The sequence below is a fragment of the Intestinimonas sp. UBA1698 genome (genome assembly GCF_002320075.1).
Taxonomy (GTDB): domain Bacteria; phylum Bacillota; class Clostridia; order Oscillospirales; family Oscillospiraceae; genus Intestinimonas; species Intestinimonas massiliensis.
This window is the reverse complement of record NZ_DCJO01000012.1, coordinates 1-55,521: the sequence shown is the minus strand read 5'-3', so window position 1 is coordinate 55,521 and position 55,521 is coordinate 1. Positions and strand designations below refer to the sequence as shown.

Annotated in this window: 57 protein-coding genes and 1 pseudogene (1 of these 58 only partly in view); 34 read left to right on the top strand and 24 right to left on the bottom strand. The window is 62.9% G+C overall.

Annotated features, from left to right (window positions below):
• From B3H64_RS02545 to B3H64_RS02475, 15 genes are all read left to right on the top strand, one after another.
• Nucleotides 1-477: the 3' portion of an ATP-binding protein gene (locus B3H64_RS02545; RefSeq protein ID WP_050619365.1), read on the top strand. It extends 63 nt beyond the left edge of the window; only the last 477 of its 540 coding nucleotides appear in the window; its start codon lies beyond the left edge, outside the window; it ends in the stop codon at nt 475-477.
• Between the two features lie 60 nt (nt 478-537).
• Nucleotides 538-906, top strand: coding sequence for a (2Fe-2S) ferredoxin domain-containing protein (locus tag B3H64_RS02540; RefSeq protein ID WP_094762524.1), 369 nt, complete (start codon nt 538-540; stop codon nt 904-906).
• Between the two features lie 15 nt (nt 907-921).
• On the top strand, nt 922-2,721 hold the full coding sequence (locus B3H64_RS02535) for an NADH-quinone oxidoreductase subunit NuoF (RefSeq protein WP_286732688.1): 1,800 nt from the start codon (nt 922-924) through the stop codon (nt 2,719-2,721).
• Nucleotides 2,722-2,736: 15 nt separating this feature from the next.
• Nucleotides 2,737-4,491, top strand: a complete 1,755-nt coding sequence (locus B3H64_RS02530) for an NADH-dependent [FeFe] hydrogenase, group A6 (protein ID WP_050619363.1) — start codon at nt 2,737-2,739, stop codon at nt 4,489-4,491.
• A 68-nt stretch (nt 4,492-4,559) separates the two neighbouring features.
• The gene (locus B3H64_RS02525) at nt 4,560-5,678 is read left to right on the top strand and encodes a right-handed parallel beta-helix repeat-containing protein (RefSeq protein ID WP_286732685.1); all 1,119 of its coding nucleotides are present in this window, start codon (nt 4,560-4,562) and stop codon (nt 5,676-5,678) included.
• Between the two features lie 203 nt (nt 5,679-5,881).
• Nucleotides 5,882-6,709: a purine-nucleoside phosphorylase gene (locus tag B3H64_RS02520; RefSeq protein WP_238074721.1), complete on the top strand. Its 828-nt coding sequence runs from the start codon at nt 5,882-5,884 to the stop codon at nt 6,707-6,709.
• 10 nt (nt 6,710-6,719) lie between these two features.
• Nucleotides 6,720-8,015, top strand: coding sequence for an amidohydrolase (locus B3H64_RS02515; RefSeq protein ID WP_286732682.1), 1,296 nt, complete (start codon nt 6,720-6,722; stop codon nt 8,013-8,015).
• Nucleotides 8,016-8,048: 33 nt separating this feature from the next.
• Nucleotides 8,049-9,662, top strand: coding sequence for a putative polysaccharide biosynthesis protein (locus B3H64_RS02510; protein WP_286732679.1), 1,614 nt, complete (start codon nt 8,049-8,051; stop codon nt 9,660-9,662).
• A gap of 40 nt (nt 9,663-9,702) precedes the next feature.
• Nucleotides 9,703-10,497: a nucleoside triphosphate pyrophosphohydrolase gene (gene mazG, locus B3H64_RS02505; RefSeq protein WP_050619358.1), complete on the top strand. Its 795-nt coding sequence runs from the start codon at nt 9,703-9,705 to the stop codon at nt 10,495-10,497.
• A 114-nt stretch (nt 10,498-10,611) separates the two neighbouring features.
• On the top strand, nt 10,612-10,887 hold the full coding sequence (locus B3H64_RS02500) for an HU family DNA-binding protein (RefSeq protein ID WP_050619357.1): 276 nt from the start codon (nt 10,612-10,614) through the stop codon (nt 10,885-10,887).
• Nucleotides 10,888-10,964: 77 nt separating this feature from the next.
• Nucleotides 10,965-11,204, top strand: a complete 240-nt coding sequence (locus B3H64_RS02495) for an RNA-binding S4 domain-containing protein (protein WP_050619356.1) — start codon at nt 10,965-10,967, stop codon at nt 11,202-11,204.
• A gap of 4 nt (nt 11,205-11,208) precedes the next feature.
• Nucleotides 11,209-12,387 (top strand): cation diffusion facilitator family transporter, encoded by a 1,179-nt coding sequence (locus B3H64_RS02490; protein ID WP_286732673.1) that lies wholly within the window; start codon nt 11,209-11,211, stop codon nt 12,385-12,387.
• Nucleotides 12,388-12,489: 102 nt separating this feature from the next.
• A complete protein-coding gene (locus B3H64_RS02485; RefSeq protein ID WP_238074734.1) occupies nt 12,490-13,179 on the top strand; it encodes a response regulator transcription factor in 690 nt (229 codons plus the stop codon).
• 38 nt (nt 13,180-13,217) lie between these two features.
• Nucleotides 13,218-14,681 carry a HAMP domain-containing sensor histidine kinase gene (locus B3H64_RS02480; protein WP_278893815.1) on the top strand — a complete coding sequence of 488 codons (1,464 nt, stop codon included), beginning with the start codon at nt 13,218-13,220 and terminating at the stop codon, nt 14,679-14,681.
• Nucleotides 14,682-14,702: 21 nt separating this feature from the next.
• Nucleotides 14,703-15,959 (top strand): S1C family serine protease, encoded by a 1,257-nt coding sequence (locus B3H64_RS02475; RefSeq protein ID WP_286732669.1) that lies wholly within the window; start codon nt 14,703-14,705, stop codon nt 15,957-15,959.
• A gap of 54 nt (nt 15,960-16,013) precedes the next feature.
• Here B3H64_RS02475 and B3H64_RS02470 read toward each other — a convergent pair whose 3' ends face one another.
• The 3 genes from B3H64_RS02470 to B3H64_RS02460 form a co-directional block, all read right to left on the bottom strand.
• Entirely contained in the window at nt 16,014-17,078 is a 1,065-nt protein-coding gene (locus B3H64_RS02470) for a PTS transporter subunit IIC (RefSeq protein ID WP_286732666.1), read from the bottom strand.
• Between the two features lie 99 nt (nt 17,079-17,177).
• Entirely contained in the window at nt 17,178-17,690 is a 513-nt protein-coding gene (locus B3H64_RS02465) for a transcription repressor NadR (protein WP_094762523.1), read from the bottom strand.
• 15 nt (nt 17,691-17,705) lie between these two features.
• Nucleotides 17,706-18,698 carry a biotin--[acetyl-CoA-carboxylase] ligase gene (locus tag B3H64_RS02460; RefSeq protein WP_050619349.1) on the bottom strand — a complete coding sequence of 331 codons (993 nt, stop codon included), beginning with the start codon at nt 18,696-18,698 and terminating at the stop codon, nt 17,706-17,708.
• A gap of 173 nt (nt 18,699-18,871) precedes the next feature.
• On the opposite strand from B3H64_RS02460, the gene B3H64_RS02455 reads away from it, so the two are divergent.
• From B3H64_RS02455 to yabQ, 3 genes and pseudogenes are all read left to right on the top strand, one after another.
• Nucleotides 18,872-19,408 (top strand): biotin transporter BioY, encoded by a 537-nt coding sequence (locus B3H64_RS02455; RefSeq protein WP_050619348.1) that lies wholly within the window; start codon nt 18,872-18,874, stop codon nt 19,406-19,408.
• Nucleotides 19,409-19,471: 63 nt separating this feature from the next.
• The gene (gene yabP, locus B3H64_RS02450; RefSeq protein WP_050619347.1) at nt 19,472-19,759 is read left to right on the top strand and encodes a sporulation protein YabP; all 288 of its coding nucleotides are present in this window, start codon (nt 19,472-19,474) and stop codon (nt 19,757-19,759) included.
• A pseudogene (gene yabQ / locus B3H64_RS12040) lies at nt 19,707-19,967 on the top strand (spore cortex biosynthesis protein YabQ); the annotation flags it as partial. The gene yabP and the pseudogene yabQ, both read left to right, overlap by 53 nt.
• On the opposite strand, the gene B3H64_RS02445 reads toward yabQ, so the two are convergent.
• Entirely contained in the window at nt 19,866-20,081 is a 216-nt protein-coding gene (locus B3H64_RS02445; RefSeq protein WP_050619346.1) for a hypothetical protein, read from the bottom strand. The pseudogene yabQ and the gene B3H64_RS02445 sit on opposite strands and share 102 nt — an antisense overlap.
• Before the next feature lie 166 nt (nt 20,082-20,247).
• Between B3H64_RS02445 and ftsL the strand changes: the two genes are divergently transcribed.
• The 4 genes from ftsL (at nt 20,248) to hpf (ending at nt 23,109) form a co-directional block, all read left to right on the top strand.
• Nucleotides 20,248-20,526 carry a cell division protein FtsL gene (ftsL, locus tag B3H64_RS02440; protein ID WP_050619345.1) on the top strand — a complete coding sequence of 93 codons (279 nt, stop codon included), beginning with the start codon at nt 20,248-20,250 and terminating at the stop codon, nt 20,524-20,526.
• A 45-nt stretch (nt 20,527-20,571) separates the two neighbouring features.
• Nucleotides 20,572-21,024, top strand: a complete 453-nt coding sequence (locus B3H64_RS02435; RefSeq protein ID WP_286732656.1) for a S1 RNA-binding domain-containing protein — start codon at nt 20,572-20,574, stop codon at nt 21,022-21,024.
• Between the two features lie 216 nt (nt 21,025-21,240).
• The gene (locus B3H64_RS02430; protein WP_286732653.1) at nt 21,241-22,404 is read left to right on the top strand and encodes an amidohydrolase; all 1,164 of its coding nucleotides are present in this window, start codon (nt 21,241-21,243) and stop codon (nt 22,402-22,404) included.
• A gap of 162 nt (nt 22,405-22,566) precedes the next feature.
• On the top strand, nt 22,567-23,109 hold the full coding sequence (hpf, locus tag B3H64_RS02425) for a ribosome hibernation-promoting factor, HPF/YfiA family (protein ID WP_050619344.1): 543 nt from the start codon (nt 22,567-22,569) through the stop codon (nt 23,107-23,109).
• 50 nt (nt 23,110-23,159) lie between these two features.
• On the opposite strand, the gene B3H64_RS02420 is transcribed toward hpf, so the two are convergent.
• From B3H64_RS02420 to B3H64_RS02410, 3 genes are read right to left on the bottom strand one after another with little or no spacing between them, the layout of a single operon-like run.
• Nucleotides 23,160-23,531, bottom strand: a complete 372-nt coding sequence (locus tag B3H64_RS02420) for a hypothetical protein (protein ID WP_050619343.1) — start codon at nt 23,529-23,531, stop codon at nt 23,160-23,162.
• A gap of 39 nt (nt 23,532-23,570) precedes the next feature.
• Nucleotides 23,571-24,290, bottom strand: a complete 720-nt coding sequence (locus tag B3H64_RS02415; protein ID WP_050619342.1) for a DUF4367 domain-containing protein — start codon at nt 24,288-24,290, stop codon at nt 23,571-23,573.
• Nucleotides 24,271-24,813 (bottom strand): RNA polymerase sigma factor, encoded by a 543-nt coding sequence (locus B3H64_RS02410; protein WP_050619341.1) that lies wholly within the window; start codon nt 24,811-24,813, stop codon nt 24,271-24,273. The genes B3H64_RS02415 and B3H64_RS02410 overlap by 20 nt, the downstream gene beginning before the upstream one ends.
• Nucleotides 24,814-25,031: 218 nt before the next feature.
• Between B3H64_RS02410 and B3H64_RS02405 the strand changes: the two genes are divergently transcribed.
• The 3 genes from B3H64_RS02405 (at nt 25,032) to B3H64_RS02395 (ending at nt 28,395) form a co-directional block, all read left to right on the top strand.
• Nucleotides 25,032-25,838 carry a M55 family metallopeptidase gene (locus B3H64_RS02405; protein WP_050619340.1) on the top strand — a complete coding sequence of 269 codons (807 nt, stop codon included), beginning with the start codon at nt 25,032-25,034 and terminating at the stop codon, nt 25,836-25,838.
• An 11-nt stretch (nt 25,839-25,849) separates the two neighbouring features.
• Nucleotides 25,850-26,743, top strand: coding sequence for an NYN domain-containing protein (locus B3H64_RS02400; protein ID WP_050619339.1), 894 nt, complete (start codon nt 25,850-25,852; stop codon nt 26,741-26,743).
• A gap of 239 nt (nt 26,744-26,982) precedes the next feature.
• Nucleotides 26,983-28,395, top strand: coding sequence for an APC family permease (locus tag B3H64_RS02395; RefSeq protein ID WP_050619338.1), 1,413 nt, complete (start codon nt 26,983-26,985; stop codon nt 28,393-28,395).
• A gap of 41 nt (nt 28,396-28,436) precedes the next feature.
• Here B3H64_RS02395 and B3H64_RS02390 read toward each other — a convergent pair whose 3' ends face one another.
• Nucleotides 28,437-29,807, bottom strand: a complete 1,371-nt coding sequence (locus B3H64_RS02390) for a rubredoxin (protein ID WP_286732640.1) — start codon at nt 29,805-29,807, stop codon at nt 28,437-28,439.
• A gap of 187 nt (nt 29,808-29,994) precedes the next feature.
• On the opposite strand from B3H64_RS02390, the gene B3H64_RS02385 reads away from it, so the two are divergent.
• A complete protein-coding gene (locus B3H64_RS02385; RefSeq protein ID WP_094762521.1) occupies nt 29,995-31,131 on the top strand; it encodes a cysteine desulfurase family protein in 1,137 nt (378 codons plus the stop codon).
• 14 nt (nt 31,132-31,145) lie between these two features.
• Nucleotides 31,146-32,552 (top strand): MATE family efflux transporter, encoded by a 1,407-nt coding sequence (locus B3H64_RS02380; protein ID WP_286732635.1) that lies wholly within the window; start codon nt 31,146-31,148, stop codon nt 32,550-32,552.
• Nucleotides 32,553-32,600: 48 nt separating this feature from the next.
• Here the strand turns inward: B3H64_RS02380 and B3H64_RS02375 are convergent, their stop codons facing one another.
• Genes B3H64_RS02375 through citD form a run of 5 tightly spaced genes read right to left on the bottom strand, consistent with a single transcriptional unit; the run spans nt 32,601 to nt 36,713 of the window.
• Nucleotides 32,601-32,837 carry a hypothetical protein gene (locus B3H64_RS02375; protein WP_050619336.1) on the bottom strand — a complete coding sequence of 79 codons (237 nt, stop codon included), beginning with the start codon at nt 32,835-32,837 and terminating at the stop codon, nt 32,601-32,603.
• A 54-nt stretch (nt 32,838-32,891) separates the two neighbouring features.
• On the bottom strand, nt 32,892-33,893 hold the full coding sequence (citC, locus tag B3H64_RS02370; protein WP_050619335.1) for a [citrate (pro-3S)-lyase] ligase: 1,002 nt from the start codon (nt 33,891-33,893) through the stop codon (nt 32,892-32,894).
• A 36-nt stretch (nt 33,894-33,929) separates the two neighbouring features.
• Nucleotides 33,930-35,504, bottom strand: a complete 1,575-nt coding sequence (gene citF, locus B3H64_RS02365) for a citrate lyase subunit alpha (RefSeq protein ID WP_050619334.1) — start codon at nt 35,502-35,504, stop codon at nt 33,930-33,932.
• Between the two features lies 1 nt (nt 35,505).
• Nucleotides 35,506-36,417, bottom strand: coding sequence for an aldolase/citrate lyase family protein (locus B3H64_RS02360; RefSeq protein ID WP_050619333.1), 912 nt, complete (start codon nt 36,415-36,417; stop codon nt 35,506-35,508).
• Nucleotides 36,414-36,713: a citrate lyase acyl carrier protein gene (citD, locus tag B3H64_RS02355; RefSeq protein ID WP_050619332.1), complete on the bottom strand. Its 300-nt coding sequence runs from the start codon at nt 36,711-36,713 to the stop codon at nt 36,414-36,416. The genes B3H64_RS02360 and citD overlap by 4 nt, the downstream gene beginning before the upstream one ends.
• A gap of 121 nt (nt 36,714-36,834) precedes the next feature.
• Here citD and B3H64_RS02350 point away from each other — a divergent pair, with 121 nt between their 5' ends.
• Both B3H64_RS02350 and citX read left to right on the top strand, forming a co-directional pair.
• Nucleotides 36,835-37,737, top strand: a complete 903-nt coding sequence (locus B3H64_RS02350) for a LysR family transcriptional regulator (protein ID WP_050619331.1) — start codon at nt 36,835-36,837, stop codon at nt 37,735-37,737.
• Complete coding sequence (citX, locus tag B3H64_RS02345) at nt 37,734-39,098, top strand: citrate lyase holo-[acyl-carrier protein] synthase (protein ID WP_286732628.1); 1,365 nt, start codon at nt 37,734-37,736, stop codon at nt 39,096-39,098. Before B3H64_RS02350 ends, citX begins: the two co-directional genes overlap by 4 nt.
• 72 nt (nt 39,099-39,170) lie before the next feature.
• Here citX and B3H64_RS02340 read toward each other — a convergent pair whose 3' ends face one another.
• Genes B3H64_RS02340 through B3H64_RS02330 form a run of 3 tightly spaced genes read right to left on the bottom strand, consistent with a single transcriptional unit; the run spans nt 39,171 to nt 43,575 of the window.
• The gene (locus B3H64_RS02340; protein ID WP_278894821.1) at nt 39,171-40,301 is read right to left on the bottom strand and encodes a C45 family autoproteolytic acyltransferase/hydolase; all 1,131 of its coding nucleotides are present in this window, start codon (nt 40,299-40,301) and stop codon (nt 39,171-39,173) included.
• 29 nt (nt 40,302-40,330) lie between these two features.
• On the bottom strand, nt 40,331-41,911 hold the full coding sequence (locus B3H64_RS02335; protein WP_278894820.1) for an AbgT family transporter: 1,581 nt from the start codon (nt 41,909-41,911) through the stop codon (nt 40,331-40,333).
• 38 nt (nt 41,912-41,949) lie between these two features.
• Entirely contained in the window at nt 41,950-43,575 is a 1,626-nt protein-coding gene (locus B3H64_RS02330) for an amidohydrolase (RefSeq protein WP_286732624.1), read from the bottom strand.
• Nucleotides 43,576-43,841: 266 nt separating this feature from the next.
• On the opposite strand from B3H64_RS02330, the gene B3H64_RS02325 reads away from it, so the two are divergent.
• Nucleotides 43,842-44,828, top strand: coding sequence for a LysR family transcriptional regulator (locus B3H64_RS02325; protein ID WP_195892359.1), 987 nt, complete (start codon nt 43,842-43,844; stop codon nt 44,826-44,828).
• 56 nt (nt 44,829-44,884) lie between these two features.
• Here B3H64_RS02325 and B3H64_RS02320 read toward each other — a convergent pair whose 3' ends face one another.
• The 6 genes from B3H64_RS02320 to B3H64_RS02295 all read right to left on the bottom strand — a co-directional run bounded on the left by B3H64_RS02320 (nt 44,885) and on the right by B3H64_RS02295 (nt 50,358).
• A complete protein-coding gene (locus B3H64_RS02320; protein WP_286732622.1) occupies nt 44,885-45,934 on the bottom strand; it encodes an AbrB family transcriptional regulator in 1,050 nt (349 codons plus the stop codon).
• A 235-nt stretch (nt 45,935-46,169) separates the two neighbouring features.
• Nucleotides 46,170-47,042, bottom strand: a complete 873-nt coding sequence (locus tag B3H64_RS02315; protein ID WP_050619324.1) for a LysR family transcriptional regulator — start codon at nt 47,040-47,042, stop codon at nt 46,170-46,172.
• A gap of 636 nt (nt 47,043-47,678) precedes the next feature.
• Nucleotides 47,679-48,833: a hypothetical protein gene (locus B3H64_RS02310; RefSeq protein ID WP_286732619.1), complete on the bottom strand. Its 1,155-nt coding sequence runs from the start codon at nt 48,831-48,833 to the stop codon at nt 47,679-47,681.
• Nucleotides 48,830-49,006, bottom strand: a complete 177-nt coding sequence (locus B3H64_RS02305; RefSeq protein ID WP_238074970.1) for an RNA polymerase sigma factor — start codon at nt 49,004-49,006, stop codon at nt 48,830-48,832. The genes B3H64_RS02310 and B3H64_RS02305 overlap by 4 nt, the downstream gene beginning before the upstream one ends.
• The gene (locus tag B3H64_RS02300) at nt 48,994-49,389 is read right to left on the bottom strand and encodes an RNA polymerase sigma factor (protein WP_238074969.1); all 396 of its coding nucleotides are present in this window, start codon (nt 49,387-49,389) and stop codon (nt 48,994-48,996) included. Before B3H64_RS02300 ends, B3H64_RS02305 begins: the two co-directional genes overlap by 13 nt.
• A gap of 444 nt (nt 49,390-49,833) precedes the next feature.
• The gene (locus B3H64_RS02295) at nt 49,834-50,358 is read right to left on the bottom strand and encodes a DUF6512 family protein (protein WP_050619322.1); all 525 of its coding nucleotides are present in this window, start codon (nt 50,356-50,358) and stop codon (nt 49,834-49,836) included.
• A 315-nt stretch (nt 50,359-50,673) separates the two neighbouring features.
• Between B3H64_RS02295 and spoIVB the strand changes: the two genes are divergently transcribed.
• On the top strand, nt 50,674-51,801 hold the full coding sequence (gene spoIVB / locus B3H64_RS02290) for a SpoIVB peptidase (RefSeq protein WP_050619321.1): 1,128 nt from the start codon (nt 50,674-50,676) through the stop codon (nt 51,799-51,801).
• Nucleotides 51,802-52,089: 288 nt separating this feature from the next.
• A complete protein-coding gene (gene spo0A, locus B3H64_RS02285; protein WP_050619320.1) occupies nt 52,090-52,854 on the top strand; it encodes a sporulation transcription factor Spo0A in 765 nt (254 codons plus the stop codon).
• Nucleotides 52,855-53,018: 164 nt separating this feature from the next.
• Here the strand turns inward: spo0A and B3H64_RS02280 are convergent, their stop codons facing one another.
• A complete protein-coding gene (locus B3H64_RS02280) occupies nt 53,019-53,171 on the bottom strand; it encodes a hypothetical protein (protein ID WP_154666708.1) in 153 nt (50 codons plus the stop codon).
• Between the two features lie 123 nt (nt 53,172-53,294).
• Between B3H64_RS02280 and B3H64_RS02275 the strand changes: the two genes are divergently transcribed.
• Nucleotides 53,295-54,170, top strand: coding sequence for a LysR family transcriptional regulator (locus tag B3H64_RS02275; protein ID WP_286732606.1), 876 nt, complete (start codon nt 53,295-53,297; stop codon nt 54,168-54,170).
• 37 nt (nt 54,171-54,207) lie between these two features.
• On the opposite strand, the gene B3H64_RS02270 is transcribed toward B3H64_RS02275, so the two are convergent.
• Nucleotides 54,208-54,696, bottom strand: coding sequence for an SAM-dependent methyltransferase (locus B3H64_RS02270; protein ID WP_286732604.1), 489 nt, complete (start codon nt 54,694-54,696; stop codon nt 54,208-54,210).
• A gap of 404 nt (nt 54,697-55,100) precedes the next feature.
• Between B3H64_RS02270 and B3H64_RS02265 the strand changes: the two genes are divergently transcribed.
• Nucleotides 55,101-55,349, top strand: coding sequence for a TIGR03905 family TSCPD domain-containing protein (locus B3H64_RS02265; protein WP_050619318.1), 249 nt, complete (start codon nt 55,101-55,103; stop codon nt 55,347-55,349).
• Nucleotides 55,350-55,521 lie beyond the last annotated feature (172 nt).

Here is a 55,521-nt window from a genome sequence, read left to right as displayed (position 1 = left end):
GCCCTAGACCTGACGCTGGCGGAGGAAAACGGCTGGCTGACCATCACCGTGGCCGACGACGGCCGGGGGATGTCGCCGGAGTTTTTGGCCACCGTCACCGACCCCTTCACCACCACCCGCACCACCCGCAAGGTGGGGCTGGGTCTGCCCCTGCTGCGGCTGGCGGCGGAGCAGACCGGCGGGCAGATGAAGGTGGACAGCCGGCTGGGGGAGGGCACCACCGTCACGGCGGCGTTCGACACTGCCAGCATCGACTGCCCCCCGCTGGGGGACATGCCGGGGACCGTCTCTCTGCTGGTCCAGGGTGCGCCGGAGGGCCTGGAGATCACCTATACCAGAAGCACGCCGAAGGGCGGCTTCCGGTTCGACACCCGGCAGGTGCGGGAGATCCTGGGGCCGGACGTGCCCCTGAGCTCCCCGGATGTGGCCATGTGGGTGCGGGACTTCGTGGCGGAAAACGAAGCGGAGATCACATAAGGAGAGAATCAAACCCGGGCGGCGGCGCCGTCCCGGTATGCTTAAAGGAGTGAATTTGATTTGAAGAGCCTGGAAGAACTGAAGGCCATCCGTGAGAAGATGCAAAAGCAGATGGACGTGCGGGAGAACAACGAGGACAACATCCGGGTGGTGGTGGGCATGGCCACCTGTGGGATCGCCGCGGGGGCCCGGCCGGTGCTGGCCGCCTTTTTGGAAGAGGTGGCCAAGCGGGAACTGAAGAACGTGACGGTGACCCAGACGGGGTGCATCGGCGTGTGCCGCCTGGAGCCCATCGCGGAGGTGTACGTGCCCGGGGAGGAGAAGGTGACCTACGTGAAGCTGAAGCCGGAGATGGTGCCCCGCATTGTCACCGAGCATCTGGTCAATCACAACGTCGTGACCGAGTACACCATTGGCGCGGCGGAATAAGGGGAGGTAGTGGACATGAACTTTGTACGTTCCCATATCCTGGTATGTACCGGCACAGGCTGTTCCTCCTCCAACAGTCCGGCCATCATCGAGGCCTTTGAGCAGGAGCTGAAGGCCCAGGGCATGGATCAGGAGGTGCGGGTGGTCAAGACCGGCTGCTTTGGCCTGTGCGCCATGGGGCCTGTGGTGCTGGTCTACCCCGAGGGGGCCTTTTACACCCACGTGACGGTGCCCGACGTGGCAGAGATCGTCAGCGAGCACATCGTCAAGGGCCGCATCGTGCAGCGGCTGCTGCACAAGGAGGGCGACGCCGCCGAGAAGGTGACCAGCCTCAGCGACACCCAGTTCTACAAAAAGCAGCTCCGCATCGCTCTGCGCAACTGCGGCGTCATCAACCCCGAGAACATTGACGAGTACATCGGCACTGGCGGCTACACCGCTCTGGGACGGGCCCTCACCGAGCAGACCCCCCAGCAGGTCATCGACCAGATCAAGCTGTCCGGCCTGCGGGGCCGCGGCGGCGCGGGCTTCCCCACCGGCATGAAGTGGCAGTTCACCCACGACGCCACCGCCCCCGACGGCGTGAAGTTCGTCTGCTGCAACGCCGACGAGGGCGACCCCGGTGCCTTCATGGACCGGTCCGTGCTGGAGGGCGACCCCCACAGCGTCATCGAGGCCATGACCATCGCCGGCTATGCCATCGGCGCCCATCAGGGCTACATCTACGTCCGGGCGGAGTACCCCATCGCGGTCAAACGGCTGGAGATCGCCATTGGGCAGGCCAAGGAGTACGGCCTTCTGGGCAAGAACATCTTTGAAACGGGCTTTGATTTCGACCTGGAGCTGCGCCTGGGCGCGGGCGCCTTCGTCTGCGGTGAGGAGACGGCCCTGATGACCTCCATCGAGGGCAAGCGCGGCGAGCCCCGGCCCCGGCCCCCCTTCCCGGCCAACAAGGGCCTGTTCCAGCGGCCCACTCTGCTCAACAACGTGGAGACCTACGCCAACATCACTTGGATTCTGAACGATGGCGCCGACAAGTTCGCCGCCATCGGCACCAAGGGGAGCACGGGCACCAAGGTCTTCGCCCTGGGCGGTAAGATCACCAACACCGGCCTGGTGGAGATCCCCATGGGCACCCCCCTGCGCACCGTCATCGAGGAGATCGGCGGCGGCTGCCCCAACGGCAAGAAGTTCAAGGCCGCCCAGACCGGCGGCCCCTCCGGCGGCTGCATCCCCGCCAACCTCATCGACACCCCCATGGACTACGACTCCCTGGGCGCCATCGGCTCTATGATGGGCTCCGGCGGCCTCATCGTCATGGATGAGGACAACTGCATGGTGGACATCGCCAAGTTCTTCCTGGAATTCATCATTGACGAGTCCTGCGGCAAGTGCTCCCCCTGCCGGATCGGCACCAAGCGGCTGTACGACCTGCTGACCAAGATTACCGAGGGCAAGGGCACGCTGGAGGATCTGACCACCATCGAGGAGCTGTGCAACCACATCAAGGCCAGCGCCCTGTGCGGTCTGGGCCAGACGGCCCCCAACCCGGTGCTGTCCACCCTGCACCACTTCCGGGACGAGTATATTGCCCACGTGGTGGAGAAGCGCTGCCCCGCCGGGGTGTGCAAGAGCCTGGTCCACTACGTCATCGACCCGGTCAAGTGTAAGGGCTGCACCCTGTGCGCCAAGAACTGCCCCACCGACGCCATCTCGGGCGTGGTCCGGGCTCCCCATGTCATCGACCAGGAAAAGTGCATCAAGTGCGGCACCTGTATGGACAACTGCCGCTTCGACGCCATTTCCAAGCATTAAGGAGGGGAGAAGAACATGGACAAGAAAATGGTCAATCTGAAGATCAACGACATTTCGGTCACGGTGCCCGAGGGCACCAGCGTGCTGGAGGCGGCCCGGAACGCCGGTATCAAGATCCCCTCCCTCTGCTTCCTGAAGGACGTCAACGAGATCGGCGCCTGCCGCATCTGCGTGGTGGAGGTGAAGGGGGCCAAAAGCCTGGTGGCCTCCTGCGTGTACCCGGTCAGCGAGGGCATGGAGGTCTACACCAACACCGAGAAGGTGCGCCATTCCCGCCAGCTCACCCTGGAGCTGATTTTGTCCAACCACCGGATGGACTGCCTGACCTGCGCCCGGAACGCCCACTGCGAGCTGCGTGAGCTGGCCGCCGAGCTGGGCATCGACGCCGTGCGCTACGCCAACGACCAGCTCCCGCCTCAGATCGAGGACTCCGCTGCCCACCTGATCCGGGACAACTCCAAGTGCGTCCTGTGCCGCCGCTGCACCGCCGTGTGCCGGAAGTACCAGGAGGTGGGGGTCATCGGCCCCAACGACCGCGGCTTCGCCACCCACATCGGCTGCGCCTTCGACCGGGACCTGGCCGAGGTGGACTGCGTCTCCTGCGGCCAGTGCATCGTGGCCTGCCCCACGGGCGCCCTCCAGGAGAAGGACGACACCCCCAAGGTGTGGGAGGCCCTCAACGACCCCACCAAGCACGTGGTGGTGGGCCCCGCCCCCTCCGTCCGCGTCACGCTGGGCGAGTGCTTCGGCATGCCCATCGGCACCAACGTGGAGGGCAAGATGGTCACCGCCCTGCGCCGCCTGGGCTTCGACAAGGTCTTTGACGTGGACAACGCCGCCGACTTCACCATCATGGAGGAGGGCACCGAGTTCCTCCACCGCATCCAGGAGGGCGGCAAGCTGCCCCTCATCACCTCCTGCTCCCCCGGCTGGATTCGCTACTGTGAGCAGCACTACCCCGAGATGCTGGACAACGTGTCCTCCTGCAAGTCCCCTCAGCAGATGTTCGGCTCCCTGGTGAAGAGCTATTACGCCGAGAAGACCGGCATCGACCCCAAGGACATCTTTGTGGTGTCCATCATGCCCTGCACCGCCAAGAAGTACGAGGTCCAGCGGGAAGAGCAGCGCATGGCCAATGGCTGCATGCCGGTGGACGTGTCCCTGACCACCCGCGAGCTGGCCCGGATGATCCAGCGGGCGGGCATCCTCTTCGACCACCTGCCGGAGGGACAGTTTGACCAGATGCTGGGCGTGTCCACCGGCGCGGCGGTCATCTTCGGCGCCACCGGCGGCGTGATGGAAGCCGCCCTGCGCACCGTGGTGGAGATCGTCACCGGGGGCGAGATGAAGCCGCTGGAGTTCCACGAGGTCCGCGGCATGGCCGGCATCAAGGAGGCCATCTACGACCTGCCCGGCAAGACGGTAAAAGTGTGCGTGGCCTCCGGCCTGCACAACGCCAAGCAGGTGCTGGACGGCCTCAAGTCCGGCGAGCTGGACTACGATTTTGTGGAGTTCATGGCCTGCCCCGGCGGGTGCATCAACGGCGGCGGCCAGCCTCTCCAGCCCGCCGACGTGCGCTCCTTCACCGACATCAAGGGCCTGCGGGCCGCCGCCCTCTATCAGCAGGATGAGACCATGATCTTCCGCAAGAGCCATGAGAACCCCTTCGTCCAGACCATCTACAAGGACTACCTGGGCGAGCCCGGCTCCCACAAGGCCCACGAGCTCCTCCACTGCACCTACGTTCCACAGAAGCGCTACCGCGTCTAAAAATAGCGGCGTGCGGCGCGGCCGTTTGCGCGCCGCACGCTTTTTGAACAGAAAGAAGGCAGCATCGGATGAAAAAACAAATTCCACCGTTCCTGGCCGGCGTGCTGACCGCCATGCTGGTCCTCTCCCTGGGGGCCTCGGCCCTGGCCGCGTCCGGTCGGCTCACCTTGGAGGTGGACCCGGTCCGCATCCAGGTGGACGGCCAGCTCTTCCAGCCCAAGGACGTCAACGGAAACGACGTGCCGGTCTTCTCCTACAACGGCACCACCTACGCGCCCCTGCGCGCCCTGGCCGAGGCCTACGGCCTCACTGTGGGCTACGACGCCGAAACCAACCTGGCCACGGTGACCACGGCACGCGGCCCCGCCGCCGACTCCATCCCCGCCGCCGACACGCCCCGGAAGAATACCGTGCAGGCCGCCACGGCGGCCGAGCTGGTCGCCGCCATCGCCCCGGACACCGAGATCATCCTGGCCCCCGGCGACTACGACCTGACGGAGCTGGCGGGCAAGACCGACAACCCGTATGTGGTCTGGTATCAGGAGTTCGACGGGCCGCAGCTCAACGTGGTGAACGTGTCCGGACTGACCATCCGCGGGCAGGACCGGGACCAGGTCGAGCTGCTGGCCACCCCACGCTATGCCGATGTCTTCCATTTCCAGGGCTGCAGCGACCTGGTGCTGGACGGGCTGACCATCGGCCACACGCCCACCGGCTCCTGCCTGGGGTCGGTGCTCAATTTCACCGACTGCGGCGGCGTCCGGGTCACCGGCTGCGGACTCTTCGGCTGCGGCACCTACGGCGTGGAGTCGGAGGGGGTCACCGGCCTGCTGGTGGAGAAGAGCGCCATCTACCACTGCTCCTACGGCGCGGCCACTATCCTGAACAGTCAGACGGTCACCTTCGACGGCTGCGAGGTCTACGACAACATGGCCTGGTCCCTCTTCGGCCTGACCAGCTCCAGCGGCGTCACCCTCTCCGACACCGTGGTCCGGAACAATGGCAGCAATGCGGACGGAGGCTCCTATCTGCTGTCCCTCTCGAACTGCGACGCCGTGGCCGTGCGCGGCTGCCGGTTCGAGGACAATGCGCTGGCGAACTTTTCGGACACCAGCGCCGGAAATCTGGCCCTGGCGGTGGAGAACTGCACCTTCGAGGGCAATTCCTTTGCCGCCCCGAACGGCTGAACGGTCGGGAAGAAACGGCCTGCGGGCGATGCGTCCGCGGGCCGTTTCTTTGCGCCGAAGGGGAGCGGGACGCGGCCGTCCCGGCCAAAATCCACGGCCTGGCGAGGAGAAAGGGCCGCTTTCCTTGCTTTTTGCCTTCCTGTGGTGTAAAATGCCTTTGATTGACCCAAAACAATAAAAGCCATACAAAGGAGGGCTCTGCAATGACCTACACCTTTGACCAGTACAAGGAGAGCGCCGACTCCATCCGCAGGCGGATCGGCGCGTTTTGCCCCAAGGTGGCCATGATCCTGGGCTCCGGCCTGGGCTTCCTGGGCGACGTGGTGGAGGACCCCGTCTGCGTGTCCTACCGCGACATCCCCCACTTTAAGGCCTCCACCGCCCCCGGCCACAAGGGCCAGCTGGTGTTCGGCACCCTGGAGGGCCGGCCGGTGGCCGTGATGCAGGGCCGGATGCACCATTACGAGGGCTACTCCTACGAAGAGGTGTCCTACGCCGTGCGGGTGCTGCGGCTGCTGGGCTGCGACACCCTGATCGTCACCAACGCCGCCGGCTGCGTCAACACCGCCTGGCAGGCCGGTGACCTGATGCTCATCACCGACCAGATCAAGATCTTCATGGAGTCCCCTCTGCGGGGCGAGAACCTGCCCGAGTTCGGGGTACGCTTCCCCGACTCCTCCCACCTGTATACCCCCGCCTTGCAGGATCTGGCCCGGCAGAGCGCCGGGGAGCTGGGCATCGACCTGAAGGAGGGCGTCTACATGTACTTCCCGGGGCCCCAGTACGAGACGCCTGCCGAGGTGCGCTTCGCCCGCATCGCCGGAGCCGACGCCGTGGGCATGTCCACCGCCCCCGAGGTCATCGTGGCCGGGCACTGCGGGATGCAGGTGCTGGGCTTCACCCTGTGCTCCAACATGGCCGCCGGCATCCTGGACCAGCCCCTCAGCGAGCAGGAGGTGCTGGACGCCGCCGAGGCCTGCAAGGAGAAGTTCTCACGGCTGGTGCTGGCCTGCCTGAAAAAGCTGTCGTAAGGAGAACGCCATGTCCATTCTCATTCAGAACGTCACCGCCGTCCTCCTGGACGAGAGCCGGACGGTGCTGCCCAACGCCTTTGTGGCGGTGGAGGGGAGCCAGATCTCCTATGTGGGGACGAAGCGGCCCGCCGGGCCCTTCGACCAGGTCATCGACGGCGCCGGCAAGGTGCTGATGCCCGGCTTCGTCAACGCCCACACCCACGTGCCCATGACCCTGATGCGGGGCTACGGCGGCGGGTGCGACCTGCACACCTGGCTGCACCAGTATATCTTCCCCACCGAGGCCAAATGGGACGACCGGGCCATCCGGGCCGCCACCGCCCTGGGCCTGGCGGAAATGATCGCCTCCGGCGTCACCTGCATCGCCGACATGTATATGAACAACGAGGCCATCATCCAGGAGGTGCTCTCCGCCGGGATTTCGGCCAACATCTGCTGCGGCGCCACCCAGTTCACCGACGGCTTTGACCCGGAGACCCACCACGACTGCGTCGTTCAGCGGCAGCTCACGGAGCGCTGGCACGGCGCAGGCGAAGGGCAGATCGCCATCGACGGCTCCATCCACGGGGAGTACACCTCTCACGCCCCCCTGTGGGAGTGGATGGCCCGGTATGCCGCCGACCACGGACTGGGGATGCACGTCCACCTGTCGGAGACCAAGAGCGAGCACGACGGCTGCGTCGCCCGCCATGGGCGCACCCCCGCCGCCCTCTTTGAGCAGTACGGCGTCTTCGCCGTGCGGGCCATCGCCGCCCACTGTGTCTGGACCACGCCGGATGACTGGGCCATCCTGGCCAGAAACGGGGTCAGCGCCGTCACCAACCCCATGTCCAACCTGAAGCTGGGCTCCGGCATCGCCCCGCTGAAGGGACTGCGGCAGGCCGGGGTCAACGTGGCCCTGGGCACCGACGGGGTGTCCTCCAACAATTCCACCGACCTGTTCGCCGACATGAAGCTGGCGGCCATCCTCACCTGCGGCGCCGAGCACGACCCCATGGCGGTCACCGCCTGGGACGCCCTGGAGACCGCCACGGTCAACGGTGCCCGGGCCCTGGGCCGCAAGGCCGGACGGGTGGCTCCCGGCTATACCGCCGACCTCATCCTGGTGGACTTTGACCGGCCCAACCTCATCCCCTGCCACGACACGGTGGAGAACCTGGTCTACGCCGCCCACGGCGCTGATGTGTGCATGAATATGGCGCGGGGCCGGGTCATATACCAAAATGGGGCCTTCCTGACCATTGACCTGGACCGGGTCAAACGGGAGATCCGCGACTATGCCCTGCCCCTGCTGTTCGGGTAAGGCTCCAATCCATGCGAAAGGCTGTGCAGCCCATTGGCTAGACAAGAAAAAAAGAGCACCTTCTTCGGCGGAGCCGCCATCCTGGCGGCGGGTATCGCCATCGTCAAGATCATCGGGGCCATCTACAAGATTCCCCTGGGCAATATCTTGGGGGACGAGGGCTTCGGCCATTTCAACAACGCCTATGTCATCTACAACCTGCTGCTGATGGTGTCCACCGCGGGCCTGCCCGTGGCCCTGTCCAAGACCATCTCCGAGGCCAACGCTCTGGGCCGGCGGAATCAGGTCCACCGGGTGTTTAACGTGGCCCTGGTCACCTTCTTCCTCCTGGGCGCGGTGAGCTTTGCCGTCATGTTCATCCTGGCCCAGCCGCTGGCCAACCTCCAGGGTGACGGCATGGCGGTCCACGCCGTCCAGGCCATCGCGCCCGCCTGCTTCTTCGTCTGCGTACTGTCCACCTTCCGGGGCTACGCCCAGGGCCACTCCAACATGGTCCCTACCGCCGTGTCCCAGGTTATCGAGGCCCTGGGCAAGCTGGTCATCGGCCTGGCCCTGGCCTGGCTGCTGGTCAGCCGCGGCGCGGCCAGCTCCGACTCCGCCGCCGGGGCCATTTTCGGTGTCACCAGCGGCGCGGGCATCTGCCTCATCTACCTGATCCTGGACCACATCGGCCGCCGCCGGCGGGAGATCGGGCGGCTGGACGACCAGCCGGAGGCCCACGGCACCATCCTCAGACGGCTGCTGGTCATCGCCGTGCCCATCACGATCTGCGCCTCCGTCACTCCCATCACCTCCTGGCTGGACACCGCCCAGGTGCAGAACATCCTTCGGGACATCCTGCAGGCCCAGCCCGCCGAGTGGTATGACCAGGCGGGGGTCACCGACCCGGTGGTGGCGGCCTACGGCGCCTATCAAAAGGCCATCACCATCTACAATCTGCCCTCCTCCTTCATGGTGGCCATCACGGCCAGCGTGGTCCCCGCCATCGCCGCCTGCCGGGCCCGCCGGGACTTCGTGGGGGCGGGACGGATTGCCGAGTCCTCCATGCGCATCGGTATGCTGCTGGCCCTGCCCGCCGGCATAGGGCTGCTCTCTCTGGCCAGCCCCATCATGTACCTGCTCTACCCCGGCACCGACCACACCATTGCCGACCCGTCCATGATGCTGCTGGGCGTGGCCTCCATTTTCGTGTGTATCATGCTGGTGTGCAACTCGGTGCTCCAGGCCAGCGGCTTTGTCAACCTGCCCATCGTCATCATGGTGGCCGGCTGCGCCGCCAAGCTCATCGTAAACAATTTCATGGTGCGCAGCGTGGGCGCCGTGGGCGCCGCCGTGGGCACCCTGGTATGCTATGTCATCGTGGCCGTGGCCGAGCTTGCCCTCATTAAGCGGGTTATCCCAGCCGCGCCCAGCTACAGCCGGGTGTTCATCAAGCCCACGGTGGCTGCGGCCGTCATGGGCGCGGCGGTCTGGGCGGTCTACGGCCTGCTCCACCGTTTTCTGGGCAACACCCTGTCTGCCCTTGGCGCCATCGGCGTGGGGGTGGCGGTCTACTTTGGTTTGGTGGTGGCGCTGCATGCTATTTCCAAAGATGACCTGTCCCTGATGCCAAAAGGCGAGAAAATTGCGAAAATTTTGCGGCTCTAAGGGTTTTTGTGAAAAAATAACTTGCAGAAGGTAGAGAAGTATGGTAGATTTCCAGTATAAGAATTCGTACGGTGTAAGGGACCTGGTGGAGATCGTCCGCATCCTGCGCCAGCCCGGGGGCTGCCCTTGGGACCGGGAACAGGATCACCACTCTATTCGCCGTAACCTCCTGGAGGAGGCCTACGAGGCCGCTGAGGCCATCGACGAGGACGACCCTGAGCATCTGCGGGAAGAGCTGGGGGATGTGCTGCTCCAGGTGGTTTTTCACGCCCGGATGGAGCAGGAGGCCGGCCGCTTCGACCTGGACGCGGTAGCCGACGGGATCTGTAAAAAGCTCATCTACCGCCACCCCCACGTGTTCGGAGATGTGGCGGTTTCCGGCAGCGGCGAGGTCCTCCAGAACTGGGAGGAGCTCAAGCGGAAGGAGAAGCATCAGGAGACCGCCGCTGACAGCGTGGACTCCGTGGCCAGAAGCCTGCCCGGGCTGTGGCGGGCGGAGAAGATCCAGAAAAAGGCCCGCAAGGCGGGCTTTGACTGGCCGGACGTCTCCGGTGCGCTGGACAAGCTCTCCGAGGAGGTGGAGGAGCTCAGGACCGCCGTAGCGGAGGGCTCCAACATCCAGGAGGAGCTGGGCGATTTGCTGTTTGCCGCCGTCAACGTCTCCCGCTTCGTGCAGGTGGACCCGGAGGACGCCCTGAGCGGGGCCTGCGACAAGTTCGCACGGCGGTTCCGGCAGGTGGAGCAGTCCGCCGCAGAGCGCGGACAAGCCTTGGAGCACATGACTTTGGCCGAAATGGACAAGCTATGGGATGCTGCCAAGGAGCATGAGGCTTAAAAGCAGACCCGCGCCGGGCGGAGGGGAGCAAGCCAGACCGGTCGTGTTTCGCTTTAAGTAATATAGGCGGGGACCTGGTTGCCGTCTGACTATCTTTTTAGGAGGAACTATCACATGAATAAGGCTGAACTGATTAATGCCGCTGCTGAGAAGTCTGGTCTGTCCAAGAAGGACACCGAGAGCGCCATCAATGCCGCCATCGAGGCCATTGTCGAGTGCCTGGCCAACGAGGACAAGGTGCAGCTGGTGGGCTTCGGCGCTTTCGAGGTGAAGAAGCGCGCCGAGCGCATCGGCCGTAACCCCAAGACCAAGGAGAGCATCAAGATCCCCGCCTCCAAGGTGCCCGTGTTCAAGCCCGGTAAGGCCCTGAAGGACGCCGTGGCCAAGTAATCAGGTCAGCAAGCGATAGTGTGGCGGCTCCGGGGGACCCCGGGGCCGCTTTTTAATCCAATGCAAGGAGAATGGTTATGAGACTGGATAAATGGCTTAAGGTGTCCCGGCTCATCAAGCGCCGCACCGTGGCCAACGAGGCCTGCGACAGCCAGCGGGTGACCGCCAACGGCAGAAGCGTCAAGGCCTCCTATGATGTGAAGGTGGGCGATGTCCTGGAGTTCCGCTTCGGCGAGCGGGTGACCCGGGTGGAGGTGCTGGCCGTCAGCGAGCACGCGGGCAAGGACGACGCGCCCGCCCTGTATAAGGAGCTGTGAGGGTATGACAGACTGGCTGGTCCAACGATGCATCCGGCGGCCGGAGGACGGCTCGGACCCCGCCGTGCGGCAGGCCTACGGCCTGCTGTCCGGCGGCGTGGGCATCGTGCTCAATCTGCTGCTGTCGGCGGGAAAGTTTGTCGCCGGCGTGCTGACGGGCTCCATCGCCGTCACAGCCGACGCCTTCAACAACCTGTCCGACGCGGGCTCCTCCGTGGTCACCCTGGTGGGCTTCCGCATGGCGGCCAAGCGGGCCGACGACGACCACCCCTTCGGCCACGGCCGTATCGAATACTTATCCGGCCTGGCCGTGGCGGTGGCCATCCTGGTGGTGGGCCTGGAGCTGGCCAAATCCTCCCTGGAGAAGGTCCTCCACCCGGTGGAGGTGGCCTTTTCCTGGCTGTCGGTGGGCATCCTGTGCGCCTCCATTCTGGTGAAGCTGTGGATGTTCTTCTTCAACCGGAACCTGAGCCGCCGCATCGACTCGGCCGCCATGATGGCCACCGCCACCGACTCCCTCTCCGACGCCGCCGCCACCTCCGCCGTCCTGCTGGGCACGCTGGTGGGGCACTTTGCCGACCTGTACATTGACGGCTGGGTGGGCGTCCTGGTGGCGGTATTCATCCTGCGGGCGGGATGGGGGGCGGCCAAGGACACCCTGGACCCCCTGCTGGGCCAGAGCCCCGACCCGGAGCTGGTCCGGGGCATTCAGGAGACCGTGCTGGGCCGGCCGGAGATTGTGGGGATGCACGACCTGGTGGTCCACGACTACGGCCCCGGCCGGTGCATGGCCTCCCTCCACGCCGAGGTGCCCATGGACGCCGACATCCTCGTCATCCACGACGTCATCGACAATCTGGAGCGAGAGCTGCGCCGGAAGCTGGGGGTGGAGGTGGTCATCCATATGGACCCCATCGCCGTGGGCGACCCCCGCACCGACGCCCTAAAGGCTCAGGTGACCGAGCTGGTCCGGCGAATCGATCCGGATATGACCATCCACGACTTCCGCATGACCGCCGGGCCCGAGCACACCAATCTTATCTTCGACGTGGCCGTGCCCTACCACTGCCGGCTGGAGGACGAGCAGGTCCAGGAGGCCATCGGCGCGGCGGTCAAGGCCCTGCCGGGAAACTATTATACGGTGGTCAGCGTGGACCACGTCTACGCCGACCATAAGGGCTGATTTACAAAATATTCATCCAATCAGGCTGGAATCGGATATAATAGAGCAGAAAGCAAAGCGGGCGGCGGTTCCGCCCGAATGAGAGAAAAGGCTGGTGAAATTATGGCCCGGAAGGTCCTGATCGTGGAGGACGACAACAACATTGCCGAGCTGCTCCACCTCTATCTGGAGAAGGAGGGCTTCGAGACCCAGGTGGCCCCCGACGGCGGCAAGGGGGTGGAGCTGTATCGCTCCTTCCACCCCGAGCTGGTGCTGCTGGACATCATGCTCCCTGTCATGGACGGCTGGTCGGTCCTCAAGAAGATCCGGGAGACCGACAAGACCCCCGTCATCCTGCTCACCGCGAAGGGCGAGACCAACGACAAGGTGCAGGGCCTGGAGGGGGGCGCCGACGACTACATCGTCAAACCCTTTGAGATGAAGGAGGTCCTGGCCCGCATCCACGCCGTGCTGCGCCGTTACGGCGCCGAGAACGGCGAGAGCGAGAAGAAGCTCTCTTTTGATAAGCTGGTCATCAACCTGGACTCCTACGAGCTGGTGGTGGACGGCAGGCGCATCGATACCCCCCCCAAGGAGCTGGAGCTCCTCTACCATCTGGCGGCCTCCCCCAACCGGGTGTTCACCCGCAATCAGCTCCTGGACGAGGTGTGGGGCTTCGACTACTTTGGCGACTCCCGCACGGTGGACGTGCACATCAAGCGGCTGCGGGAGAAGCTGGAGGGCGTCTCCGACCAGTGGTCCCTGAAGACGGTCTGGGGCGTGGGCTATAAGTTCGAGGCCGTCAATGCCTGAACGGGCCGGAATGCGCGAGAGAAGGGGAACTGCCGCCCATGAAAAGCCTCTATAAACGTCAATTTATGCTGATGGCGGGGGTCATTCTGATCTCCTTCGCCCTGCTGGGGGGCGCCTTCGTCACCCTCTCCTACCAGTACGCCGTCCAGGAGAAGCGGGACAGCCTGGGGGACAACGCCAAGTACATCGCCCAGTCCTTTATGCGCTCCCTGAGCACCGCCTCCACCACCCTGGGGCAGCAGAACGATTACGCCGTCAACATCGACACTCTGGCCAAGGTTTCCGACTCTTATGTCATTGTCACCGAGACCGACGGCCTGATCTTTTATTCCTCCGACGGCAGCGACGGGTCCAACCTGGCCGGCGGCGTGGTGCCCTCCTATATGGTCAGCCAGGTGGCCGCCACCGGGAGCTACTCCGGCATGACCGACCTGGGGGGCATCTTTCCGGAAAAGCGGTTCGTGGCCGGGACCCCCATCCTGGTGCAGACCATTGATTTTAAGACCGGCCAGGGCCTGGTGGTGCAGGATAAGCTGTTCGGCATGGTCTTTGTGGCCGCCGAGACTGCCAGCCTGACTGAGATGTGGCGGGCCTTCGCCAGCATCTTTTTCTTCACCTCCATCGTGGTGCTGCTCATCGCCTTTATCACCAGCTCGGTCACCTCTCTGCGGCAGACCAAGCCCCTGAAGGAGATGGCCGAGGCCGCCCGCAAGTTTGGCCACGGGGAGTTCGACGTGCGGGTGAGCGGCTCCTGCGAACGCTGCGACGAGGTGGGGGAGCTGGCCACCGCCTTCAACGCCATGGCGGACTCCCTGGCCAAATCCGAGGCCCGGCGCAGCGAATTCGTGGCCAACATCTCCCATGAGCTCAAGACCCCCATGACTACCATCGCCGGCTTTGCCGACGGCATCCTGGACGGCACCGTCCCGCCGGAAAAGCAGGAGGCCGCCCTCAAGACCATCTCCTCCGAGACCCGGCGGCTGTCCCGCCTGGTGCGCCGGATGCTGGACCTGAGCCGCCTTCAGTCGGCCGAGCACGTGACCGCCCAGGAGCAGTTTGACGTCAGCGAGATCATGCTGCGGGTGCTGGTGAGCCTGGAGGGCAAGATCAATTCCCGCCATCTGGACGTGGACACCCAGCTCCCCGAGGAGCCCGTCAAGGTGTGGGGGGATCCAGACGCTATCACGCAGGTGTGCTACAATCTGCTGGATAACGCCATCAAGTTCTCCGCCGAGGGAGAGACCCTGGGCATCGGCGTGGCGGCCAAAGGGGGAAAGGCCTACATCTCGGTGCGTAATGTGGGTGAGACCATCCCTCCGGAGGAGCTGCCGCTGGTCTTTGACCGCTTCCACAAGACCGATCACTCCCGCAGCGAGGACCGGGAGGGCGTGGGGCTGGGGCTGTATATCGTCAAGACCATTCTGGACAACCACAAAGAAAACATCTCTGTCACCAGCGAAAACGGGGTGACGGAATTTACCTTTACGCTGACGCTGGCCTGAGCCGCCACACAGGAGGTCCCTATGCTTTATTACTATGACCACACACCTCAGGACGCCCCCGCCGGGACGACAGCGGTCCTGTCTGCGGCAGAGCCGGAACCGACCGCCCCGCCGCGGCGGAAGAAAGACCGTTCCGAGCGGGGAGCGGCCACCCTGCTGGCCGTACTGTCTTTGCTGCTGGGCGGGACGGCGGTGCTGCTGGCGCTGCGGGCCCAGCCCGTGGCTCTGGAGGCGCTGCTGCCCGGAACCGTTCAGGGACAGCCCGGCGTCGGGCAGCCCTCCGTGGAGCTGGTGCCCGCGCCGGAGCTCCGGCGGGCCCCCACCGGGGACGGCACGGTCCTCACCCTGGCCGAGCGGCCCGCGGAGGCGGCTATGAGCTTTCAGGACATCTATAAAAAGGTGAGCCCCTCGGTGGTCTTTATCCGGGCCGCCACCGGACAGGGCATTGCCCAGGGCACCGGCGTGGTGATGTCCGCGGATGGATACATCATCACCAACGCCCACGTCATTGAAGGCAGCTTTCGGGCGGATGTGGTGCTGGAGGACGGCGGGCAGTACGAGGCCCTGCTGGTGGGCAGCGATGCGGCCACCGACCTGGCGGTGCTGAAGATCGACGCTCAGGGTCTGACGCCCGCCGAGTTCGGCGACTCCGACCAGATGGAGGTGGGGGACGTGGTGGTGGCCATCGGCAATCCCATGGGGGAGGAGCTGCGGGGCACCATGACGGACGGCATCCTCTCGGCCATTAACCGGGACATGGAGGTGGAGGGCCGGCAGATGACCCTGCTCCAGACCACCGCCGCCCTCAACACCGGCAATTCCGGCGGCGCGCTCATCAACGACATGGGTCAGGTCATCGGCATCACCAACATGAAGCTGATGGCCTACAACTCCACGGTAGAGGGGCTGGGCTTCGCCATCCCGTCCCGGACGGCCAAGACCGTGGTGGACGATCTGATCGGCTACGGTGTGGTAAAGGGGCGGCCCATGCTGGGGATCACTGTCCGGCCTCTCACCGCGGAAGAGAGAACCGGACGAAGCCTGGACCACGGCCTCTGGGTGGAGCAGGTGGAGGAGAAGTCCGATGCCTGGACCCAGGGCATCCGCACCGGCGATGTGCTGCTGTCCGCCAATGGGGTGGAGCTGTCGGTGAACGACGACCTGCTGGAGCTGAAAAACGCTCTGGCTGTGGGGGAGACCATCCAGTTTTGCCTCTGGCGGGAAGGGGAGACCCTGGATATCACGGTGGAGCTGGTGGAACAGTACAGCCTGGAATAAAAGGGCAGCGGCCCCGGATCTTCGTCCGGGGCCGCTGTTTTTTTGCGTAGAAGTTCAGGAGAGGGTCAGGTCCCCCTCCTTAATCCACCCCAGCCTCCGGCATCCCAGACCCAGGGCCCAGCAGAGTACGGCGGGGAGGATGAAGCAGACCAGGACCAGCCCCGCCCAGTCAAAGGCGGTGATGGCGGGCTTGATGCCGGCGGCCACGTCGCTGACCCAGCCGGCATAGACGCCGATTTGCCCCACCAGGCCGCAGGTGCCCATGCCCGAAGCCACGCCGCCGGCGGGGTCGTTCATCTCTAACCGAAAGACGCAAGTGGCGATGGGGCCGGTGATGGCGGAAGTGACGATGGCGGGGAGCCAGATGCGGGGATTGCGGACGATGTTGGGCATCTGGAGCATGGAGGTGCCGATGCCCTGACTTACCAGGCCGCCCCAGCGATTTTCCTGGAAAGACAGGACGGCGAAGCCCACCATCTGGGCGCAGCAGCCCGCCACGGCCGCCCCTCCCGCCAGGCCGGTGAGGCCGAAGGCGGCGCAGATGGCGGCGGAGGAGATGGGAAGGGTCAGGGCGATGCCCACCAGCACGGACACGACAATGCCCATCCAGAAGGGTTGCAGTACGGTGGTGTCCTTGATGAGCTGGCCAAAGGCGGAGGCCGCCGCCCCGATGGCGGGGGCCCACCAGGCCGACAGAGCCACGCCCGCGCAGATGGTCACCAGGGGAGTGACCAGAATATCCACCTTGGTCTCCTTGGAGACGGCCTTGCCAATCTCGGCGGCGAGGATGGCGATGACGAGTACGGCCAGAGGGCCGCCGGCCCCGCCCAGGCCGTTGGCGGCGGAGCCCACGGCGATGAGGGAGAAGAGGACCAGCGGAGGGGCCTGAAGGGCGTAGCCGATGGCGGCGGCCATGGCGGGGCCGGACATGGCCGAGGCGTAGCCGCCGATGTCCACCAGGAACGGGACGCCGAGCTGCTGGCCCAGCGTCTTGATGATGGTGCCGATGAGCAGGGAGCAGAACAGGCCCTGGGCCATGGCCCCCAGGGCGTCGATGCCGTATCGCTTGGCTGAGATGACGATGTTTTTGCGCTGGAGGAAGGCGTTGAGCTTGTCCATAGTGGCGGGCTCCTTTGGGTAAAATAATAGGACCTTACAGGTGTCAAGACACCTGTAAGGTCCTATTATAGCGGATTTTGGATATTTGTCAAGCGGAAGCTACTCCTTCACCAGAAAGCCCGCCGCATCCAGCGCGGTCCGGACACGTTGAAAGGCGTCCTCGTCCGGGCAGCGGAGGGTGTGCAGGTGGATGCCGTCGGTGAGGACGCTGAGGGGTTTGGCCCCCTCCTCCTTTACCCTGCGTATAAATTCTCCCACATCATACCGGGAGGAGAGCTCCAGCCGCCCGGAGAGCTGGCCGTACACCGGGTGCTCTACCGCCACGTCGATGACGGTGCAGCCGTTGTCCACCATGATGTTGAGCTCGGGCTCCAGCTCGGCGGCGCTGTGACGGCAGACCAGCGTGCGCAGCCGCCCGCCTACCTCCCGGGGCACCAGGTAGCCCCGGGGTGTGGAGACGATGTTGGCTCCCGCCGCCCGGAGCAGGGCGATGTCCCCCACGATGATCTGGCGGCTGACGGAAAAGCGCTGGGCCAGGGCGGTGGCGCTCACCGGGCAGAGGGTCTCGGTCAGGCAGCGGGAGAGGGCCTCCCGGCGTTGGACGGCATTCATAAAGGGCATCCTCCTTTACACATATTGTCCCATCAGGCCCCGGACCGACACCTCGCCGGAGGTGACGGTCTCCCGGCGGCCGTCGGGGCAGCGGACCACCAGGCCAAAGTCGTCGTCGACGGCCTCGGCGAAGGCGGGGACCTGGGCGCCCCCCCGGAGCAGCAGCACCTCACGGCCCGTGGTGGCGCACCGGGCCCGGTAGTCGGACAGATAGTCCGCCTTGCCGGCGGGGAAGGCGGCATACAGGTCGTCCAGCGCGGCCAAGATCCGCCCCGCCAGCTCCGCACGGCGGACGGAAAAGCCCTCCAGCTTCAGCGAGGTAGCGATATCGGCCAGTTCCGGGCCAAAGTCCGCGGCGGTCTGACTCACGTTGACCCCAAGGCCCACCACCACATGGCTCGGGGCGGCGCTCTCGGCCTCCAGCTCCAGCTCGGTCAGGACGCCGCACAGCTTTTTTCCATTCAGAAGGATGTCGTTGGTCCACTTGATCTGGGGCTCCGCTCCGCAGCAGGCCTGGATGCCGCGGCAGACCGCCACCGCCGTCCAGGCGGTGAGCTGGGACAGATCGGCCAGCGAGACGGCCGGCCGCAGCAGGATAGACAAGTAAAGTCCCTTGCCGGAAAGGGACTGAAAGGAGCGCCCCCTACGGCCCCGGCCGGCGGTTTGCTCCTCGGCCAGAACGGCCAGACCCTCGGCCGCTCCGGCGGCGGCCCGGCGCTTGACCTCGGTGTTGGTGGAGTCCACCGTCTCCAGACAGACCAGCTCCCGCCCGACGGTGCGGCCTGCCAGAGCTCCGGCCAGCTCGCCTGCCCGGATGCGGTCGGGACCGCCGGCGAGGCGGTAGCCCCGATTGGGGGCGGAGGTGATCTGGTAGCCGTCCCGCCGCAGGGCCTCCACCGCCTTCCACACCGCCGCGCGGCTTACCGCCAGAGTGCGGCTCATGGCCTCTCCGGAGAGATGCCCCTCCCCATGGCCGCGCAGCAGCGCCAGGACCTCTTCCTCCAGCATATCAAAGCCTCCTTTTTGCCTGGACCCTTGACAAGACACCCTAATACCCTTTTATTATAGCTGAGGGCCAAAGGCTGTCAACAAAAATTAAAAAATAGTTTACAACCGGCGATGGCTGCGCTATACTATTGTAAACTCAATATAAAAAATGGTTTACGATTGGAGCGACCCGTATGCACAGTAAGACCCGTTCCCTGATCCTGGCGGCTCTGTTTGCCGCCCTCACCGCCATCGGGGCCTTTTTGAAGATTCCCCTGGGCGCCCTGTCCCTGACCCTCCAGTTCTTTTTTACTGCCATGGCGGGGGTTCTGCTGGGGCCCCGCTGGGGGGCGGCCTCCCAGGCGGTCTATGTGGCGCTGGGGCTGGCGGGCCTGCCCGTCTTTACCATGGGCGGCGGCCTGGGCTATGTGTTCCAGCCCAGCTTCGGCTTCCTGCTGGGACTGATCCCCGCCGCCTGGGTCATCGGCCGTCTGGCGGGGGAGGGGACCCAGGCCCGGCGCATCGTCCCGGCCTGCCTGGCCGGGCTGGGGGTACTCTACCTGGTGGGTCTGCCGTATATGTACCTGATCCTGAACGTCTATTTGGATAAGGGCCTGTCGATCTGGTATGTGGTCCGGGCGGGGATGCTGATCTACCTGCCCGGGGACTTTTTGAAGATTGCCGTCACCACTCTGCTGGCCCGGCCCCTGAAGCGAGCCCTTTCCCACTGAGAAGCATATCTGACCGCCCTGTCCCATAAGATGGTACAAAGCTGTGGGAAAGGCGGGATCAGGATGCAATACGAGGAGAAACGGGTCCGTCCGGAGGCGGCCCACCACGTGATTTTGGAGGGACGGGAGTCCCTGACGGTCTCCGGAGTGGAGGAGGTGGAGAGCTTTGACGAAACCACCATCGTCATGTCCACCTCCAAAGGTTCCCTGGTGGTGCGGGGGGAGGACCTGCACATCGAGAAGCTGAGTCTGGACGGCGGGGACCTGAAGGTGGAGGGCTCGGTGGACTCCCTCACCTATGAGGACGATGCCGGGGACCGGGGCGGGTTCTTCGCCCGGCTGTTCCGGTAGGATGGGCATCGACCTGTGGGACCAGGCTCTTACCTTTGCCGGGGCGGCGATCTTGGGCATGGGGGCGGGCCTGGTCTACGACCTTATGCGGGTCCTCCGGCGCAGGCTACGCCTCCCCCTGCTGGGCCCCGTCCTGGATTTCCTCTTTTGGCTCCTGCTCACCGCCGCCCTTTTCGTCTACGCCGTGGCCACCGGAGGGCGGCTGCGGATCTTTATGGTCATCGCCGTGGGGGTGGGGGCGGTATTCTATTTCCTCCTCCTCAGCCGCCCCGCCCTCTTTCTCGCGGGCCTGCTGGCCGACGGGATCGCTTATCTCTGCCATCTGGCCGCCCTGCCCATGATTTGGCTGGGCCTTCTGTGTAAAAAACTTATTAAAATTGCAAAAAATATCTTTCATTATAGCCGGAGATGGTATAAAATAAGGCTGATACCCGGAGAAATGGAGACCCTGAAGCGAAATCAGGGCGCGGAAAAGGGGGAAAAGGGCCGTGGTAAAGACAAAAAAGGCGGGTCTGCTCACAAAAATCGTCGTACTCGCTCTGCTGATTTACCTGGCGACTTCTCTCCTGAATCTGCAGGGACAGATCGCCTCCGCCCAGGCGGAGCGGGACGACCTGAGCCGGCAGGTGGCGGCGCAGACCCAGGCAAACGCCGACCTGGCCGACGACGTGGAAAACAGCGGCGACCCTGAGCGCATCCAGGACATTGCCCGCGACAGGCTGGGCCTGGCTGCGCCGGACGAGCGCATTTTCATCGCCTCGAACTGAGCGAGGGTCCCCGGGGTAAATTGCAAGGAGGATTTAGCAAAAGGTATGGAGTTTGGTGTTGGTTCGATCCTGGAAGGAAAAGTGACAGGAATCACAAAATTCGGCGCGTTTGTGTCTCTGCCCGGCGGCCGGTCCGGGCTGGTGCACATTTCGGAGATCGCCTATTCCTACGTGAACGACGTCAAGGACTACCTCACGGAGGGACAGGAGGTCAAGGTGAAGGTCATCGGCATTGATGACAACAACCGCATCAATCTGTCCATCAAAAAGGCGATGGATCCTCCTCCCCGCCCCCCGCGGCCCGCGGGCCAGGGCGCGCCCCGTCCCGGCGGCGCACCCCGCCAGGGCGGCCGTTCCGGCGGCTTTCGCGGCGCGCAGCCTGCCGAGCCGGAGACCTTTGAGGACCGCCTCAAGCACTTTATGCAGGCCTCGGACAGCAAGCTGTCCGAGATGCGGTACTTAGAGAAGAAGAGCTCCCGCCGCGGAGGACGCAAGTAAAAATGGAAAAAGCGCGCGGCCGGAGGCCGCGCCCTTTTTTTGTCCGGGGCAAAAAAGGGAGCGCCCGGAAGCACCAGGGCGCTCAAAGAAGGGGATTGTGCGGGAGAATGGAATGAACTCCAGCCAGAGTGGGAATACGCTTCCTCGCGTACAAGCCTATCTTACATAAACTTCCTAAAAATGTCAATGAGAACTTTTGTCGAAAGGCGGAAAATCATGATGCGCATCCTCAACGGAGTGGTCCACACTATGGCTGGGCCGGTGATCCCCCACGGCTATGTGGAGGTAGAGAATGGAAAGATCCGGGCGGTGGGGGAGATGTCTGCCCGGACCGCGGCGGCGGCCGGCCCGGTGTACGACGCCGGGGGCGGGCACATCCTGCCCGGTTTCATCGACGCCCACTGCCATCTGGGCATGTTCGGCAATGCTCTGGGCTTTGAGGCCGACGACGGCAACGAGTCCACCGACCCCTGTACCCCACAGCTTAGGGCCATCGACGCCATCAATCCCCAGGACCGCTGCTTTCACGAGGCCCGGGAGGGGGGCGTCACCACGGTGCTCACCGGGCCGGGCAGCGCCAATCCCATCGCCGGGCAGTTTGCCGCCATCAAGACCGACGGACGGTGGGTGGACGAGATGGTGCTCCGGGCCCCGGCGGCCATGAAGATGGCCCTGGGGGAGAATCCCAAAACAGTGTATAACGAGCGCAAGGAGACCCCCATCACCCGGATGGCCACCGCGGCGGTCATCCGGCAGGAGCTCTCCAAGACCCTGGAGTACATGGACAAGCAGGACAAGGCCGATGCCGAGGAGGATACCGACGCACCGGATTACGACGCCAAGCTGGAGGCCCTGATCCCCGTCCTGCGGGGGGAGCTGCCCGTCCACATCCACGCCCACCGGGCGGATGACATTGCCACCGCGGTGCGGATCTGCCGGGAGTTCGGCCTGAAATACGTCATCGTCCACGGCACCGAGGGCCACCTGCTGCCCGAGCTGCTGGCGGCGGAGGGGGCGGGGGTCATCACCGGGCCCAGCCTCACCGACCGCAGCAAGCCGGAATTGGCCAACCTGACCATCGAGAATCCGGCCATTCTGGCCCGAGCGGGGGTGCCGGTGGCCATCTGCACCGACCACCCGGTGATCCCCATCCAATACCTGCCCATCTGCGCCGCTCTGGCGGTCCGGGGCGGTCTGGAGCCCGAGGAGGCCCTGGCCGCCATCACCATCCATCCCGCCCGGCTGGCCGGTCTGGACAAACGGGTAGGCTCTCTGGAGCCGGGCAAGGACGCCGATATTGTGGTCACCACCGGCCATCCACTGGACTGGAACGGGAAGGTGCGCTATGTGTTCATCGGGGGAAAACAGGTCAAGGGCTGACGGCCGCTCCAAACGCACATTGTGAAAAGTTCACAGAATATTTCCAGATTGGCGGTGACTTTTTGGGGGAAAGCTGGTATAATAAAAATACCCGGAGGACGGGCACTCCGTCCGCCGTCAACGATAGCCCCCCACCGGGGGCGGAAGAAGGAGCTGAATCGAATGAAATTCGTATTCACCGACAAGAAGGTCACCCTGCCTGCATCCGTCCATGCCTACGCCGAAAAAAAGGTGGGCAAGCTGGACCGCTATTTCAGCAGCGAAGCGGAGGCTGCCATTACTTTTAGCGTAGAAAAGGACCGGAACCGGGCCGAGGTTACCGTCCGCTCCGGCAGTATGATCCTCCGCGCCTCCGAGAGCACCTCCGACATGCGGGCCTCCATCGACGCGGCCGTGTCCACCATCGAGCGTCAGATCCGCAAGAACAAGGCCCGCCTGGAAAAACGTCTGCGCAAGGACGCCTTCGAGCGGTCCGTGGATGTGGCGGAGGTCTCGGACTTCGTGCCCGAGGAGGAGGAGGAGTTCAGGATCGAGCGGGTCAAGCGCTTCCCCATCAAGCCCATGACCCAGGAAGAGGCCATCCTCCAGATGAACCTGGTGGACCACGCCTTCTTCGCCTTCAAGAACGAGGATGCCGGCGGAGCCTTCTCCGTGGTGTATAAAAGAGAAAACGGCGGCTACGGCCTCATCGAGGACGCGCTGTAATACGAAACCACAGAGCGCCGGGGCATTGCCCCGGCGCTTTTCCGTGAAGTTCAGGCTGCCTTTTCCAGCAGCAGCAGCGTCTCCTCCGGCGTATTGGCGTTCAGCCGGAGGTAGAGTGTGTCCGCCTGGCTGGGGTCCCGGTACAGCCCGCCGCCCCAGTAGGCCTCGCAGTTGGTCTGAAAGTCCCGCTCCGCCCGTTCCTCCACCAGGGTATCCACCACGCCGGCGGGGAGAAGCCGCTCCTCCAGCCGGCCGTAGTCCAGAGGCTGGTCATGCAGGCAGGCGTAATACTCCCCCTGATAGCGCACATGGGGGGACAGCTCACCCTGGGCGCTGGTCCGGTAGAAGGTACCCAGCGCCAGAGCGCACACTGCAAAGGTGACGACGAACCAGACGGCGGTATGTCTTGGCGTTTTCTTCATCGCGGCTCCCTCCCGTAAAGATGGATGCAGACCGGGCGCTTACTGCGCCTGCACGCTCTCCGCCACCCGGATGAGCTCCTCAGGGGAGACGTAGCCGTCGATGAGGAAGGCCGCCCCCTTCTCCTCGTCCATCCAGATGAGGAAGCTGGGATAGTCGGGACTGATGGTCTCCAGCAGATGGGCCTGACAGTCCTTGCCGATGGTGATGAGCTTTTCCGTGGAGTGCTCGTTGTCCACGGCGAAGGTGCCGGCGGTGTTGCCGGCCATATAGGAGAAGTAGAGGAACTGCTCCTGATCGTTGACGTAGATGGCCATATCCTCGGGCAGATCGCCCTGGGAGCGGTCCTCCATATAGCCCGCGGGGAGGTAGGTGGGCCGGTAGAGGACGTCGTCCGGGCCGTCCATCCCATCCCCCTGGAAGGAGAAGGCGGAGTGGTCCTCAAAGCGCTGGCTGAAGAAGTGGACCACCCAGGCCCGGGCGCTCGGGCTGAAGGTCACGGCGCTGCCCAGGCACAGGACCGCCCCCAGCGCCAGACAGGCCGCCGAGCGGAACAGGCGGCTGCGCCGCCACAGGCCGGGCCGGACCTTGGGCCGGGCACCGCCGCGGATGGGGTCCCGCAGCAGGGCGGCCATTTCGGCCTGATACTCCAGCGAGCGGGATGGCGCCTCGGTCTCACCCTCCGTCAGGGCCTCGGCATCCAGTCGGGCGGCCTCCAGAAGGGCGCTGCGCAGCAGAGCGTCAAATTCCGAATCCTTCACGGCCGTACCCCTCCTGTTCCAGTTTGTTTTGCAGCAAGGCTTTGCCCCGCATCAGACGCACCGCCACGGCATTTTCCGATAGGGAGAGTCGCCGGGCGATGTCCTTGTTGGACCACTCCAGCACGCAGCGCAGCTCCAGCACCTCCCGGTAGGTGTCCGGCATGGAGCGGATCAGCTCCACCAGGCGGTGGTAGGCGGTCTCGGTTTCGGGACCGGACCCGGCGGGCGGGTCCCAGCCGTCCTCCAGCGAGGTCAGCCGCTTCTCCTGCTTGAGCAGGTCCAGCGCAGTCCGTTTCACTATAATAACGACGAAGGGCTCCAATTCCTTACAGGAAATTTTGCGGATTTCGGAAAAATGTTTGATGAGCTTGAGAAACGCATCGTGAACGGCGTCCTCCGCCAGGACGGAGGACTTCAGCACCTGCAGGGCCACACGGTACATCCGGGGCTCATATTGCTCGTAGATCTGCTGGAGCAGAGCGCGATCCGTCTCCAGCTCCAGCGCGGTCAGGCCGGGCGGCATGCGCCTTCCCCCTTTCGCAGCGTATCTATACTGTATCACAAACACGCGGCGGAGGACAATACCAACCGGAAATTGAGAAAAATTTTTCCACAAAGCGACAAAAATTGCCCAAAAGTCCCACAGGTTGCTGTATCCAAAGAAAAAGGGATGTGGTATACTTAAAAAGGAAAATATCGGGGCGAAACCGCCCCGTCGGAGAGAAAAAGGAGTGTACAGCAATGCAGATCTATATCAGCGCCGACATCGAGGGGACCTGCGGCATCGCCGACTGGTCCGAGACCGAGCGCAAGACCATGGACGATTACCGGCCCTTCCAGCAGCAGATGACCCGGGAGGTAGCCGCCGCCTGCGCCGGAGCCGTGGCGGCGGGGGCGGAAGATATTCTCCTGAAGGATGCCCACGACACCGCCCGCAATCTTGACCCCACCGCCCTGCCCAGAGAGACGCGCATCCTGCGGGGGTGGACCGGGGACCCGCTGTCCATGATGTCGGGACTGGATTCCGCCCCCTTCGGGGCGGTGCTCTTCACGGGCTATCACGCCTGGGCCGCCTGCCCCGGCAATCCCCTCAGCCACACCATGAACCTGGGCAACGAGTACGTTGCCATCAATGGCGTGCGGGCCAGCGAGTTTCTTCTCAATTCCTACACCGCCGGCTATTACGGCGTGCCGGTGGCCTTCCTGTCCGGCGACGCCGACCTGTGCGCCTTCGCCCGGGAGCTCATCCCCGAGATCGTCACTGTCCCTGTCAATCGGGGTGTGGGCGGAGGGGTGGTCTCCCTCCACCCGGCGGTGGCGGTGGAGCGCATCCGGGCGGGCGCCGAGGAGGCGGTGAAAAAAGCCGACCGGTGCCGGGTGCACATGCCCGACCATTTCGAGTCGGTCATCCGGTTCCGGGAACACAAGCTGGCCTACTCCAAGAGCTTCTACCCCGGCGCCCGGCTGGAGGACGGCAAAAATGTATGCTTCGACAGCGACGACTGGTACGAGATGCTGCGCTATTTCCATTTCGTGCTCAGCGACTAAGGGAGGATCACATGCCACAGCAAAATGACAGAGATCTGCGCCTGGCGGTGCTCATCGACGCGGACAACGCCTCCCGGACCGCCATGCGGGACGTGATGGCGGAGATCGCCGTCTACGGCACCCCCACCATCAAGCGCATCTACGGAGACTGGACCACCCCCAATATGGCCTCCTGGAAACCCATCCTGCTGGAGAACGCCATCACCCCCATCCAGCAGTACAGCTACACCACCGGCAAGAACTCCACCGACTCGGCCATGATCATCGACGCCATGGATGTGCTCTACACCGGGCGGTGCGACGGCTTTGTCATCGTCTCCAGCGATTCGGACTTCACCCGGCTGGCAATCCGCCTGCGGGAGGCGGGGATGAAGGTCATCGGCATGGGGGAGAAGAAGACCCCCCAGCCTTTTATCGCTTCCTGCGACAAATTTGTCTACATCGAGGTCATACGGGCTGCCGGGGACAAGGCACGGGCCGCGGCCCGGAAGCTCCAGGAGCAGGCGGAGGTTGCCAAAGAAGAGCCGTCCGCCGCCAGGCCGGAGGAGCCAGCCGCCGGCAAGAGCCGGAAGGGCCGGAAGAAGGCGGCCGAGGTCCCGGAGCCCGCGCCGGAGCCCCCCGTGCCGGAGCCGCCCGCCGCCGAACCCGAGCGGGGAGTGCCGCCGGAGATGGTGGATCTGATCGCCGACGCGCTGGAGATGATCGCGGACGAGGACGGCTACGCCTTTATGGGAGAGCTGGGCAACCTGCTGGCCAAACAGAGACCCGACTTCGACCCCCGAAACTATGGCTTTTCCAAGCTCACCACCCTCATCAAAAGCCTGCCCCGCTTCGAGGTGGACGCGCGGCAGACCTCCAACCCCCACACCAAGCACATTTATCTGCGGGATAAGAAGCGGAAATAGATGCTGGGGAGGGAGGGCTGACCCATGATGACCCCATGCAACCGGCGGATGCAGGGATTGCATACCGGATCCGGGTGGAGAACCTGAGCAGCTTCGGAACGGCCCGGAGCGCGGCATACGAATACAACTTTTATGTCTGTTCCAGAGATTACCACACAGCGCGGTACGCCCTTGGGCGGTGATGAACGGGGCGGGACCCGGCTGCACGGCTGGGGAGACCCGGCAGGGAGGCGCGGTATATGGGAGACGGCAACAAGTCCATCAGCTTTTTCGGCCTGGTGGCCATGGGCATTGGGTGTATGCTGGGTACGTCCTGGCTCCTGCTCACCGGCCCCTGGCTGGAGGTGGCGGGAGGTCCCCTGAACCTGGCCGTGGCGTTTGCCCTGTGCATCGTCGTCGAGCTGCCCTTCGCCTTTGCCTATATGGAGGCCATCCCCATGCTGCCACGGCAAGGGGGCGAGGTGGTCTACTCCAGCGCCGCCTTCGGCCCCGGCGGGGGCTTTGCGGTGGGCTGGGCGGGGGTGCTGATGAACTCCATCGTCTTCTGCTGGGTGGACCTGGCCGCCATCTCCCTGCTGGATGAGCTGTTTCCCGCCCTGGGCCGGGTGGGGCTGCTCTATACGGTGGGAGGCCACTCGGTGACCCTGCCCAATGTGCTGTGCCAGCTTGCCCTGGCCGGCGCCATTGTCTATATCCAGTACCGAGGCGCCGACCTGTGCGCCTCCCTGGCCAAGCTGGCCACCGTGGTGCTGCTCACCATGTGCCTGGCCGGGCTGGCGGTCTGCTTCTCCCACTTCGACCCGGCGGTCTACGCCGCCGACGGTGGGCTGGAATTCCACTTCAGCGGTTCGGCCTCCCTGCTGTCCATGCTGGTGTTCTCGGTGGCCGGATGGGAGACGGTGGCCAAGGCGGCGGCCGACGCCACCGGCTCCGCCGCGCGGAAGGCGGGAGCCGCCCTGATTACCTGCCTGCTCATCGTCACCGCCCTTTTGTGCCTGGTGCCCACCGCGGTGGCGGGGAACCTGCCCTGGCGGACGGCGGTGGACCGCACCGCCCCCTTTGCCGATGTGCTGGTGTCCATCACCGGCTGGCCGGCGGTGCGCCTGGCCTTCCTGGCCACAGCCCTTGTGGGGGCGGTGGGGGTGATGAACTCCACCCTCTACTCCTCCTCCCGGATGCTCTACGGCCTGGCCCGGTCCAAGCTGGTCCCCGGCGGATTCGGGCGGCTCCACCCCCGGTACGGGACCCCCACCCGGTGCGTCTGGTTCGCCGCCGCCTTCGTCCTGCCCGCCCCCTTCACCGGAAAGCTCTTCTTCCGGCCCCTCATCCACGTGGCCTCCCTGGCCACCATCGTCATGTGGGTCATGACCCTGGCGGCGGTGCTGCGGCTGCGCCGGACCCGGTCCGACCTGCCCCGGCCGGTGCGCATGCCCGGCGGGAGGCCCATGGCGGCGTTCGGTGTTCTGGCCGCCCTCTTTCTGGCGGGGAACATCCTGCTACCCTTCAGCCCGGGGGCGCTGACGCCCCTGGAGTACCTGCTGGCCCTGGGGCTGACGGCCCTGGGGAGCGGGCTCTACCGCCTGCGGGACCGGAGCCTGACTCGGCAGGAGCGGGAGGCCCTCATCCTGGGGGATGGGCGGAAAGAGGTATAAAAAAGCCTGTTCGGACATCCGAACAGGCTTTTTTACATTGGTCAGGGAGCAGGCTTGAACATCTCCCTGCCCATGCGGCACAGGGGACACACCCAGTCGGCGGGGAGGGACTCGAAGGGGGTTCCGGGGGCGACGCCGCCCTTGGCGTCGCCTTGTTCCGGGTCATAGATGTAGCCGCAGATGGAGCAGACATACTTCTGAGCCTTGGGTGCGGCGGGCTTAGCGGGGGCGGTCAGGGCGGCCACGGCCCGGGCGTAGTCGGCCACGGCGGCTAGGTCGGCCTCGGTGGGCCGGAAGCAGACCTTGAAGGGCTTTTCCAAGGTCTTGAATTTCAACTGGGCGAGCTGGGCCTGAAGCATGTCGGCGGCCTCGCCGGTCCAGCCGAAGGAGCCGAAGGCGCCGGCGGCCCGGCCCTTGGTGTTGATGGCGTCCACGGCGTGGACGGCGTGCCAGATGGCCTCGGGGGCATTGCGGTTGATGGTGGGGGCGCCGAAGAGGACCACGTCGCAGCCGTTGACCAGACCGGATACGTCGGCGGCGTCATAGACCAGATCGGCGGCGGTGACTTGAAAGCCCTCGTCCGCCAGGGCCCGGGCGGCGGCCTCGGCCATCGCCTTGGTGCAGCCGTAAGCCGAGCAGTAGAGCACGGCGGCGGTGGGGCCGGACTTGGGGGCGGGGGTGCTCCAGGCGCGGTAGCGCTCCTTGGCATGGGCCAGGGTCTCGGTGAGGACGGGGCCGTGGCTGGGGCAGACCAGCTCGGCCTCGGCGGGCATCTTGTCCAGTCCGGCCAGAACGCTGGGCTTGAAGGGCCCGAAGATGCAGTCAAAATAGTAGCGCAGCTCCCCCTCGTAGGCATTCCGGTAGACGGGGTGGATGCCGGTGTCCTTCATGGTGGGCTCGCAGAAGTGGGCCCCCAGGAAGTCACAGGTGAACAGGGTTCGGTCCGCCGGGTCCCAGGTGAACATGGAATCGGGCCAGTGGAGCAGGGGAGCGGTGAGGAAGTGGAGGACCTTATTGCCCAGGTCCAGGGTGTCTCCATCCTTCACCACCCGGCAGGGGAGCGCCCGGTTGGCGATGGCGGTGAGGAACTTCTTGGCCGAGGTGGTGCACAGCACCGTCAGATTGGGGCAGCGTTCCAGCAGCCGGGCCACGCTGCCGGAGTGGTCGGGCTCGGTGTGGTTCATGATCAGGTAGTCCACCTGTTCCAGGGGGAGGACCTCCTCCACGTTGGACACAAACTCGTCCCAATAGTCCAGGTGGACGGTTTCGATGAGGACGTTTTTCTCTCCGGTGAGCAGATAGGCATTGTAGGAGGTGCCGTATTTGGACTCCATGACGATGTCAAATACCCGCAGGGCGGGATTCAGAATGCCGACGGACCAGATACCCTCACGCAGCTTGATGGCGCTCATAGCAGATTTCCTTTCCAAAAGTCAGGATTTGCGGCCGGACCGCACACTTTTCGCCTTTCAGTATAGCGTTCCGACGGGGACTTGTCAACAAAATCCTAGTGAATAAGAGGGAATTTTGGCGGGGTTGACTTCCCACTGGCTTTGACATACAATATCGGAACGTGAACAACGTGGGAGGGGCAGAAACATGCTGGTTTATCTGGACAATGCGGCTACGACACAGGTGTGTCCCCAGGCGGCCCGGGCCGCCCTGGAGGTCATGACGGAGGAGTTCGGCAATCCCTCCTCGCGTTATGCCTGGGGAGGACGGGCGGCCGCCCGGCTCCGGGAGGACCGGCAGACGGTGGCGGACACCCTGGGCTGCGCGCCGGAGGAGCTGTTCTTCACCTCCTGCGGCACCGAGGGGGACAATTGGGCTGTGCGGGGGGCGGTGCGGTACAACCGGCACAAGGGAAAGCACATCGTCACCACCGCCATCGAGCACGCCGCCGTGCTGGAGCCCATCCGGGAGCTGGAGGAGCAGGGCTATGAGGTGACCCGGCTCCGACCGGACCGGACCGGGCACATTGACCCGGAGGAGCTCTCCGCCGCCCTGCGGCCGGACACGGTGCTGGTGTCGGTGATGCTGGTGAACAATGAGCTGGGGACCATCCAGCCCGTGAAGGCGGCGGCGGAGGCCATCCGGCGGACCCAATGCCCAGCCTTGCTCCACACCGACGCGGTGCAGGGCTTTTTAAAGGTGCCCTTCACCCCCCGGGGTCTGGGCGCCGACCTGGTGACCATCAGCGGCCACAAGGTCCGGGCCCCCAAGGGCATCGGGGCCCTGTATATCAAAAAGGAGCGGATTTCCAAGTGGAAGCCTCTGCTCCCCGGCGGCGGGCAGGAGGGCGGGCTGCGCTCCGGCACCGAGCCCACGGCCCAGATCGCGGCCTTGGCGGCGGCCTGCCGGGCCTGGGGCGGGGAGAAGGCCATCCGGCACATAGCCGATGTGAAGGAGTACGCTCTGGAGCGGCTCCGGGCCCAAGTGGAGGGCCTCCGGGTAATCAGCGCGGGGGATGCCCCCCACATCTGCGCGGTGAGCCTGCCGGGCTACCCCAGCGAGATGCTGGTGCGGGACCTGAGCGACCGGGGCATCTGCGTGTCCTCCGGCTCGGCCTGCCATCGGGGGAAGCCCAGCCATGTCTTTGCCGCCCTGGGCCTGAGCAAGCAGGAGCTGATGGGGGTGCTGCGGGTCTCTTTCGGGCCGGACAGCACCCGCCGGGACGCTGAGGCTCTGGCCGACGCACTGGCCGAGATTCAAAAAAATCGCATTGCAGTGAGGTAATGATGTTCCACTATATGAGACGCGGGAGGGCCTTCTACAAAGACGTGGTGATCCTGGCCATCCCCATTATCCTGCAGAATCTGGTCACCACGTCTCTGGGCCTCGTCGATACCCTGATGGTAGGGATGCTGGGCGAGACCCCCTTGGCGGCGGTCACCACCGCCAACATGCCGGTGTTCGTCATCCAACTGGTCATTTTCGGCCTGCAGAGTGGCTCCTCCGTCCTCATCAGCCAATATTGGGGCAAGGGTGACCGGGAGAACATCAATCGGGTCATCGGCATCGGCTGCTATGTGGCGGGGGCCATCTCCATTCTCTTTGCCCTGGTGATGATGGCCTTTCCACGCCCGCTTATGGGTCTGCTGGTGAACGACGCCGCCCTGGTGGAGATCGCCGCCGACTACGCCCGCATCGTGGGCCCCTCCTACATTCTCAACAGCATCACCGGGGTCTACGTGGGGGCCCACCGCAGTATGGAGAACCCCAAGCTGGGGCTCATCATCTTCTCCATCTCCATGTGCACCAACACCTTTCTCAACTGGGTGCTGATCTTTGGCAATCTGGGGGCCCCGGCGCTGGGCGTGGTGGGCGCTGCGGTCGCCACCCTGACGTCCCGGGTGGTGGAGTTTGTGGCTATGGCAATCTACGCTCTGACCAACCGGCGCTTCCGGCTGCAGTTTGCCCTGCTGCTCCGGCCCAGCAGGGAGCTGGTGGGAAAGTTCGTGCGCTACTCCAGCCCCGTGGTGCTCAACGAGACCATGTGGGGCCTGGGCACTACCTTATATAAAGTGATCATGGGCCACATGGAGGGAAGTGCCGCCATCCTGGCCGCCCGTGCCCTGGCGGGCAACATCGAGGACATCTGCTCGGTGGCCATCTTTGCCGTGGCTGGTTCCACCGCCATCATCGTGGGACGGGAGATCGGCGCGGGGCGGCGGGATACGGTCTACGAGGTGGGGGCCACCATGAACACCCTGGCCCTTCTGTGCGGGGGTGTACTGGGGGGGCTGTTGGTGCTGGCCGCCCACTTCCTCCTGCCGGTGTGGGTCTACCCTATCTTCGACCTGTCCGCACGGTCGGCGGGCATCGCCACCATGATGCTCACCTTTACCGGGACTACGCTGGCCCTGCGGGCCTTCAACTCCACCAACATTGTGGGAGTCCTCCGGGGTGGCGGCGACGTCTGGACCGCTATGCGCATCGACATTCTGCCCCTGTGGGCGGTGGCCCTCCCCCTGGCCGCCCTGTTCGGGCTGGCGCTGAAGTGGGGGATTTTCTGGGTCTACATCGGCATCACCATGGAGCAGGTAAGTAAATTCGGCTTTGGCGTGGGGCGCTTCCGGTCCCGCGCCTGGATCAATGACGTTACTGTGGCCCGCTATCAGCGGGAGGAAACGCCGAGCCGGAGCGCAGATACATAAAAAGAGACCGCCTGCGCCTTGAGGCGCAGGCGGTCTCTTTTTGGACGGCTAACTGGTAAGCTGCTCCAGGCTGGTCTGAACGAAGAAACAGCCCAGTCGGTTCAGCCGCTCCCGAATGAGCTCCCGGCTGGTGCCGCCGGTGTCGTAGCGGACGGCCAGGTCGCCGGAGCTCTGGTCGAGCCGGACCTCCAGCACGCCGGGCATGGCCAACAGCTCCTGCTGGACCTGACGGGTGGAAGGCTCCGGCAGGGCAGGCAGGTGGAAATGGACGTTGGTCAGGGGCATGGCGATCACCTCCACTCCCAGGATGCCCCAAATGCGCAGAAAAACCCGCCGGGGCTATTTGATTAAATGTGCTCCGGCCAGATACTGATAGGTGGTGGGGGGCAGCAGCTTGATGAGCCTGGAAGCCTGACTTTGGGGCTCTGAGAGCAGGCTGCGCACCTTGGAGGCGCTGATGACCGTGTTGTCGGCGGAGAAGCGGGGGATCTCCCGCAGGGTCACGCCGTGCTCCGGCAGGATGCGGCGGAGCATCTCGTTGTAGACGGCGGTGGTAGGGCTGAAGGGCTCCTGGCCCACGTAGCGGGAGGTGACGTCCAGGGCCTGGGCGATGCGCAGGAACACCTTACAGTCCAGGGCGGCCTGGATCTGGGTGATCGCTTCGCTGCTGGGAAAAAAGTAGGAGGGAAACACAGCGGTGGAGATGAGGTAGCTGCCCGTCTCATGGAAGATGAGGTTGTGCAGGTCACGGGTGCCCTGCTCCACTAATTGTTTGCGCACGGAGAAGGAGAACTGGGACACGTCCTCGGAGACGAGGAACAGGTGGACGGTGTCATTTTCCCGGCAGGCCGTCTCCACCAGCCGCCGGTGGCCCAGGGTAAATGGGTTGGCGTTCATGACGATGGCGGCCTGCCGGCCATGGCCCTGCTGCAGCCGGCTGAGATAGCTCTCGAAGCCGTGGGGGCGGTTCTCCAGGAAGACCACCTGGCCCTCCACCCGGGCAATCTCGTGAAAGCCCAGGTCCCGGAAGACGGGGAGGTTGCAGCATTTGGTGTGCAGCAGCAGATGGCAGTTGCCCCGGCCATACTGATATTCCACCAGGTGGGAGACCACAGTGTTCAGCAGCCCCTCGCCCCGGTGGGCCCCGTCCACGGCAAAGCAGCGCAGCGTATTGCGGAAGCAGGAGCCGGTGGCCACCAGCCGCTCATGCCGGTCATAGACGCCCGCGGTGTAGTCCAGGTGGGGGTCTTCGTGGATGCCCTCCTGCTCCAGCAGGCGGCGCCACTCCGCAGCGGCGGCGGGGTCCCGCCGGTCCAGTTGTCTCAGCGTGATATCGTCCATCGAACCCTCCCGCGTCTCAGCGCGTAAAATCCAAAATCAGGGCGTGGCGGTCCCGTCGAAGGTGTAGGGCTTGATCTGCCGGACCACATCCAGGATGGTGCCGTCCCGGGCCTCCACCACGGCCACCACCTTGTCCTGCCACTGGAGCTCGTCCGGGACGCCCACGATGCCGTAGGCCCGGTCCCGCAGGGATTGGATGGTCACGTGGGGAATGCCCGCCGCGTCCAGGCAGGCGATGAGGTCGGCCCGGAGGGGGTTGACGGCTACGCCGTAGTCGGTGACCAGCACGTCCACGCAGTCGCCGGGGGTGGTGACCGTCACCACATGGTCGCACACCGTAGCCATCCGGCCCCGGACCAGCGGCGTGACAATGATACAGCACTTGCTGCCGGCGGCGGTGTCCGGGTGGCCGCCGGGGGCGCCCCGCAGCACGCCGTCCGAGCCGGTGAGCACGTTGACGTTGAAGTCCACGTCGATCTCCAGGGCGGAGAGGATGACGAAGTCCAGACGGTTGACGAAGGCCCCCTTGTTGGCGGGGTTGGCGTACTGGCTGGCGCTCATCTCGTAGTGGCCGGGGGTACGGTGGATGCTCTCCACGGCCCCCAGGTCAAAGTCCTGCACGTCGATGATCTGGCCCACCAGGCCCTGCTTGAGCATCTCCACCATGGAGGTGCAGATGCCGCCGATGGCCCAGCCCATTTGGATGCCGCGCTCCTCCATGAGGGGGGTGAGGAAGCGGTTCACCGCCAGGGAGGGGCCGCCCACGCCGGTCTGGAAGGAGAAGCCGTCCCGGAAATAGGGGGTGGCGGCCATGACCCGGGCGGCGCTCTCCGCCATCATCAGGTCCCGGGGGTTCTCGGTCATCCGGGCGGCGGCGCTGGCGATCTTTTTGGGGTCCCCGATGGAGTCCACCACCACCACGCAGTCCACGTCGATGGCCTCCACGCTGGCCGGGTAGTTGGGGAAGGGGACCAGGGTGTCGGTGACCACCACCACGTGGTCGGCAAAGCGGGCATCGGTCATGGCGTAACCCAGGGAGCCGCAGTCGCTCTTGCCGCCCACGCCCCGGCAGTTGCCCATGGAATCGGCGGTGGGAGCCGCCACAAAGGCGATGTCGATGTGGAGCTCCCCGGCCTCGATGGCCCGGGGGCGGCCACCGTGGCTGCGGATGACGGCGGGGGTCTTCAGCTCCCCGCGGGAGACCGCCTCCCCCACCTTGCCCCGGATGCCGCTGGTCTGGATGCCCACCACCTTGCCCTGGCGGATATACTCGGCCACCGGGTCGTGGGCACTGCCCAGCGAGGTGGCGGCGATGGTGATGTCCTTTAGCCCCAGCTCTTCAAAGAGAGTGGCCACGGTCAGGTTCACCACGTAGTCGCCGTCCCGCAGGTGGTGGTGGAAGGAGACCGTCATGCCATCGTGGGCGCCGCAGCGGAGCAGAGCCTCCTTCAGGGTGGGGACCACCTTGGTCTCCACCGGCTTCTCACAGCGCCGGACCCGGGGCCCGGCCTTGGTAAAATAGACGCCGTCCTTGGCGTTTTTGCCCTGATAGACCTCACGGCCGCCGGCGAGCAGGCAATCCGGGATGTCGCGTCCCACAAAATTCTTCATCTCAAAGCTCCCCCTTGTAGATGCCGCAGGCCTTGGCCAGCGCGATGGTGCGGGCTGCGCCGGGCAGAAAGGCGACGTCGATCATCTTGCCGTCGATGGTAAAGACGCCGATGCCCTGGGCGGCCTGCTCCTGGACGGCCCGGACGATCCTTTCGGCGGCGGCGATCTCCTGTTCGGTGGGGGCGAAGATCTCATGTACGATGGGGACCTGCTTGGGATTGATGACGCTCTTGCCGTCGAAGCCCATCCGGTGGTTGTCGGCGACCTCCCGGCGGAAGCCCTCCATGTCGTCCAGGTCGGTGAACACGGTGTCAAAGCACTGGACGCCGGCCGCCCGGGCGGTGAGAACCATATGACCCCGGGCGGCGGCCATCTCGATGCCGTCCCGGGTGGGGGAGACCTGCATGCACTTGCGGAAGTCGCCGCCGGACAGGGCGATGCCCAGCATTCGGTTGGAGGCGCAGCAGATCTCGTAGGAATTGAGCACACCTTTGGGGCTCTCCAGTGCCGCCATCAGCAGGGTCCGGCCCGGCTCCATGCCGAACTCGGCCTCGGCCTGCTCCACGGCGTGCTCCACCTGGCGGATGTCGGCGGCGGACTCACACTTGGCAATGCGGATGCCGTCGGCCCCCGCCGCCACGGCCACCCGCACGTCCTCCCGCCAGTGGGGAGTGTCCAGGCCGTTGATGCGGACCAGCACCTCGGTGTCGCCGTAATCCACCGTGGTCAGGGTGTGGTAGAGGGAGAAGCGGGCGGCGTCCTTCTGGTTCTCCGCCACCGCGTCCTCCAGGTCCAGGATCAGGCTGTCGGCACCGTAGATGTAGGCGTCCTTGATGAGGCCGGGCTTCTGGGCGCTGAGGAACATCATGGTGCGGCGCAGGCGGAAGCGCTCGGGGGTGGGACGTGGGATCATCGCACTTCGCCTCCCCAGGGATAGCCCTCGTCGATCCCGCAGCCGCGGAACACAGCACACTCCACGCGGGCCTTGATGGTGCAGTCCAGCGCACCCATGTCCACTACGGTGACCTTTGCATCGGCGACAGCTAGATGATCGAGCACCTCGCGGACCGTGGCCATGATCTGCCTGCCGTACTGGTTGAGCACACTGCTTTGGATGGAGATGTCCAAGGTACCTTCGCCGGGCTCGACCGAAACCTGCACGTCGCTGGACTCCAGCGTCCCGGCGACGGCCGCCTTTTTCAACTGCATCAACAGACACTCCTTCGTATCTGGAAATTTTGTCGACTCTATTGTACTCGGGGCTTGACAATAAGTAAAATATTATTTAGATTAAAACTGTTATAACAGATTTGTTATAGGGGGACCTGCCATGAATATGAAGAATCTTCAGTATGTGCTCGCGGTCTGCCAGGAGGGCAACATTACCGCTGCAGCTCATACCCAGCACGTCTCCCAGCCTGCCCTCAGCCAGGCGATTAAACAGGAGGAGCAGAATCTGGGTACTTCCATTTTCCAGCGGGGCAGCACGCCGCTGCAGCTCACGCCGGCGGGAAAGCGCTATGTGGAGACCGGGCGGCAGATCATGATGCTGGAGCAGAACCTGAAAAACGAGCTGTCCGACCTGAACGGAGAATCCACCGGCATCCTGCGGTTTGGCATCTCCGCCCAAGAGGGCATGTATTTGCTGCCCCGGGTGCTGCCCCGTTTTTTTCAGATGTACCCCCAGGTCAAGCTGTGCGTGGAGGAGCGGGGCTCGGCGCTGCTGGAGGAGATGCTGCTGGACGGCACCGTCGACATCGTGCTGGCCCGGTATGAGCGTAAGCGGGAGCCCCTGGAGTACCGCCTGTTCGCCAAAAACAAGCTGGTGTTGCTGTGCGCCCAGGACACCGCGCTGGCACGAAAGTACCCCAGCGGCTCCAGCATCTCTCTCCGGGATGCCCAGGGCGAGGCCTTCGTCCTGCTGGAAAAGGAACATCACATTGGCCAGTTCGTCCGGGAGCAGTTTGTGCAATATGGCATGAAGGTCAAGGTGCTGGCCGAGGTCAACTCCTTCGATACTGCCAAGCGTATCGCCCTGTCCAGCGGAGCGGTCACCCTGTCCCCCTATCCCTTGTTCAGCACCGACCCGGATCTGGAGCGGCAGGGGAACGTCTATTTCCTGAAGAACATGAAGAGCAGCCACCACAGCTATCTCTGCTGGCGGAAGAACATGTACCAGACCCGTTATATGCGGGACTGGATCGCGCTGCTGGAGGAGGGAGCGCAGCAATGAGCAGCCTGACGCAGGGGCGGGAGACCACCCTGGAGGAGATGCTGGCCCTGCGGGAGGAGCGGGCGGCCCGGCAGCGGCAGATGCTAGCGGAGAGCGGCTGCGCCAGCCTGGTTTGCCTGAGCCTGAACATGGCCGGGCCGGTGAAGCGGCATTTCCTGGCGGACGCCCTGTTCGAGGAGGGGCGACGGCAGACGGCGGACGTGCTCACCGCCCTGGGCGCGGTCCTGGATGAGCGGGTGACCGACCGCCCCGCCGGACAGACCGCCTTTTTCGCGGTGGACCAGCCGGCGGAGTTGGTCAAGGTCCGGATGACCGCTCTGGAGGATCAGGGCGGGGCCAGCCGCCTGTGGGACATCGACGTGCTGCGGCCCGACGGGACCAAGGTGAGCCGGGGGGACGTGGGGCAGGAGGGGCGGCGCTGCTTCTTGTGTACCCAGCCCGCCGCCCTGTGCGCCCGCAGCCGCGCCCACAGCGTGGAGGAGTTGAAGGCGTACACAGACCGGCTGCTGCTGGACTGGTACGTCGCCCGCCAGGCCGGACGCATCGGCGCGGCCGCCCAGCGGGCCCTGCTCTACGAGGTCTCGGTCACGCCCAAGCCGGGACTGGTGGACCGGAACAACAGCGGCGCCCACCGGGACATGGATTTCTTCACCTTTCTGGACAGTACCTGCGCCCTGGGGGGATACTTCCGCGCCTGCGCCCGGTGGGGACTGACCCACCCGGAGACTCCGGCCCGGCAGGTCCTGGCGGAGCTCCAGACCCTGGGCATGTGCGCCGAGGGAGAGATGTATCGGGCCACCGGGGGCGTCAATACCCACAAGGGGGCCATCTTTTCCCTGGGCATCCTCTGTGCGGCGGCGGGGATGCTGGCCGCGGCGGGGCAGGCCCCCTCCGACGATGCCCTGGGGGCGCTGGCGGGGGAGATCGCAGCTCCGGCCCTGGGCGGGCTGGGAGCAGGGGCGGAGACGGCGGGCCAGGCGGCCTTCCGGGTCCATGGGCTCACGGGCGCCCGGGGGGAGGCGGCCTCCGGCTTCCGGCGGGAGCGGGAGGAGCTGACGGCGCTGCGGGCCCTGCTGGCCGAGGGCCGCTCCCTCAACGATGCCCTGGCGCTGGTGCTCCTCCGGCTGATCGCCCGGGCGGAGGACACGAACATCGTCAAGCGGCGGGGCAGGGAGCGCCTGGACCAGGTTCACCGGGAGGCGGAGGAACTGCTGGCCGGGGAAGGGCCTTCCTGGGAAGACCTGCTCCGGCTGGACGAGTCCTTCATCCGGGAGGGTCTGAGCCCCGGCGGCTGCGCCGACCTGCTGGCAGTGGTGTGCTTTTTCTTCTTCTGGGAGGAGCAGGAAAAGGCCGGAGCGTGAGCTCCGGCCTTTTCGGCTTGTGGGAGGAGTGGTGGGAATTGGTTTGCATCACAGGGAAGCAGGAGGGAGGCGTCACCACAGGACGATGTCCTGCCATTGGGCAAGCTTGTCGGGCCGCTGCCAGGTGTATTCCCGGAAGGGACTGCAGCACGGGGTGCCCTTGCACACCCACATGCGCTTGTCCGTGGTGTCCATCAGGATGCAGCCCAGGGTGCTGATCTTGTCCAGCTCCTTCTTGCGCTCATCGCCGTGGCGGCAGACGCAGAAGGGGTAACCAAAGTGATCCTGGAAGGCGGTGATCACATCCTCGCGGGTGATCTGCCCTACCTTGGGCGTCAGGTGCTTGAGGATGCGGCGGTCCCGATACAGGGTGCCGCCCAGGGCGTCCACCTGATAGGCGTATTTGGGGTGCTTCAGGTGGTTGGAGTGGGCAATGAGGCCGTTTTCCGGATAGAGGACCAGATGGCCTCGCGCCAGCTTCTCAAAGCCCATGGCATCGCCGCCGGCATAGGCCGCCGCATAGTACATGGGCAGCATGGACTCGGCCCCGAAGATCTTGTTGACGGCGTCCACATAGCGGTCCTGCTCCAGGAACTTACGGCGGACGAAGACCGACGGAATGCCGAAGACCTTGGTGTTGAAGGTTTTGTGCAGGCTGTTGACGCCCAGGGCGATGCCGGCCTGGTTCATGCCGTAGCGGGCGAGCTGACCGGCCTCGGTGACGATCATGAGGTCGGGGCCGTCGTCCCGCAGGACCTGTAGAATGATGGTGCCGTACTCCTGCCAGGAGTAGGTGTCCCAGTTCTGGGCCAGCAGGGTGTGCCCATCGCCCATGGCCTCGGGCAGCACCGCCACGCTGGAGCAGCCGTCCAGCTCCTCCTCGTCGGAGGCGGGGCGTTTGATGAGGGTCATGGCCTCCGAGCGGGAGTTGAGGGTCAGCAGGTCGTCGAAGCTGGCGCCGGAGCCCTCGGCGATGCCCTCCAGCTCCTCCAAAAGCTCGGGAGAATAGCGCTGCAGGAAGGGAAGGAACTGTTTGGAGATCTCCCGGGCGTCGTCCCAGCTCACGGCGGCGTGGCCTCCGTTGAAGAAGGTGATGTAGCGCTCCAGAACGCCGTGGATCAGGTCCCGGCACTGGCGGCCGTAGTCCGCGCCCCGCTCCCGGTGGGTGGCGCCGCGGACGGTGAAGAGTGGCATATTAGTCATGGCAATTTCCTCTCAGACAAATGTGGGATTTAGTGGATGAACATCCCTACGCCGGGGCCCAAGGGCAGCTTGAGGGCCCACCACACGGCCAGAATGGCCAGCTCGGCGATCATGGTGGCGATGGCGTAGGGCATACAGCCGGCGAACACGGTGCCCATGCCGGGGGTTTTGGACTTGTCGGTGTTGTACTTGCCCAGCAGGCCCACGATAAGGGCCACGTCGGAGGAGATGGGGGCGATAGCGTTGGTGGCGGAGTCGCCGATGCGGTAGGCCACGGTGGTCAGCGCGGGACTGAAGCCGATGGCGTAGAACATAGGGATCAGGATGGGGGCCAGGATCATCCACTTGGAGGAGCCGGAGGTCATAAACAGGTTCAGGAAGGTGGAGAAGAAGACGATGCACACCATCAGTCCGAAGCCGTTGATGCCGGAGGCCTTGATCCACTCGGCGCCGGCGGCGCCGAGGACGGTGGGGATGTTGGAGGCATTGAACAGGTAGATGAACACGGAGGCGGGCAGGGCGATGACCATGAAGTTGACCATGGAGTTGATGCTGCCAGCCAGCATTTTGGGCAGATCGTTCCAATCGGCCAGCTTGCCGGTGGTGCGGCCGTAGGCAATGGCGGTGACCAGGAAGAACAGGAACAGCAGGGTCAGCACGCTCTTGAGCAAGGGGGAGTTGGGCACGATGCTGCCGTCGTCGGCCCGGAAAAAGGAGTTCTTGGGGATACACACAGCCACCACGACGGCGATGTAGACGATGGCGGCGATACCGGCGTTGCGCAGGGCCTTGTGCTCCAGGGGGGTCAGCTCCCGGTTGGCGTCGTCGGCCTGGACCAGGCTCAGGTCCTTGGGCTCGCCGATGAAGCCGCGGACAAACTTGGTGGTGACGAAGGTAAAGACCACGGTGAGGACGATGGCGCAAGCGGCCATGAAGTACCAGTTCTGGAGCACGTGGACAGTGGAGGTGTCGATGCCCAGAGTGCTGCACACCGACTCGTTGATGCCGGACAGGAGCACGTCCAGGTTGCCCACGAAGACGTTGGCCGACATGCCCGCGTTGCCGGCGGCATAGGCCAGCAGGATGCCCAACCAGGGGTTATACCCCATGGAGGCGAAGACCGCCGCGGACACCGCGGTGCAGCCCAGGATACCGGCGTTGGAGGCGGTGTTGGCGTTGATGGCGATGAAGGACACGATGGCGAAGACGAAGGCGGGCTTGGCCCCGGCGATGGTCCGCTTGATGACGGCGCCAAAGAGGCCGACCTGCTCGGCCAGGCCGATGGACAGCATCAGCAGACCCATCATCATCATGGGAGAGAAGTTGTAGTAGATGCTGTACATGTTCTGGGTGACGTAGGTGATGGTCTCTTTGTTCAGCAGGTTTTTGACGGTGGCGGTGACCATCTCGGCGGCGGCGCCGGAGCTGGAGGCCTTCTCATAGGTGACGGAGGTGCCGGCAAAGATGACGGACAGGATGATGGCGACGACGATCAGGATGCTGAACAGGTAAAAGGGGTGGGGCAGTTTGTTGCCTACCACTTCCACGCCGTGGATAAAGCGGTAAAACAGACTTTTCTTTTCTTTTCTTTCTTGCTTGGCTGTTTCCATTTTCCAATCTCCTTTCAACTCGGTCGGGGACTCTCCCGTTATCCCCGCTGATACACAGTCTCACCACCCACAACAGTCTGCAAGACCTGAATATCCTTGATTTCCCCGGCAGGACAGTCCAGGTAGTCCCGGTCGATGACCACAAAGTCCGCCAGCTTTCCGGCCTCGATGCTGCCCTTCAGATGCTCTTCAAAGCCGGCGTAAGCACCCCATACAGTGTAGGAGCGCAGGGCCTCCTCCCGGGTCATAGCCTCCTGGGGGTACCAGCCGCCCTCCGGCTGCCCGCGCTCATCCATGCGGGTGACGGCGCAGTACATGCTCAGAAAGGGGTTATAGCTTTCCACCGGGGAATCGGTGCCGTTGGGCACCACGTTACCCTGATCGATCAGGGTCCGCCAAGCATAGGCGCCCTTGATGCGCTGGGGGCCCAGGCGGGTATCCGCCACCTTTTTGTCGGTGCGCAGGAACACGGTCTGGTGCGTGGGGATGACGCCCAGCTTCTTGAACCGGGGGATGTCCTCGGGCGCAATAATCTGGGCGTGCTCGATGCGCAGGCGGGCGTCTGGGTCGGGCAGCTCCCGCAGCAGCCGCTCGTAGGTGTTCAGGCACTGGCGGTTGGCCGCGTCGCCAATGGCGTGATACCAAATCTGAAAGCCGGCCCGGCGGGCCTGATAGAGCACGTTGTAGAGCTGCTCGTCGGTCCACTTGCCGTTGCCCTTGTGGCCGGGCCGGTCGTCGTAGTCGTCCAACATCCAGGCGCTGCGGGCACCCAGAGAGCCGTCGCCCGAAATCTTGTAGGCCCGGGCGGTGAGCCGGTTGCCGTACATCCCGATGCGCAGGCCCTTTTTGAAATACTCCATGGAGCCGTGGAGGAGCTCCTCGTAGCTGGGCCGGCCGATGACCCGCATGCTGGCATAGATGCGCAACTTGAGTTCCCGGCGCTGGTAGAGCTCTTCCCAAGCCTGGATCCACTCCTCGGCGGTACCGGCGTCGTGGACGGTGGTCAGACCGGCGGCGAAGAAGCTCTCCTGGGCCAGTAGCACGATCTTCTGGAGCTGCTCTTTGTTGTAGGGGGGGATGGCCTTGTTGAAGGGGTCCTGAGCCTGGTCGGTGACCACACCCAGCAGGGTCCCGTCCGGCTTGCGCAGGTACTCGCCGCCCACCGGGTCGGGGGTGGCGTCGGTGACGCCCACCGCCTCGAAGGCCTTGCTGTTCACCCAGGCGGCGTGGCCGCAGGCCCGCTTCAGGTAGACGGGTACGTCCGGCGCCACGGCGTCCAACTCCTCCTTGGTGGGGAAGGAGGAGTCCGGCCACTCGTCGTTCAGCCAGCCCCGGCCCACGATCCACTCCCCGGGCCTGATGGTCTGGTAGGCCTGAGCTACCATGTCCACAATCTCCCGCCGCTGCTTGGCCACCACGTTCAGCTCCAGCTTCATGGCGCCGGTGTTGTTGATGTGGAGGTGGGAGTCGATCAGACCGGGCAGGACCACCTGGCCGTGCAGGTCCACCACCCGGGTTTCAGGAGTGCACAGCGCCCGGATCTCCTGGTCGGTACCCACGGCCACAAAGCGGTCGTCCGAGAGGCAGAAGGCGGTGGCAACAGAGAAATTTGGATCGACGGTATAGACCTTCCCGTTCACATAGGCCACATCAGGTTTTCGCATCAAGGTTCCTCCCTCTATTCATAAAAATAGGAAATTATTCATAAATACTAAATAATTATGCGCCTGTATTTCATGATTGACAACTTGTTTGGATATTATCTATAATGTTTATGGTCACATGATACTGAAAAGAGGGCAATTCGTCCAATACCTTTTCCACATAAGAGTTATAATCTCGTTGAGATAAAAGAAGAAAAATAGAAAAATATGAAAATGGCCGCCGGAGCTGCGACGACCCGCAACCGATTGCAGGAGAGTGGATGACCATGGATTTTAACAAGGTGCATTACATGATCGCGGTAGCTGAGCTCAAGAGTTTTTCCAAAGCTGCGGAGAAGTGTTTTATCTCTCAGCCGGCGCTGACCCGCTGTATCAAGAACATGGAGGAAGAGTTGGGGGTTAAGCTGTTCGACCGCTCGTGTTCCCCCATTCGGCTGACTTATGCCGGGGAGCGCTATTTGGCCGGTATGCGGGAGATCTTGGCCATGAAGGGGCGGCTGGACCAGGAAATGGCCGAGATTGCCGCCGCCAAAAAGGACCGGCTCGTCCTGGGCATGGCCTCCACCCGCTGCCACACCTGGCTGCCACGTATCCTACCCGCGTTCAAAGCGGAGAATCCAGGGGTAGAGGTCCAGCTCGTAGAGGGCAACAGCCTGACCTTGGAGCAGATGCTCACCAAAGAGACTATCGACATTTTTTTCATTGGAACCCAACCGGTGCTGACCGAGGGGGTGGGCTTCATTCACCTGTGCGACGAGGAGATGACCGAGGTAGTCAGCCGTCTGCACCCCGTTTTGGCTGGGCTGAAGCTGCCGGCCAACCAGCCTAATGTGCTCCAGTACCTGCCGCCCAAACTCCTGGATCGGCTGCCCTTCTTTTCGGCTACCCCCTCTCAGGGAACCTACTACCTGGCCCACCGCCTGTTCGAGCAGTACCGACTCCAGCCTGAGGTGGTGATGGAGATTATCAATACCACAACCGCTTACCGCCTGGCCTCCCGGGGAAAAGGCTTCGCCATTGCCCCAGTCTCGGTCACTTTTGAGGAGCAGTTCGACCCCGCCCCCCTGTTCTGCTCCATCGAGGAGAAGCCCACCGTGCGCTCTATGGGGATGCTGTATAAGAAAAACCGGAAGCTCTCCCCAGCGGCGCTGAGATTCATTGAAATGGCCCGGCGTGAGATTCCCAAGTTTGTGGATACCCACATCCCCCGGTTTCAGGTGCGCCACGACATTGATTTTTCCGCAGCGCTGTGACAAAAAACCACCGCGGTCTGAATGACCGCGGTGGTTTTGGTTGTGGCTGAGGTACATTACGGACAGGTGCCCTCCAACAGAGAGACTACCAGACGGACGATCTGGGGAAAGACCGATACGACGACGATCATGCGAATGATCTGCAGGACGTTCAGGTCTTGGCTATGGACCCCTAGGTCTCCTGAGATCAGCGCCATGTCATTGGCCCCGGCGGGGGTGGCGGCCAGCATGGCCTCCCGGCGGCGGATTCCGCAGAAGCGATGAAGCAAGGTACTGATCACCAAGCAGTTGAGCAGATAAGCCAGCACCAGCAGGACGATGGGCAGAAGCAGTACCCGCATCTCCAGCAGGTCGGCCAGACCCATGCTGGAGCCAATATAAGCTCCGGAGAGAAGCTGGGCCAGCCGCTTGAGCCATAGGGGGACGGCGGCACGGTCGGTCAGCAGCTTGAGGGCGATAACACCCAGCATGGCAAAGAGCAGGGCACCCACCGGTACGCCGGAGCGCTTGCCGATGAAGCCACAGACAGCCGCCACCACGATGGTCAGCGCCACCGAGGCGGGGGCCTTCTGCCGGTCAGCCGCCCCGGCCTGATGCGCGCCCTCTTCCCCCTGTGGATCATGCTGTGTCATGGCTAGGATGAGGGATGGAAAGATGCCGATGCCTGCCACCAGACGGGAAAATTGGGCCAGGGCCACATCGCCCGCATCGGCCCCCATATCGGCGGCAATGATGGGGGTGTCGCTTATTCCGCCTGGCACGGCGCAAAAAAAGGAGGTCATCCAATCCAGTCCGCTGAGTGCATGGATCACAGGCCCCATGGCCAGGTTTAGGATCAGCATGCCGCCCAGCAAAATCAGGGCAGGCTTGATCAGCTTAGGCATACGCCGTAGATCACGCTTTTCCACAGAGGCGCCGATAAAGGCACCGGCGGTGATCTGCGCTGCCAGACGGGCGGTGGCGGGCATATAGGCCAGCCCGGTACCGATGTTGAAGGCTGCCACGCCCACCATGGCCCCCACCATCATACCGCCGGGTACCTTGAGACGAAGAAAGGCCAAGCCCAGGACAGCCCCCGCCCCCAACGTCAGGAGAAGATGAGACATCGTTGTTCACCTCTGCAAAAGAACCGCGGGGAAAAATCCCCGTCGCCCACAGTGTACAAGAAGTCTCCAAAGTTGACAAGCGGGACGGTTTTTGGCAGGGCGTGGATGGATGGCGGTAAAAAATGCTCAAAAAGTAGAAAAAAGAAATAAGAACTGAAGATTATCGGTAAAATAATTTTTCATGAAAAATAGTTATGGATATAGATAAAAAGAAACCATGCTGAGATGGTTCGCTTCAGGGATGATGGTGGAGACGCTCACTTTCCACCAAGGTGTCCAGAAAAAGCCGCACCTGTTGCAGTTCATGATAGGAGCTATGATAGAGCACATAGGTATCCCGCTTCAGAGGAGAGCCGTCCTGGAAGCAGAGGGGCCGCACAGTGCCATCAAAGTCATCCAGGCAGGTGCGAGGCAGGACGGACCAACCCAGCCCCAACCGGGCCATCTCCTTGCAGCAGTTGATGTTATTAACCGAGAGCTTGGTGTTGTATAGGGGCAGGTTCTGCTCCAAGGCCCAGCGCTCAATCTGGGAGACTACAGCCTGGTCGGTGTGGCTGGCGATATAGCTGTAATCTTTCAGGGCGCGGCTGGCGTTCTCGTGACTGCACACCAGGCAGAGTGGTTCAGAGTCCAGGCGGATTCGGCCGTCGCCCCAGGCCCGCTCCCCTCGCAGGATGGCAATGCAACTCTCATTTTTCAGGAACTGGTAGTAGAGGGGGCCGCTCTGCCCAGCCTGGACGGTGACTCCCACCATGGGATAGCGCTGGCAGTAGAGTTTCAACGCCCAAGGAAGCCGGTAATAGGAGTAGGAAAGAGAGCACAGGATGGACAGGGAGCCGCCCACGATGCCCTGGTGGCGGTTGATGGTTCCCATCATCTCCTGGTTGAGCCGCAGCATACTGCGGCAGTAGGGCAGCACCTGCTCCCCGACGGCGGTGAAGGAGACCCCCTTTTTGCGGCGCAGCAGGATCGTGCAGCCGAACTCTTCCTCCAGCCGCTGTAGACGTTTGGTCATGGCGGGCTGGGACAAGTAGTATTTCTGAGCTACCTTGGTGATACTCTTCATTTCGTATAGGTCAATGAGAAACTGGCAGTCGCGGCTGTCCACGGTGTGATCCCCCCTGTGGGCCGGGCGGACCGCAAAAGATGCCCGCCGGGACCGGATAGCAGTATCATACCGCGGTTTCCGCCGGGCGGCAAGAGGGGAGGCAGTTTTTGACCGGTACGGCAAATTTCCTTGACGAGAGGGCCGGACGCCATATGCCATATATAGTGGGAGCAGAGACCAACCTGTGACATTGGAGGAGATACCATGCACCAGGAATATGCTCCGCGCAGTGGACCAGTCCCTTCTGTCCGACTATGATCTGATCCTGGTCAACGTTTGGGCCACCTATTGTCAGCATGGACCCCGGAGGCGTATCCCGCGGGATGGAAGCAGGCTGCTGTGCAGGCGGACATGGAATAAAAGACAGAGAGGAAGAGTAGCCTGTGATGAGTGCGGGTCATAAACAGCAGAATATTGTTTTGCAGGGACGGCAGGGCTTGGGTCATGCCGTCTTTGTTGCGGCGCTAGCTACCAACCCCTCTCCGAGAGCCAGCCGTCCTCAATCTCCGCGGTCAATTCCTCGCGGTTTTTTCCCTTGGTTTTGTTATGGGTGGTCGCTCCTTTCTGCCTGTGGACATAGAAAAGGAGCAGCCGTCCTAAATAAAACGGCTGCCCACGGTAGAATGGATTAATGTGTTAATTTATATTGCCATCCCATAATGGCATATTTCTAATGTATTCTTCTTGAATTGCTGGCACATAATAAGCACCATAGTCTGTCAACCCATTTTCTCGCCGCATCTCTGGAAGTTCAACATAGAATCGGTAATATGGGAGGAATGTTTTCTCAGTTCTGCTGTTCCTATAAACAAGTTCTACCTTGCAAATCAATTCAGCATCCGTAATCGCATAAGGAACGGAAGTAATATAATGCCCTTTCAATAGAAGCTCATATGCCTCATCCGTTGAAATAATGGGATAATATCCCAGATTTTCTGCACAGGAAAGACCATTATAGATTCGGATTAAAGAGAGTTTTCCATTATCATCAGGATAAAACCTGACACGGTTGTACTTATAGTTCAAAATATCTTCCAAATCATCTCCAGAGGAATCATATAAAGCATACTCTCGTTCAAAGCTCGGCTCTGTGACATAATTTCCGGCTCCATCGTAGTCATTCCAGATAATATAGGAACCAGACAACACTTTTTCCGGTTCGGAGAAACCAATCAGCTCGGAATACTTTTGTGACAGATAGTCCAACGCCTGTTCTGCCTCGGCATCCGTTGTGTCGAAAAAAGTAAAGCTGTATCCCTCCGGCAGTGTCTGTCCATCCTCGAACCAAACCTCGATCATCCCGTCGGCATAAACACAAATCTGCACTCCATCTGCGTTCGCCGTAAGGCATTCCTGCTCTGTTTCAATATCATAGCTGTCCAAGTTCAAAGCAGCTATCGCGGTTTCCAATCTCTGTATCATGTCGTCCCGTGACAAACCAACAGGTTTCCCTGCGGCATCGTATGACCCGTTCTGATAGACAGGCAGCACAGAAAATTCCATGGATTCAGACCATGGATTCCCATTGTCCCACTGTGTAATATCGTAACCCAACCAACCTTCAAATCCCATTCCGCTACTTTCCATATCTGGGATTGTTAGCATTGAAAGCCCATTTTTCTCCGGGGCAACCATTCTTACGCCTACCAAAATCGCTGCGGCAACACACGCTGCCATAGCTCCCCACTTAATCCAACCATATCTTTTTGCTTTCTTTTTATAGTTGAGAGCTTCATCAACATATTTCGTATCAAGCTCGCTCATAGCGTCGGAAAACTTCTTTGCGTTCATACGAACACCTCTCTTTCTATTAAATATTGTTTCATCTTCTCGCGGATACGGGTCAACCGGACGGAGATGTTTTTCTCCGAAAGCCCTGCAAACTCGGCTATGTCCTTGTAGCTGTCGGCAAACCAATAGCGGCGCATGAAAATGACGCGGTTTTCGACGGTCAGCGTGTCCAAAACTCTTCAATGATACGGGCTAACTCTCTGGCTTCGATTTCATCTTCCACGGTTTTCTGATCTGCAATACAGCTCTCAATTTCCTGTAAAGCAATCGTATAGTGTCCGCTTCGTTTGGCGGCCTCCTTTCTCCAATAGATTTTGAGGGAAATGTTCCGAACAATTTTCACGATGTAGGACAACAGCGGATTTGGCCTTGTGGGGGGAATGGCGTTCCACGCACCTAAGTAAGCGTCGTTGACGCACTCCTCCGCGTCCTGTCTGCTATTGACAATGTTGTACGAAAGGTTGTGGCAGATTTTTCTGTATTTAATGTCCAGTTCTCGTATGCCCTGCTGGTCACGCTTGAAAAACAGGTCTATGATTTTTTCATCGTCTATCATCTCACCGCCTCCTTTCCAGCTTCACCTATATACTACGGTTTTGGCGGCGCATGCTACATCAAATCCAGGATTTCTTGAACAAAATTATATCATACTTTGATGAGGCTGCTCGCGGCAGCTTTCACCTACCGATTTTCGGAGGGGGAAAGTCTCGCTCTTTCAGCGGATTGTACGCCCCGGCTCCCGGCAGGTGCAAGCCTCCCGCAAGCGGCTTCACGTGCAGGATATGGAAAAAATCGAATAAGTTGTTTGCGCACAGATGCTCCTTTCCCACCTAAAAAACAAACGGTACTCGGCACAAAAAAGCCAAGCACCGCCTATTTTTTTGCTGGCCGACCCCGTCTGACAAAGGTCGTAAAGCATCATTATGTTGGATTGCTTACTGCATGATGAGCACCCTGCCGAAAGCAGGTGCCCTTTTTTGGGCGGGGATCAAGCGGCTTGTCAGTAGGGAATGGTGGCGAAGGTATTGACCCCGGAGAGGTCCGCAAAGAGCACCTGATCCGGCGGCAGGAAGGTGAAGAGCACCAGCAGGGCTCCCAGTGTCAGGAAGGCCAGGGTAACGGCTTCCCGCAGGCCCCGGCGGCCGGCCGCAGCCTGAAAGAGACCGGGGAGCAGAAGAAATCCTGCCGCCATCAGCAGCACATAGAGGGCGACATCGACCGCCGGCGCCTCGCCCAGGAGGAGTATGTGATAGACATAGCTCGCCGCCAGCATGACGGCGCAGAGCGCCAGCGCGGACAGCATCCAGGGGATGCGGCAGCCCTGCTCGCCGCCGCGGGTGAGATAGAGGAAACCCAGGAGATAGGGCCAAAACAAAATTTTCAAATGTTCCCATAAACTTTCGTTGATGGGAGAGAAGATGGCGACGACGGGGTTGGGAAAGATAGCGTAGACAAAATGCAGGCAGGCGCCGAGCAATGTCACCGCGACAAAGGTAATCAGGCATTTTTTGGAATGCTTCCGCACGGGCGATTCCCCCTTTACAATGGTAGTAAAAGGTATGCAGCCCCGTCCCAAATGATGCCAGGCATGACCCGGAAGGACCTGAAGGGTCTGGAAAAAACTGGTTTGAAATCAAAAATTTAATTTTGGCAAAAAGACAGGAACCGCCAGCGCACGTTCTGCATAACGCCGCCGCTCAGGCGTTTCCCATTTTCAGACAACCCAAAGGTGTGTTTCATTGGCAGCGTTGCCACCTCTTTTTTGCACCGCGCCGGGCCATATTAAATTTGGTGCGATCGGATGCGTTCGCACGCTGTGATTTTAAAAAGGGGTGGTACAATGAATGAGGAACAACACTTTATGCCCTGGGCCGGCGAGCTTCTCCAGGCGGTTCGGGCGGCGGCAGTGTGCCTGCTGGCCGGGCTGCTGGTGCTGAGTGTCACCGGCCGGGCCAGAGCGGTTGGACCCGGCGGCGAAGAGGCCCGGACCACGGCGGCTTTGGAGACCGGGGAGCGGATGGTGGTGCCGCTGGGTCGGGCGGTGGGCATCAAGATGTTCTCCGACGGCGTACTGGTGGTAGGGCTGTCGGAGATCACCGGCGAGGCGGGAAGCTGCGCGCCCGCCAAGGACTGCGGTCTGCGCCAGGGTGATATCATCACCCACATCAACGATACCCAGGTGGACACCATTGAACAGGTACAGTCTGTGCTCCAGGGCCTGGAGGGGGATCGGATGAGCATCCGGGCCATCCGGGGGGACAAGCAGATGCAGCTCACCGCCCAGGCCGTCAAATGCAGTACCGACGGCGCCTATAAGCTGGGGGCGTGGATTCGGGATTCCATGGCCGGAATCGGCACCCTCACCTTTTATGACCCGGAGACCGGCGCCTTCGGCGCGCTGGGCCACGGCATCAATGACGTGGACACCGCTTTGCTGATGCCTCTGGAATCCGGCTCCATCATGTATGCCACGGTGGCCGACGTGAAGAAAGGAGAGTCCGGTTCCCCGGGAGAGCTCCACGGGGCCTTCCAGGTGGACCGGGACATGGGCGAGCTGTATGCCAATACCGGCAGCGGAGTCTTTGGCACCCTTACGGACGACAGCCTGACGGACGGCCTCCGGCCGGTCCCCGTGGCGGCCCGGAGGGAAGTCAAGCTGGGCGGCGCCACCATCCTGTCCAACATCGCCGGCGACACGGTAGAGGAGTATGCGGTAGAGATCACCAAGGTCTATCCCGGCAGTGGAGGCGATACCCGGGAGCTGATGGTTAAGGTCACCGATCCCAGGCTGCTGGAAGCCACCGGCGGCATTGTCCAAGGGATGAGCGGCAGCCCCATCCTCCAGAACGGCAAGCTGGTGGGGGCGGTCACCCACGTTCTGGTCAACAACCCCACCGAGGGCTACGGCATCCTGGCGGAGACCATGCTGGCGCAGACGCCGCAGACTCTGGAGGCCAAGGTCTCCTGATTCAAGTGGAAAGGGCCGCCCGCCGCACGAGCAGCGGGCGGCCCTTCCCGCACAAAAGAGCAGATACTTGACTTTTCTACCACTTTTGAGTAATCTCAAAAGAGAGCCCCCCAAAAAGCTGGACCTGTTGCGGGAGAATGCGCGGCGAATTCGGTCGAACCATTTAATTCCAAAAAATGTCAGAAAAGACTTGAAGTTGCTGTCTGATTGTGGTAAATTATGGATATGAAGCCGGCGAGGACCGGTAAAATCAGAGAGCAGGGCAATTCTGCTGGAAAGGGAGACGACATGGAGAGCAAGAAGAAGCTGTTGATTGCGGACGCGGATGAATCGTTCCGCAGCATTTTGATGGATGCCATGCGGGATGAGGCAGATATGGAAGTTCTGGCTGCGACCGGAGACGGGGAGGAGGCCCTGCGGCTGGTTCGAGAGCTGTCCCCCGACGTACTGCTTATGGACATGGTGCTGGCCCGGATGGACGGCCTGGAGGTGCTGAGCGCGCTGGAACAGGCGTCCCGGCCCAAGGTCCTGGTCCTCTCCGGCTTTGTGCGGGGCAATATGGCCGAGCTGGCCGCCGCCAAGGGAGCCAGCTATTTTATGATGAAGCCCTGTAAGCTGTCCGCCGTCATCGAGCGGGTGCGGCAGTTGGGCGGAGCGGTCTCCCAGGAGGAGGACAACCGGAGTCCGGCCGGCATGCACCAGAGTTTGGAGAGCTCCGTCACTTCCATCATCCACGAGATCGGAGTGCCGGCCCATATCAAGGGCTATCAGTATCTGCGGGAAGCCATCGTCATGACGGTGGAGAACATGGAGGTCATCAATGCCGTGACCAAGGTGCTTTACCCCGAGGTGGCCAAGCGGTTCAATACCACCGCCTCCCGGGTGGAGCGGGCGATCCGCCATGCCATCGAGGTGGCCTGGGACCGGGGCGATCTGGAGACCCTGCAAAAATACTTTGGCTATACCGTTTCCAATGCCAAAGGCAAACCCACCAATTCTGAATTCATCGCTATGATTGCCGATCGGCTCCAGCTCCAGCGAAAGGAAAAGTAAACCGGCGGAGGACACTGCGCTGCAAGGGAGTTACTTGCGGAGAAAACAGGGACGCCGTGCCCGCCCATAATTGATTGTTAGAACAGATCAGGCCCGCGGCATTTGCCGCGGGCCTGATCTGTTCGGGAGAGTATGGAAAATGGTTTGGGAATCGGCCAAGAAATTCAGAGCTGTGCCCCAAAGGCCAGGCGGAAGGCCTGCCAGAGGCTGCCCTGCCAAAAGCTCCCCTTGGCGGTCAATGTGTTCCAGTTGCGGACCAGCGGATCGCCGCCTGCATGGATCCAAGCCTCCAAGGGAGTGGCGTAACGCATCTTCATGGAGAACTCCTTTCTGAATCTCAGTCTTGCCTTTTGTCTGTCTTCATTATACAATGGGAATAGATATGAGACAAGAGAATGTTTATCATGTATAACATGAAAAAATGGAATGGAGATGAGGAGATGGGCATTTCCAAATACCAGGCATTCCTCAAAACCGTGGAGCTGGGCAGCATCACCCGGGCTGCCGAGGAGCTGGGGTATACCCAGAGCGCCGTGAGCCGTATGATTGCGGATCTGGAAACGGAATGGGCGGTGAGCCTGCTGGTCCGGGGCCGGGGCGGCGTGGCGCTGAGCCCGGCGGGGGCGGAGCTGCTGCCCGATATCCGGACGGTGTGCAATGCCCAGCGGGAGCTGACCGAGCGGATCGGGGCGCTCCACGGCCTCACCCGGGGCACCATCCGCATTGGCACCATTACCAGCATTTCGGTCCACTGGCTGCCGGGCATCATGAAGTCCTTTTTGGAGCAGTATCCGGGCATCCGCTTCGAGCTGCTGGGCGGGGTGGAGTACGCCGAGATCGAGGACTGGATTCGCAAAGGGCGGGTGGACTGCGGCTTTGTAGGCCTGCCCGCCGGCCGGGAGCTGGAGACCATCTCCCTGCGGCGGGACCGGCTGGTGGCTGTGCTGCCCAAGCGGCACCCGCTGGCCGAGGCGGGGAGCTGTCCCATGGAGCGCTTTGCTCAGGAGCCCTTTATCCGCCCGGAGGACGACAAGGACAAGGAGGTGGCCGGCATCTTTGAGCGGGCGGGGGTGCGGCCCAACGTGGAGTACGCCGTCAACGACGACTATGCCGTCATCGCCATGGTGGCCAGCGGTCTGGGCATCAGCATCCTGCCGGAGCTGGTCCTCCGGCGCACCCCTTACGAGGTGGTGGTCAAGCCGCTGGACCCGCCTCAGTTCCGGGAACTGGGGCTGGCAGTGCGCAGCCTGAGGGAGGTTTCTCCGGTGACGGCCCGGTTTTTGCCCCATGTTCAGGCGTGGCTGAAGGAAAATTGACAGACCGCCCCGGGACCAAGGTCCCGGGGCGGTCTTATTATTGGCTCTCGAAGGCAAACTCCGAAGACCAGTCGAAAGCGCCGCTGGCCTCTACCGAGCCCGGCCAGTGGGCGCACCAGTCTGGCCCGCCGGGGCGCTCTACCCGGTCCAGACTGGGGGTGTAGGGCTTGAGGTCCAGCACGGGAGTGCCGTCCGCCGCATCCAGATAGGCCAGGTCCACCGCGCCGCACGCCGAATCTACGCAGAGCACCTGAGCGCAGGAGACAGCCAGCGGATTGGGGCGCTGGGGGGAGCGGGTAGAAAAGACGCCCAATCGTTCCGGGCCCCGGATATAGGGCCTGGATATCTGCAGTGTGGCCCGGGAGGCAGGGTCATCACAGCCTGAGAACCACCACAGGATCTGGACCCAGCCGAAGGCATCCAGTCCCATCAGGGCAGGGCGAAAGGAGGGGGATACCTCGATGCGGAAGCCGTCCCCGGAGGCGCAGACCGTGCCGATTGGGCGCACAAGTAAGCTGTTTTCCATAAAAATCGTTCCTCTCTGATTGGATTTTTACGGTACCGTATCTCCAGTATAGCAGGGGAATCGGATACTACAAGCCCCATTTTCAAACCATTTGACTCGCATCAGAGGGTATCGCTCCACTCACGCGGCCCCAACCGCACCCCATAGACAAAATGCCCGGTTTTGTGCTAGTATAATGTCCACGGAATAAACCGCCAAGCGGTTGATTCGTGCGGCCACTGCCGCATAATTTCATCAAGATGAAATTTAGACACTGTTACAATGCGTATTTCCATTGGAGCGCCGTATGGCACCTGAACAAAGCCAATTGGCCTTGAAAGCCTTGGGATGCAAGACCCTCGGCTTTGTTCAGTACGCATTAGTATAGAACAGACCGGATGAAAAGGACCAGGGAGGGAACTCACATGACCATTCAGTACAAGACCCGGGGCACCTGCTCCACCCATATGACCGTGGAAGTGGAGGACGGCGTGGTGCGGTCCGTCCGCATCCAGAACGGCTGCTCCGGAAACCTCCAGGGAATCTCCAGGCTGGTGGAGGGAATGAAGGTAGACGACGTGATTGCCCGGCTGGAGGGTATCCGCTGTGGCAGGAAGCCCACCTCCTGCCCCGACCAGCTCGCCCAAGCCTTAAAGCAGGCCAAGGCCCAGTAAAAAGGAGAAAGCGGCGCCCGGTGAACCGCCGGGCGCTCAAATTTTCAAAAATCTCTCTGGTGAGGAATCCGGAGGGAGCGCGCGCGAAAAAACCGACGGGCTTGTCCTCCTTATCCCGGCGGAAAACGGGCAAGATTTCTATGGCGGCCCTTGTAATCCTGTCACCGATTTG

Coding starts and splice junctions, on each gene's coding strand:
- B3H64_RS02535 (WP_286732688.1), top strand. CDS start 922: ATGAACTTTGTACGTTCCCATATCCTGGTATGTACCGGCACAGGCTGT.
- B3H64_RS02530 (WP_050619363.1), top strand. CDS start 2,737: ATGGACAAGAAAATGGTCAATCTGAAGATCAACGACATTTCGGTCACG.
- B3H64_RS02525 (WP_286732685.1), top strand. CDS start 4,560: ATGAAAAAACAAATTCCACCGTTCCTGGCCGGCGTGCTGACCGCCATG.
- B3H64_RS02520 (WP_238074721.1), top strand. CDS start 5,882: ATGACCTACACCTTTGACCAGTACAAGGAGAGCGCCGACTCCATCCGC.
- B3H64_RS02515 (WP_286732682.1), top strand. CDS start 6,720: ATGTCCATTCTCATTCAGAACGTCACCGCCGTCCTCCTGGACGAGAGC.
- mazG (WP_050619358.1), top strand. CDS start 9,703: ATGGTAGATTTCCAGTATAAGAATTCGTACGGTGTAAGGGACCTGGTG.
- B3H64_RS02500 (WP_050619357.1), top strand. CDS start 10,612: ATGAATAAGGCTGAACTGATTAATGCCGCTGCTGAGAAGTCTGGTCTG.
- B3H64_RS02495 (WP_050619356.1), top strand. CDS start 10,965: ATGAGACTGGATAAATGGCTTAAGGTGTCCCGGCTCATCAAGCGCCGC.
- B3H64_RS02490 (WP_286732673.1), top strand. CDS start 11,209: ATGACAGACTGGCTGGTCCAACGATGCATCCGGCGGCCGGAGGACGGC.
- B3H64_RS02485 (WP_238074734.1), top strand. CDS start 12,490: ATGGCCCGGAAGGTCCTGATCGTGGAGGACGACAACAACATTGCCGAG.
- B3H64_RS02480 (WP_278893815.1), top strand. CDS start 13,218: ATGAAAAGCCTCTATAAACGTCAATTTATGCTGATGGCGGGGGTCATT.
- B3H64_RS02475 (WP_286732669.1), top strand. CDS start 14,703: ATGCTTTATTACTATGACCACACACCTCAGGACGCCCCCGCCGGGACG.
- B3H64_RS02470 (WP_286732666.1), bottom strand. CDS start 17,078: ATGGACAAGCTCAACGCCTTCCTCCAGCGCAAAAACATCGTCATCTCA.
- B3H64_RS02465 (WP_094762523.1), bottom strand. CDS start 17,690: ATGAATGCCGTCCAACGCCGGGAGGCCCTCTCCCGCTGCCTGACCGAG.
- B3H64_RS02460 (WP_050619349.1), bottom strand. CDS start 18,698: ATGCTGGAGGAAGAGGTCCTGGCGCTGCTGCGCGGCCATGGGGAGGGG.
- B3H64_RS02455 (WP_050619348.1), top strand. CDS start 18,872: ATGCACAGTAAGACCCGTTCCCTGATCCTGGCGGCTCTGTTTGCCGCC.
- yabP (WP_050619347.1), top strand. CDS start 19,472: ATGCAATACGAGGAGAAACGGGTCCGTCCGGAGGCGGCCCACCACGTG.
- B3H64_RS02445 (WP_050619346.1), bottom strand. CDS start 20,081: ATGGCAGAGATAAGCGATCCCGTCGGCCAGCAGGCCCGCGAGAAAGAG.
- B3H64_RS02435 (WP_286732656.1), top strand. CDS start 20,572: ATGGAGTTTGGTGTTGGTTCGATCCTGGAAGGAAAAGTGACAGGAATC.
- B3H64_RS02430 (WP_286732653.1), top strand. CDS start 21,241: ATGATGCGCATCCTCAACGGAGTGGTCCACACTATGGCTGGGCCGGTG.
- hpf (WP_050619344.1), top strand. CDS start 22,567: ATGAAATTCGTATTCACCGACAAGAAGGTCACCCTGCCTGCATCCGTC.
- B3H64_RS02420 (WP_050619343.1), bottom strand. CDS start 23,531: ATGAAGAAAACGCCAAGACATACCGCCGTCTGGTTCGTCGTCACCTTT.
- B3H64_RS02410 (WP_050619341.1), bottom strand. CDS start 24,813: ATGCCGCCCGGCCTGACCGCGCTGGAGCTGGAGACGGATCGCGCTCTG.
- B3H64_RS02405 (WP_050619340.1), top strand. CDS start 25,032: ATGCAGATCTATATCAGCGCCGACATCGAGGGGACCTGCGGCATCGCC.
- B3H64_RS02400 (WP_050619339.1), top strand. CDS start 25,850: ATGCCACAGCAAAATGACAGAGATCTGCGCCTGGCGGTGCTCATCGAC.
- B3H64_RS02395 (WP_050619338.1), top strand. CDS start 26,983: ATGGGAGACGGCAACAAGTCCATCAGCTTTTTCGGCCTGGTGGCCATG.
- B3H64_RS02390 (WP_286732640.1), bottom strand. CDS start 29,807: ATGAGCGCCATCAAGCTGCGTGAGGGTATCTGGTCCGTCGGCATTCTG.
- B3H64_RS02385 (WP_094762521.1), top strand. CDS start 29,995: ATGCTGGTTTATCTGGACAATGCGGCTACGACACAGGTGTGTCCCCAG.
- B3H64_RS02380 (WP_286732635.1), top strand. CDS start 31,146: ATGAGACGCGGGAGGGCCTTCTACAAAGACGTGGTGATCCTGGCCATC.
- B3H64_RS02375 (WP_050619336.1), bottom strand. CDS start 32,837: ATGCCCCTGACCAACGTCCATTTCCACCTGCCTGCCCTGCCGGAGCCT.
- citC (WP_050619335.1), bottom strand. CDS start 33,893: ATGGACGATATCACGCTGAGACAACTGGACCGGCGGGACCCCGCCGCC.
- citF (WP_050619334.1), bottom strand. CDS start 35,504: ATGAAGAATTTTGTGGGACGCGACATCCCGGATTGCCTGCTCGCCGGC.
- B3H64_RS02360 (WP_050619333.1), bottom strand. CDS start 36,417: ATGATCCCACGTCCCACCCCCGAGCGCTTCCGCCTGCGCCGCACCATG.
- citD (WP_050619332.1), bottom strand. CDS start 36,713: ATGCAGTTGAAAAAGGCGGCCGTCGCCGGGACGCTGGAGTCCAGCGAC.
- B3H64_RS02350 (WP_050619331.1), top strand. CDS start 36,835: ATGAATATGAAGAATCTTCAGTATGTGCTCGCGGTCTGCCAGGAGGGC.
- citX (WP_286732628.1), top strand. CDS start 37,734: ATGAGCAGCCTGACGCAGGGGCGGGAGACCACCCTGGAGGAGATGCTG.
- B3H64_RS02340 (WP_278894821.1), bottom strand. CDS start 40,301: ATGACTAATATGCCACTCTTCACCGTCCGCGGCGCCACCCACCGGGAG.
- B3H64_RS02335 (WP_278894820.1), bottom strand. CDS start 41,911: ATGGAAACAGCCAAGCAAGAAAGAAAAGAAAAGAAAAGTCTGTTTTAC.
- B3H64_RS02330 (WP_286732624.1), bottom strand. CDS start 43,575: ATGCGAAAACCTGATGTGGCCTATGTGAACGGGAAGGTCTATACCGTC.
- B3H64_RS02325 (WP_195892359.1), top strand. CDS start 43,842: ATGGATTTTAACAAGGTGCATTACATGATCGCGGTAGCTGAGCTCAAG.
- B3H64_RS02320 (WP_286732622.1), bottom strand. CDS start 45,934: ATGTCTCATCTTCTCCTGACGTTGGGGGCGGGGGCTGTCCTGGGCTTG.
- B3H64_RS02310 (WP_286732619.1), bottom strand. CDS start 48,833: ATGAACGCAAAGAAGTTTTCCGACGCTATGAGCGAGCTTGATACGAAA.
- B3H64_RS02300 (WP_238074969.1), bottom strand. CDS start 49,389: ATGATAGACGATGAAAAAATCATAGACCTGTTTTTCAAGCGTGACCAG.
- spoIVB (WP_050619321.1), top strand. CDS start 50,674: ATGAATGAGGAACAACACTTTATGCCCTGGGCCGGCGAGCTTCTCCAG.
- spo0A (WP_050619320.1), top strand. CDS start 52,090: ATGGAGAGCAAGAAGAAGCTGTTGATTGCGGACGCGGATGAATCGTTC.
- B3H64_RS02280 (WP_154666708.1), bottom strand. CDS start 53,171: ATGAAGATGCGTTACGCCACTCCCTTGGAGGCTTGGATCCATGCAGGC.
- B3H64_RS02275 (WP_286732606.1), top strand. CDS start 53,295: ATGGGCATTTCCAAATACCAGGCATTCCTCAAAACCGTGGAGCTGGGC.
- B3H64_RS02270 (WP_286732604.1), bottom strand. CDS start 54,696: ATGGAAAACAGCTTACTTGTGCGCCCAATCGGCACGGTCTGCGCCTCC.
- B3H64_RS02265 (WP_050619318.1), top strand. CDS start 55,101: ATGACCATTCAGTACAAGACCCGGGGCACCTGCTCCACCCATATGACC.